56 protein-coding genes, 3 tRNA genes and 1 riboswitch (2 of these 60 cut by a window edge) are annotated in these 54400 nt (G+C 67.0%); of the genes, 26 read left to right on the top strand and 33 right to left on the bottom strand.

The window, feature by feature from the left end; genetic code table 11:
- Positions 1 to 824: the final stretch of a DNA helicase RecQ gene (gene recQ, locus CEK29_RS04870; protein ID WP_094803393.1), read on the top strand. Its footprint begins 1006 nt before the window's first position; the window shows 824 of its 1830 coding nt (coding positions 1007–1830); its start codon lies off the left edge, out of view; it ends in the stop codon at positions 822 to 824.
- A gap of 58 nt (positions 825 to 882) precedes the next feature.
- On the opposite strand, the gene ruvB is transcribed toward recQ, so the two are convergent.
- Positions 883 to 1953 (bottom strand): Holliday junction branch migration DNA helicase RuvB, encoded by a 1071-nt coding sequence (ruvB, locus tag CEK29_RS04875; protein WP_094803392.1) that lies wholly within the window; start codon positions 1951 to 1953, stop codon positions 883 to 885.
- Between the two features lie 154 nt (positions 1954 to 2107).
- On the opposite strand from ruvB, the gene CEK29_RS04880 reads away from it, so the two are divergent.
- The gene (locus tag CEK29_RS04880; protein WP_094803391.1) at positions 2108 to 3037 is read left to right on the top strand and encodes a complex I NDUFA9 subunit family protein; all 930 of its coding nucleotides are present in this window, start codon (positions 2108 to 2110) and stop codon (positions 3035 to 3037) included.
- Positions 3038 to 3189: 152 nt separating this feature from the next.
- Here the strand turns inward: CEK29_RS04880 and ruvA are convergent, their stop codons facing one another.
- From ruvA to CEK29_RS04910, 6 genes are all read right to left on the bottom strand, one after another.
- Positions 3190 to 3762: a Holliday junction branch migration protein RuvA gene (ruvA, locus tag CEK29_RS04885; RefSeq protein WP_094803390.1), complete on the bottom strand. Its 573-nt coding sequence runs from the start codon at positions 3760 to 3762 to the stop codon at positions 3190 to 3192.
- Positions 3763 to 3829: 67 nt separating this feature from the next.
- The gene (ruvC, locus tag CEK29_RS04890; RefSeq protein WP_094803389.1) at positions 3830 to 4378 is read right to left on the bottom strand and encodes a crossover junction endodeoxyribonuclease RuvC; all 549 of its coding nucleotides are present in this window, start codon (positions 4376 to 4378) and stop codon (positions 3830 to 3832) included.
- Positions 4378 to 5967: a bifunctional phosphoribosylaminoimidazolecarboxamide formyltransferase/IMP cyclohydrolase gene (gene purH / locus CEK29_RS04895; protein WP_094803388.1), complete on the bottom strand. Its 1590-nt coding sequence runs from the start codon at positions 5965 to 5967 to the stop codon at positions 4378 to 4380. The genes ruvC and purH overlap by 1 nt, the downstream gene beginning before the upstream one ends.
- 67 nt (positions 5968 to 6034) lie before the next feature.
- Positions 6035 to 6274, bottom strand: coding sequence for a helix-turn-helix domain-containing protein (locus CEK29_RS04900; protein WP_003814221.1), 240 nt, complete (start codon positions 6272 to 6274; stop codon positions 6035 to 6037).
- Between the two features lie 37 nt (positions 6275 to 6311).
- Positions 6312 to 7337 (bottom strand): tRNA dihydrouridine synthase DusB, encoded by a 1026-nt coding sequence (gene dusB, locus CEK29_RS04905; protein ID WP_170948568.1) that lies wholly within the window; start codon positions 7335 to 7337, stop codon positions 6312 to 6314.
- A gap of 118 nt (positions 7338 to 7455) precedes the next feature.
- Complete coding sequence (locus CEK29_RS04910; RefSeq protein ID WP_094803386.1) at positions 7456 to 8622, bottom strand: UbiH/UbiF/VisC/COQ6 family ubiquinone biosynthesis hydroxylase; 1167 nt, start codon at positions 8620 to 8622, stop codon at positions 7456 to 7458.
- A gap of 140 nt (positions 8623 to 8762) precedes the next feature.
- Here CEK29_RS04910 and CEK29_RS04915 point away from each other — a divergent pair, with 140 nt between their 5' ends.
- Positions 8763 to 9206, top strand: coding sequence for a TM2 domain-containing protein (locus tag CEK29_RS04915; RefSeq protein WP_094857584.1), 444 nt, complete (start codon positions 8763 to 8765; stop codon positions 9204 to 9206).
- 32 nt (positions 9207 to 9238) lie between these two features.
- Here CEK29_RS04915 and CEK29_RS04920 read toward each other — a convergent pair whose 3' ends face one another.
- Entirely contained in the window at positions 9239 to 10585 is a 1347-nt protein-coding gene (locus tag CEK29_RS04920) for an aminopeptidase P N-terminal domain-containing protein (RefSeq protein ID WP_094857481.1), read from the bottom strand.
- A 64-nt stretch (positions 10586 to 10649) separates the two neighbouring features.
- Positions 10650 to 10779: riboswitch (yybP-ykoY riboswitch) on the top strand.
- Positions 10780 to 10883: 104 nt separating this feature from the next.
- Between CEK29_RS04920 and CEK29_RS04925 the strand changes: the two genes are divergently transcribed.
- From CEK29_RS04925 to CEK29_RS04940, 4 genes are all read left to right on the top strand, one after another.
- Positions 10884 to 11894 carry a sodium:calcium antiporter gene (locus tag CEK29_RS04925; RefSeq protein ID WP_094803384.1) on the top strand — a complete coding sequence of 337 codons (1011 nt, stop codon included), beginning with the start codon at positions 10884 to 10886 and terminating at the stop codon, positions 11892 to 11894.
- Between the two features lie 553 nt (positions 11895 to 12447).
- The gene (locus CEK29_RS04930; protein ID WP_094857482.1) at positions 12448 to 12780 is read left to right on the top strand and encodes a hypothetical protein; all 333 of its coding nucleotides are present in this window, start codon (positions 12448 to 12450) and stop codon (positions 12778 to 12780) included.
- A gap of 344 nt (positions 12781 to 13124) precedes the next feature.
- Positions 13125 to 14267: a porin gene (locus tag CEK29_RS04935; protein ID WP_255176074.1), complete on the top strand. Its 1143-nt coding sequence runs from the start codon at positions 13125 to 13127 to the stop codon at positions 14265 to 14267.
- A gap of 237 nt (positions 14268 to 14504) precedes the next feature.
- Entirely contained in the window at positions 14505 to 15386 is an 882-nt protein-coding gene (locus CEK29_RS04940) for a cytochrome c oxidase assembly protein (RefSeq protein WP_094803893.1), read from the top strand.
- A 99-nt stretch (positions 15387 to 15485) separates the two neighbouring features.
- Here the strand turns inward: CEK29_RS04940 and galU are convergent, their stop codons facing one another.
- A complete protein-coding gene (gene galU / locus CEK29_RS04945) occupies positions 15486 to 16325 on the bottom strand; it encodes a UTP--glucose-1-phosphate uridylyltransferase GalU (RefSeq protein ID WP_094803382.1) in 840 nt (279 codons plus the stop codon).
- A gap of 78 nt (positions 16326 to 16403) precedes the next feature.
- Between galU and CEK29_RS04950 the strand changes: the two genes are divergently transcribed.
- On the top strand, positions 16404 to 17918 hold the full coding sequence (locus CEK29_RS04950) for a M48 family metalloprotease (protein WP_094803381.1): 1515 nt from the start codon (positions 16404 to 16406) through the stop codon (positions 17916 to 17918).
- A gap of 84 nt (positions 17919 to 18002) precedes the next feature.
- On the opposite strand, the gene CEK29_RS04955 is transcribed toward CEK29_RS04950, so the two are convergent.
- From CEK29_RS04955 to CEK29_RS04965, 3 genes are read right to left on the bottom strand one after another with little or no spacing between them, the layout of a single operon-like run.
- Entirely contained in the window at positions 18003 to 19103 is a 1101-nt protein-coding gene (locus CEK29_RS04955) for a YheT family hydrolase (protein WP_094803380.1), read from the bottom strand.
- 13 nt (positions 19104 to 19116) lie between these two features.
- Positions 19117 to 19539 (bottom strand): YybH family protein, encoded by a 423-nt coding sequence (locus tag CEK29_RS04960; protein WP_094803379.1) that lies wholly within the window; start codon positions 19537 to 19539, stop codon positions 19117 to 19119.
- A 39-nt stretch (positions 19540 to 19578) separates the two neighbouring features.
- Positions 19579 to 19791 (bottom strand): zinc-finger domain-containing protein, encoded by a 213-nt coding sequence (locus CEK29_RS04965; RefSeq protein ID WP_094803378.1) that lies wholly within the window; start codon positions 19789 to 19791, stop codon positions 19579 to 19581.
- Between the two features lie 338 nt (positions 19792 to 20129).
- Here CEK29_RS04965 and CEK29_RS04970 point away from each other — a divergent pair, with 338 nt between their 5' ends.
- The 3 genes from CEK29_RS04970 (at position 20130) to CEK29_RS04980 (ending at position 22785) form a co-directional block, all read left to right on the top strand.
- Positions 20130 to 20798, top strand: coding sequence for an AzlC family ABC transporter permease (locus CEK29_RS04970; RefSeq protein ID WP_094803891.1), 669 nt, complete (start codon positions 20130 to 20132; stop codon positions 20796 to 20798).
- 1 nt (position 20799) lies between these two features.
- Positions 20800 to 21129, top strand: coding sequence for an AzlD domain-containing protein (locus CEK29_RS04975; RefSeq protein ID WP_094803377.1), 330 nt, complete (start codon positions 20800 to 20802; stop codon positions 21127 to 21129).
- Between the two features lie 159 nt (positions 21130 to 21288).
- Positions 21289 to 22785: a DEAD/DEAH box helicase gene (locus tag CEK29_RS04980; protein WP_094803376.1), complete on the top strand. Its 1497-nt coding sequence runs from the start codon at positions 21289 to 21291 to the stop codon at positions 22783 to 22785.
- A 73-nt stretch (positions 22786 to 22858) separates the two neighbouring features.
- Here the strand turns inward: CEK29_RS04980 and CEK29_RS04985 are convergent, their stop codons facing one another.
- On the bottom strand, positions 22859 to 23251 hold the full coding sequence (locus CEK29_RS04985; protein WP_094803375.1) for a thioredoxin family protein: 393 nt from the start codon (positions 23249 to 23251) through the stop codon (positions 22859 to 22861).
- Between the two features lie 104 nt (positions 23252 to 23355).
- On the opposite strand from CEK29_RS04985, the gene CEK29_RS04990 reads away from it, so the two are divergent.
- From CEK29_RS04990 to CEK29_RS05000, 3 genes are all read left to right on the top strand, one after another.
- On the top strand, positions 23356 to 24177 hold the full coding sequence (locus CEK29_RS04990) for an EI24 domain-containing protein (protein WP_094857483.1): 822 nt from the start codon (positions 23356 to 23358) through the stop codon (positions 24175 to 24177).
- A 108-nt stretch (positions 24178 to 24285) separates the two neighbouring features.
- Positions 24286 to 25098, top strand: coding sequence for a competence/damage-inducible protein A (locus CEK29_RS04995; protein WP_094857484.1), 813 nt, complete (start codon positions 24286 to 24288; stop codon positions 25096 to 25098).
- A gap of 243 nt (positions 25099 to 25341) precedes the next feature.
- The gene (locus CEK29_RS05000; RefSeq protein WP_094803370.1) at positions 25342 to 26193 is read left to right on the top strand and encodes an IclR family transcriptional regulator; all 852 of its coding nucleotides are present in this window, start codon (positions 25342 to 25344) and stop codon (positions 26191 to 26193) included.
- A 118-nt stretch (positions 26194 to 26311) separates the two neighbouring features.
- Here CEK29_RS05000 and CEK29_RS05005 read toward each other — a convergent pair whose 3' ends face one another.
- Positions 26312 to 27289, bottom strand: coding sequence for a tripartite tricarboxylate transporter substrate binding protein BugD (locus CEK29_RS05005; RefSeq protein WP_094803368.1), 978 nt, complete (start codon positions 27287 to 27289; stop codon positions 26312 to 26314).
- A gap of 463 nt (positions 27290 to 27752) precedes the next feature.
- Here CEK29_RS05005 and phaP point away from each other — a divergent pair, with 463 nt between their 5' ends.
- The gene (gene phaP, locus CEK29_RS05010) at positions 27753 to 28331 is read left to right on the top strand and encodes a TIGR01841 family phasin (protein ID WP_094857586.1); all 579 of its coding nucleotides are present in this window, start codon (positions 27753 to 27755) and stop codon (positions 28329 to 28331) included.
- Between the two features lie 237 nt (positions 28332 to 28568).
- On the opposite strand, the gene CEK29_RS05015 is transcribed toward phaP, so the two are convergent.
- The 5 genes from CEK29_RS05015 to CEK29_RS05035 all read right to left on the bottom strand — a co-directional run bounded on the left by CEK29_RS05015 (position 28569) and on the right by CEK29_RS05035 (position 32830).
- Complete coding sequence (locus CEK29_RS05015) at positions 28569 to 29612, bottom strand: quinone-dependent dihydroorotate dehydrogenase (RefSeq protein ID WP_094857485.1); 1044 nt, start codon at positions 29610 to 29612, stop codon at positions 28569 to 28571.
- Between the two features lie 57 nt (positions 29613 to 29669).
- Entirely contained in the window at positions 29670 to 30410 is a 741-nt protein-coding gene (locus tag CEK29_RS05020; RefSeq protein ID WP_094803362.1) for an arginyltransferase, read from the bottom strand.
- Between the two features lie 152 nt (positions 30411 to 30562).
- A complete protein-coding gene (gene aat / locus CEK29_RS05025) occupies positions 30563 to 31312 on the bottom strand; it encodes a leucyl/phenylalanyl-tRNA--protein transferase (protein ID WP_094857486.1) in 750 nt (249 codons plus the stop codon).
- Between the two features lie 4 nt (positions 31313 to 31316).
- Positions 31317 to 31892, bottom strand: coding sequence for an NUDIX hydrolase (locus tag CEK29_RS05030; RefSeq protein WP_094857487.1), 576 nt, complete (start codon positions 31890 to 31892; stop codon positions 31317 to 31319).
- Entirely contained in the window at positions 31889 to 32830 is a 942-nt protein-coding gene (locus CEK29_RS05035) for a LysR family transcriptional regulator (RefSeq protein WP_176456837.1), read from the bottom strand. The genes CEK29_RS05030 and CEK29_RS05035 overlap by 4 nt, the downstream gene beginning before the upstream one ends.
- Positions 32831 to 32964: 134 nt before the next feature.
- Here CEK29_RS05035 and CEK29_RS05040 point away from each other — a divergent pair, with 134 nt between their 5' ends.
- Positions 32965 to 33375, top strand: coding sequence for a DoxX family protein (locus CEK29_RS05040; RefSeq protein ID WP_094857488.1), 411 nt, complete (start codon positions 32965 to 32967; stop codon positions 33373 to 33375).
- Positions 33376 to 33539: 164 nt separating this feature from the next.
- On the opposite strand, the gene CEK29_RS05045 is transcribed toward CEK29_RS05040, so the two are convergent.
- The 3 genes from CEK29_RS05045 to CEK29_RS05055 form a co-directional block, all read right to left on the bottom strand.
- Positions 33540 to 34133, bottom strand: a complete 594-nt coding sequence (locus CEK29_RS05045; protein WP_094803354.1) for a DUF2946 family protein — start codon at positions 34131 to 34133, stop codon at positions 33540 to 33542.
- An 86-nt stretch (positions 34134 to 34219) separates the two neighbouring features.
- Positions 34220 to 34459, bottom strand: a complete 240-nt coding sequence (locus CEK29_RS05050) for a hypothetical protein (protein ID WP_249279182.1) — start codon at positions 34457 to 34459, stop codon at positions 34220 to 34222.
- A gap of 355 nt (positions 34460 to 34814) precedes the next feature.
- A complete protein-coding gene (locus CEK29_RS05055; protein WP_094803350.1) occupies positions 34815 to 35054 on the bottom strand; it encodes a SlyX family protein in 240 nt (79 codons plus the stop codon).
- A gap of 222 nt (positions 35055 to 35276) precedes the next feature.
- On the opposite strand from CEK29_RS05055, the gene ilvA reads away from it, so the two are divergent.
- Positions 35277 to 36869 carry a threonine ammonia-lyase, biosynthetic gene (gene ilvA, locus CEK29_RS05060; RefSeq protein ID WP_094857490.1) on the top strand — a complete coding sequence of 531 codons (1593 nt, stop codon included), beginning with the start codon at positions 35277 to 35279 and terminating at the stop codon, positions 36867 to 36869.
- A 96-nt stretch (positions 36870 to 36965) separates the two neighbouring features.
- Here the strand turns inward: ilvA and CEK29_RS05065 are convergent, their stop codons facing one another.
- The 5 genes from CEK29_RS05065 to CEK29_RS05085 form a co-directional block, all read right to left on the bottom strand.
- Positions 36966 to 37346, bottom strand: coding sequence for a DCC1-like thiol-disulfide oxidoreductase family protein (locus tag CEK29_RS05065; RefSeq protein WP_094803887.1), 381 nt, complete (start codon positions 37344 to 37346; stop codon positions 36966 to 36968).
- A gap of 145 nt (positions 37347 to 37491) precedes the next feature.
- Positions 37492 to 37565 (bottom strand) — tRNA-Cys (locus CEK29_RS05070).
- A gap of 59 nt (positions 37566 to 37624) precedes the next feature.
- A tRNA-Gly gene (locus tag CEK29_RS05075) sits at positions 37625 to 37700 on the bottom strand.
- A 227-nt stretch (positions 37701 to 37927) separates the two neighbouring features.
- Positions 37928 to 38560 (bottom strand): hypothetical protein, encoded by a 633-nt coding sequence (locus CEK29_RS05080; RefSeq protein WP_094803346.1) that lies wholly within the window; start codon positions 38558 to 38560, stop codon positions 37928 to 37930.
- Between the two features lie 100 nt (positions 38561 to 38660).
- Positions 38661 to 38736, bottom strand: a tRNA-Gly gene (locus tag CEK29_RS05085).
- 331 nt (positions 38737 to 39067) lie between these two features.
- On the opposite strand from CEK29_RS05085, the gene murB reads away from it, so the two are divergent.
- Positions 39068 to 40150, top strand: coding sequence for a UDP-N-acetylmuramate dehydrogenase (gene murB, locus CEK29_RS05090; RefSeq protein ID WP_094857491.1), 1083 nt, complete (start codon positions 39068 to 39070; stop codon positions 40148 to 40150).
- A gap of 77 nt (positions 40151 to 40227) precedes the next feature.
- Here the strand turns inward: murB and dapB are convergent, their stop codons facing one another.
- On the bottom strand, positions 40228 to 41019 hold the full coding sequence (gene dapB / locus CEK29_RS05095; RefSeq protein ID WP_094799721.1) for a 4-hydroxy-tetrahydrodipicolinate reductase: 792 nt from the start codon (positions 41017 to 41019) through the stop codon (positions 40228 to 40230).
- Between the two features lie 13 nt (positions 41020 to 41032).
- Positions 41033 to 41572, bottom strand: coding sequence for an outer membrane protein assembly factor BamE (locus CEK29_RS05100; protein ID WP_094857492.1), 540 nt, complete (start codon positions 41570 to 41572; stop codon positions 41033 to 41035).
- A 161-nt stretch (positions 41573 to 41733) separates the two neighbouring features.
- Here CEK29_RS05100 and fur point away from each other — a divergent pair, with 161 nt between their 5' ends.
- Complete coding sequence (fur, locus tag CEK29_RS05105) at positions 41734 to 42153, top strand: ferric iron uptake transcriptional regulator (protein WP_094799719.1); 420 nt, start codon at positions 41734 to 41736, stop codon at positions 42151 to 42153.
- A gap of 270 nt (positions 42154 to 42423) precedes the next feature.
- On the opposite strand, the gene recN is transcribed toward fur, so the two are convergent.
- Positions 42424 to 44097, bottom strand: coding sequence for a DNA repair protein RecN (gene recN / locus CEK29_RS05110; RefSeq protein WP_094857493.1), 1674 nt, complete (start codon positions 44095 to 44097; stop codon positions 42424 to 42426).
- Positions 44098 to 44112: 15 nt separating this feature from the next.
- A complete protein-coding gene (locus CEK29_RS05115) occupies positions 44113 to 45009 on the bottom strand; it encodes an NAD kinase (protein WP_094799717.1) in 897 nt (298 codons plus the stop codon).
- A gap of 115 nt (positions 45010 to 45124) precedes the next feature.
- On the opposite strand from CEK29_RS05115, the gene hrcA reads away from it, so the two are divergent.
- The 7 genes from hrcA (at position 45125) to dnaJ (ending at position 52032) form a co-directional block, all read left to right on the top strand.
- Positions 45125 to 46129: a heat-inducible transcriptional repressor HrcA gene (hrcA, locus tag CEK29_RS05120; protein ID WP_094799716.1), complete on the top strand. Its 1005-nt coding sequence runs from the start codon at positions 45125 to 45127 to the stop codon at positions 46127 to 46129.
- Positions 46130 to 46190: 61 nt separating this feature from the next.
- The gene (gene hemH / locus CEK29_RS05125; RefSeq protein ID WP_094857494.1) at positions 46191 to 47306 is read left to right on the top strand and encodes a ferrochelatase; all 1116 of its coding nucleotides are present in this window, start codon (positions 46191 to 46193) and stop codon (positions 47304 to 47306) included.
- A 134-nt stretch (positions 47307 to 47440) separates the two neighbouring features.
- Positions 47441 to 47695 (top strand): hypothetical protein, encoded by a 255-nt coding sequence (locus tag CEK29_RS05130; protein ID WP_094799714.1) that lies wholly within the window; start codon positions 47441 to 47443, stop codon positions 47693 to 47695.
- Between the two features lie 152 nt (positions 47696 to 47847).
- The gene (gene grpE, locus CEK29_RS05135; protein WP_094799713.1) at positions 47848 to 48390 is read left to right on the top strand and encodes a nucleotide exchange factor GrpE; all 543 of its coding nucleotides are present in this window, start codon (positions 47848 to 47850) and stop codon (positions 48388 to 48390) included.
- 4 nt (positions 48391 to 48394) lie between these two features.
- Positions 48395 to 48778, top strand: coding sequence for a thioredoxin family protein (locus CEK29_RS05140; protein WP_094799712.1), 384 nt, complete (start codon positions 48395 to 48397; stop codon positions 48776 to 48778).
- Between the two features lie 80 nt (positions 48779 to 48858).
- A complete protein-coding gene (dnaK, locus tag CEK29_RS05145; protein ID WP_094799711.1) occupies positions 48859 to 50793 on the top strand; it encodes a molecular chaperone DnaK in 1935 nt (644 codons plus the stop codon).
- 111 nt (positions 50794 to 50904) lie between these two features.
- Positions 50905 to 52032: a molecular chaperone DnaJ gene (gene dnaJ / locus CEK29_RS05150; RefSeq protein WP_094799710.1), complete on the top strand. Its 1128-nt coding sequence runs from the start codon at positions 50905 to 50907 to the stop codon at positions 52030 to 52032.
- Between the two features lie 203 nt (positions 52033 to 52235).
- Here the strand turns inward: dnaJ and CEK29_RS05155 are convergent, their stop codons facing one another.
- Both CEK29_RS05155 and CEK29_RS05160 read right to left on the bottom strand, forming a co-directional pair.
- A complete protein-coding gene (locus tag CEK29_RS05155) occupies positions 52236 to 52715 on the bottom strand; it encodes a DUF4148 domain-containing protein (protein ID WP_141217907.1) in 480 nt (159 codons plus the stop codon).
- A 277-nt stretch (positions 52716 to 52992) separates the two neighbouring features.
- On the bottom strand, positions 52993 to 54400 hold the 3' portion of the coding sequence (locus tag CEK29_RS05160) for a M16 family metallopeptidase (protein ID WP_094857495.1). It continues 1349 nt past the right edge of the window; only the last 1408 of its 2757 coding nucleotides appear in the window; its start codon lies off the right edge, out of view; it ends in the stop codon at positions 52993 to 52995.

Genomic DNA, 54400 nt, shown 5'->3' on the forward strand with positions numbered 1-54400 from the left:
TGCAAGACGTCGTGCAGCAGCGGCGCATGATCGACGAGTCGCCGGGCGACGAGGTGTATCGCCGCCGCCTGGGCCAGCAGCTCGACGCCATGCTGGGGCTGTGCGAAACCGTCGAATGCCGCCGGGTGCGCCTCCTGGCTTACTTCGGGCAGACCATCACGGCCTGCGGCAATTGCGACGTCTGCCTCGATCCTCCGGAAGCCTGGGACGGCACCGTGGCCGCCCAGAAGGTGCTGTCGGCCGTGTACCGGCTGGGCCGCGAACGCGGCCAGCGCTACGGCGCGGGTCACATCATCGACATCCTGCGCGGCAAGAGCACCGACCGCACCCGTCAGAACGACCACGAATCGCTCAGCGTCTTCGGCATCGGCGCCGATCTGTCCGAGACGGCCTGGCGCGGCGTGCTGCGTCAGCTGCTCGCGCAGGGCCTGCTCACGGTCGATACCGACGGCTACGGCACGCTCGCCCTCACCGAAGAAAGCCGGGTGGTGCTCAAAGGAGAGCGCCAGCTGATGCTGCGGCGCGAGCCCGAGAAGAAGGCGCGCTCGGGTCGCGGTGGCGGCACGCGCACCAAGGCGCCGGTGATCGATCTGCCGGCCGAAGCGCTGCCCGTGTTCGAGGCGCTGCGCGCCTGGCGCGGCGAGGTCGCCAAGAGCCACGGCGTGCCCGCCTATGTCATCTTCCACGATGCCACGCTGCGCGAGATCGCGCTGGCCCAGCCGGGGTCGATCGACGAGCTCGGGCACATCAGCGGGGTCGGGGCGCGCAAGCTCGAAGCCTACGGCGAAGAGATCCTGCGCACGGTGTCCAGTCCGCGGCTGTAGGCGCGGCGAGCGGCCATGCAAAAGGGACCCCGCGGGTCCCTTTTGCATTTATCCGGCGCTACTTGAACAGCTCGCCGCTGCCGCCCTGCACGCCGCTGGGCGGCGTGAGGCCGAGGTGGCGCCAGGTGGTCTGGGTGGCCATGCGGCCGCGCGGCGTGCGCTGCAGATAGCCGTGCTGGATCAGGTAAGGCTCGATCACGTCTTCGATGGTGTCGCGCTCTTCGCCGATGGCGGCGGCCAAGCTGTCGACACCCACCGGCCCGCCGTCGAACTTGTGCACGATGGCCTCGAGCAGCTTGCGGTCCATCAGATCCAGGCCCTGCGGATCGACCTCGAGCATGGCGAGCGCCAGGCCGGCCGACTCGGCGTCGATGCGCCCGCCCGCCTTGACTTCTGCGTAGTCGCGCACCCGGCGCAACAGCCGGTTGGCGATACGCGGCGTACCGCGCGAGCGGCGCGCCACTTCGCGCGCGCCCTCGGGCGTGATCTCGGCGTTGAGCAGGCCCGCGCTGCGCGTGACGATGTGGGTCAGGTCTTCGGTGTTGTAGAACTCCAGCCGCGACACGATGCCGAAGCGATCGCGCAGCGGATTGGTCAGCATGCCGGCCCGGGTGGTCGCGCCCACCAGCGTGAACGGTTGCAGGTCGAGCTTGACGCTGCGCGCGGCGGGGCCTTCGCCGATCAGGATGTCGATCTGGAAGTCTTCGAGTGCCGGATAGAGGATTTCTTCGACCACGGGCGAGAGCCGGTGGATCTCGTCGATGAACAGCACGTCGTTCTTTTCGAGATTGGTCAGCAGCGCGGCCAGATCGCCCGGGCGCTCGAGCACCGGGCCCGAGGTCTGGCGCAGTTGCACGCCCATCTCGTGCGCGATGATGTGGGCCAGCGTGGTCTTGCCCAGGCCCGGCGGGCCGAACAGCAGCACGTGGTCGAGGGATTCGCCCCGCTTGCGCGCCGCCGCGATGAAGATCTCGAGCTGTTCGCGCGCCCGCCGCTGGCCCACGTACTCCTGGAGCGCCTTCGGGCGCAACGCGCGCTCGATCGACTCCTCGTTGGGCGACGTGGGCTGGGGCGTGACCAGACGCGGGGCGTCGGGACGGGTGGAAAGCGAATCGGACTGTATGGCCATGGCGATCAGGAAAGCGGGGCGGGCCCGAGCTGGCATCGTACACCCGGGTGGGGCGCGGGGCCGGCAAACCGCCATTTTCGCATGGGGCGCGGGTTGCGGCTCGCGCCCGGGCAGGGCAGAATCAAATCCACTCCTGACGAACGAGGGCAGCACGATGCGTATCCTTGTCATCGGCGGTACCGGTTTCATCGGCCGTCATCTGGTTGCCCGCCTGGCCGCGGCCGAGCATGCGGTGCTGGTGCCGACACGCGCGCTGGCACGCGGCCGCGATCTGCAGGTGTTGCCGTCCGTCACGCTGGTGCAGGCCGACATCCACGACGATGCCGTGCTCGACAACCTGCTGCGCCAGACCGACGTGGTGATCAATCTGGTCGGCCTTCTGCATGGCAACCGGGGCCGTCCCTATGGCTCCGACTTCGCCCGCGCGCACGTGCTGCTGCCCGAGCGCATCGCGCAGGCCTGCCGGCGCAACGGCGTGCACCGGATGCTGCATATCAGCGCGCTCGGTGCCGACCCCGCGGGCGCCAGCATGTATCTGCGCTCCAAGGGCGACGGCGAGGCCGCCATCATAGGCACCTTCGCGGATGCCCACGAAAGCGCCTGGACCATCTTCCGCCCCTCGGTCGTGTTCGGTCCCGACGACAACTTCACCAATATGTTCGCGCGGCTGGCGCGCTGGTTTCCGGTGCTGCCGATCGCGGGCACCGATGCCCGCATGCAGCCCGTGTTCGTCGGCGATGTCGCCGATGCGATGGTGGCGGCGCTCAACAACAATCACACGCGCGGCAAGGTCTACGAGCTGGGCGGCCCGCAGGAATACACGCTGGGCGAGCTCGTCCGGCTGTGTGCCCACTGGAGCGGCCATCCGAGGCCCGTCATCAGCCTGCCGATGTCGGTCGGGCGCTTGCAGGCGGGCATGCTCGGCCTGTTGCCCGGCGAGCCGCTGATGTCGGGCGATAACCTCGATTCGCTGTCGGTGCCGAGCGTGCTGAGCGGCCCGCTGGCGCCCGAACTCAAGCTGGTGCCCACCGCGCTCGATGCACTGGCGCCGTCCTATCTCGGACCCACGCCGACGCGCCGCTAACGCGCGTCGCTGACCGCGCGTCGCTAACGCGCGTCGCTGACCGCGCGTCGCTAACGCGCGTCGCTGACCGCGCGTCGCTAACGCGCGTCGCTGACCGCGCGCCACTGACCGCGCGTCGCCCGGGCAGCTCCGGGCCGCCCGGCCAAATGCGCTCAGCGCACCAGCGACTTGAGCGCCAGGCGGATGCCGTCCGACACGCTGACGCCCTCGGGCAGCGCCTTGAGCGCGGCCTGCGATTCCTTGTCGGAGTAGCCGAGCGCGAGCAGGGCATTGAGAATGTCGGCCTGGCCTTCCTGGATCGGGTGGGCGCTTGCGCCGATGTCCGCGCCCAGCTTGCCACGCATTTCGAGCAGCAGGCGCTCGGCGGTTTTCTTGCCGATGCCGGGCACGCGGATCAGGCGTCCGGCTTCCTGCAGCGTGATGGCCTGCGCCAGATCGGCCACCGACAGCCCGGACAGCACCGACAGCGCGGTGCGCGCGCCGATGCCGCTCACCTTCACGAGCTCACGGAACGCGGCGCGTTCGGCGGCGGTGGCAAAGCCATACAGCAGGTGCGCGTCTTCACGCACCACCAGATGGGTGTAGAGGGTGACGCGCGCGCCGTTTTCGGGCAGCGCGTAGAGCGTGCTCATGGGCACGTCGATGTCATAGCCCAGGCCGTTCACGTCCACGCAGACGACGGGGGGCGATTTCTCGATCAGGGTTCCGGTGATGCGTCCGATCATGGCGATGGCAGAGGGGAATAGGGCGCTTGCGCCGATGGCGCGATTCTATACGCTCGGCGGCGGCGGATCAGCCGAGCAGCCGGCCGTTGCGAATGCGCGGACGGCCGCTGGCGTTGAGCACGCCCGACAACGCGGCCACGCGGTCCTGGAGCGGTCCGACGTGGGCATGGCAGATCGCGCAGGCGAGCGCATCGGCCGAGTCGGGGGCGGGCGTGCCGTCGAGCTTGAGCAGATGCTGCACCATCATCTGCACCTGTTCCTTGGCGGCGCGGCCGGTGCCGACCACCGACTTCTTGATCTGCAGCGCCGTGTACTCGTGCACGTCGAGCGCGCTGTCGGCGAGCGCGCACAGCGCGGCGCCGCGGGCCTGGCCCAGCAGGAGCGTCGACGCCGGATTGGTATTCAGGAAGACGATTTCGAGCGCGGCCACATCGGGCCGCGTCTCGCGGGCCACCTCGCGCAGGTTGTCGAGGATGACCTTCAGCCGCTCGGGCAGCGGCAGGGCCGGCGGCACGACGATCGTGCCGCTGGCCACATACCGCAGGCGCATGCCTTCGGCATCGATCACACCGAAGCCGGTGCGGCGCAGGCCGGGATCGATGCCGAGGATACGCATCAGTGGCGGAAGTGGCGGGTGCCGGTCAGCACCATGGCGATGCCGTGTTCGTCGGCCGCCGCGATCACTTCGTCGTCACGCACGCTGCCGCCCGGCTGGATCACGCAGGTTGCGCCGGCGGCCACCACCACGTCCAGGCCGTCGCGGAACGGGAAGAACGCATCCGACGCCACGGCCGAACCGGCCAGCGTCAGGCCCGCGTTCTCGGCCTTGATCGAGGCGATGCGGGCCGAGTCGATGCGGCTCATCTGGCCCGCGCCCACGCCCAGCGTCATGCCGTTGCCGACGAACACGATGGCGTTGGACTTGACGTACTTGGCGACCTTCCAGGCGAACGCCAGGTCGTTCATTTCCTGTTCGGTCGGCTGGCGCTTGGACACCACCTTCAGCGCATCGCGCGGCACGTTGTAGGCGTCGGGGGTCTGGACGAGCCAGCCACCGCCCACGCGCTTGACGTCGAAGGCGTTCTGGCCGGTGCCGGCCGGGACTTCCAGCACGCGCACGTTTTTCTTGGCGGCCAGGATGGCCAGCGCGGCGCCGTCATAGGCGGGCGCCAGCAGCACTTCGAGGAACTGACCGCTCACGGCTTCGGCCGTCGCGGCGTCGACCGGACGGTTGAAGGCGATGATGCCGCCGAACGCCGAGGTCGGGTCGGTCTTGAAGGCCTGACGATAGGCGTTCAGCGTGCCGTCCGCCACGGCCACGCCGCAGGGGTTGGCGTGCTTGACGATCACGCAGGCGGGCGTGTCGAAGCTGCGCACGCATTCCCACGCGGCGTCGGCGTCCGCGATGTTGTTATACGAAAGTTCTTTGCCCTGCAGCTGGCGGTAGTTGCCCAGCAGGCCGGCCGAGCGCTGCGCGTCGACATAGAACGCGGCCGACTGGTGGGGGTTTTCGCCATAGCGCAGCGCCTGCTCCTGCTTGACCTGCAGGGTCAGCGTGGCGGGCCATTCGTTGCGGGCCGGCACGGCGTCCTGGGCCGGCGCGGCGTCGGCCAGGCTGGTCAGGTAGGCGGCGATCGCGCCGTCGTACGACGCGGTGTGGGCATAGACCTTGGCGGCCAGTTCCAGGCGCAGCGCATACGAGGTCGAGCCGCCCTTGTCCATTTCGCCCAGCACGCGCGAGTAGTCGACCGGGTCGATCACGACCGTGACGCCACCGGCTTCGGTGCCGTGGTTTTTCGCGGCGGCGCGCAGCATGGCCGGGCCACCGATATCGATGTTCTCGACGGCATCGGCGAAGGTGCAGTCGGGCTTGGCCACGGTTTCGCGGAACGGATACAGGTTCACGACCAGCATGTCGATGCGGTCGATGCCGTGTTCGGCGATGGTGTCCAGATGCTCGGCGCTGTCGCGGCGGGCCAGCAGGCCGCCGTGGATCTTCGGATGCAGCGTCTTGACGCGACCGTCCAGGATTTCGGGCGAACCGGTGTGAGCGGCGACCTCGGTGACGGTCAGGCCCGCTTCCGACAGCAGGCGGGCGGTGCCGCCGGTGGAGAGCAGGCGCACGCCGCGAGCGGCCAGGGCACGGGCGAATTCGACGATGCCGGTCTTGTCGGACACCGAAAGCAGGGCGGTTTCGATTTTCATAGCGGTGGGAGATGTTGCGTCCGGGTGGGGCCAGGCCCAGGCCACGGGCGGGGGATCGAGGAAATCGTCAGGGCTGGATGTTATGGGCCAGCAGCTTTTTGCGCAGGGTATTGCGGGTGATGCCCAGCATTTCGGAAGCGCGCGACTGGTTGCCGCCGGAGCGCTCCAACGCCACTTCGAGAACGGGGCGCTCGACGCAGCGCATCACCATGTCCCACATGTCGTGGGGTTCGGAGTCACCCAGATCTTCGAAATAGCGCTCCAGGCTGGCGCGCACGCATTCTTCCAGGACATCTTTCTTGCTCATCGGAGTACAGATATTTTTATGTTGGGGGTACTGGCGGTTATGCCGCCAGCAGGGGTTGCGCGTTGTCGGTGCCGGGGTGCGGGCCGTCGCGCATCATGGTGTCGAACCAGTCGGCCACCGCCTGCCACTGGCCGCGGGTGTCTTCGATCAGGTTCATGCGGGCGCAGAATGCCGGCCCGCCGGGGAGGTCTTCCAGATACCAGCCGATATGCTTGCGCGCCGAGCGTACGCCCGTGTGCTCGCCATAGAAGCGGTAGTGATCGTCGAGGTGTTCAAGCAGCAGGTTGCGCATTTCGTCCCAGGAGGGCGGGACGAGCATGGCGCCTGTGCGCAGGAAATGATCGATCTCGCGGAAGATCCAGGGCCGGCCCTGGGCGGCACGGCCTATCATCACCGCGTCGGCGCCAGTGTAATCCAGGACGGCCCGGGCCTTCTGCGGCGTCGTGATGTCGCCGTTGGCAATCAGCGGGATCCGGATCTCGTCGCGCACGGCGCGCATGGTGTCGTATTCCGCCTCGCCGGTATAGAGATCGGCGCGCGTGCGGCCGTGCAGCGTCAGCGCGGCGATACCGCTGTCTTCGGCGATACGGGCCACGCGCAGGGCGTTCTTGTGCTCGCGGTCCCAGCCGGTGCGCGTCTTGAGCGTGACCGGGATCCCGAGCGGCGCACAGGCCTCGACCACCGCATCCAGGATGCGCTTGATCAGGTCTTCGTGGCGCAACAGCGCCGAGCCCGATGCCAGGTTGCAGACCTTCTTGGCCGGGCAACCCATATTGATATCGATGATGCGGGCGCCCTTGTTCACGTTGAACACGGCGGCCTCGGCCATCATGGCCGGATCCGCGCCCGCGATCTGCACCGAAATCGGATCGATCTCGCCATCGTGATTGAGACGGCGGGAGGTCTTCACGCTGTCCCACAGGCGGGGGTTGCTGGCGGCCATTTCGGACACGGCATAACCCGCGCCCAGCTTCTTGCAAAGCTGGCGGAACGGACGATCCGTCACCCCGGCCATGGGGGCGACGAGCACGTTGTTGGGAAGGGTCCAGGGGCCGATGCGCATGGTCACATTTTAACCGCTTCGGCATGGCACCCCGTTTTCGCCTCGATGCACCGGGCAAAAACGGGCAGGCCGGCGGGCGCGCCCGCCCGGCGCGCCGCGATAAAAAAACGGGGTTGCATCAGGTGCGCAGGCCCTGCAGCAGGTGGCGCGCCAGGGGGGCGCGCACCGCCGGAACGAGGTCGAGCGTGAGCAGCGCCAGGCCGCAGGCATGCTCGACGGGCGCCAGGCCCGTCGCGAACACCCGCGGCATCAGGTCGGTCAGGCTGGCCGTGAGCAGGCGATCCGCGCCGCGGTCGCGCGCGAAGCCGGCCAGGAGCGGCGACGGATTTGGGGTGGGGTCCTGCATCCAGGCGGCGAGCGCCTGGGCCAATTGCGCGGCGTCGCGCAGACCCAGGTTGAGCCCCTGTCCAGCCACCGGGTGCAGCGTCTGGGCGGCATTGCCGATGGTGGCGGTGCGGCCCTGCGCCTGGGCCCGGCGGGCCTTGAGCTCGAGCGGGAAAACATGCCGGGGTGCCTGGCTGTGCAGGCGGCCGAGCCGGCCGCCGAACGCGGTGCTCAGGGCCTGCGAGAAGCGCTCGTCGTCGAGCTGCACCAGTTCGGCCGCGCGCTCGGGCGCACAGCACCAGACGACCGAGTAGGTGTCGGGCGTTTGCGGATGGGGCAGCATGGCCAGCGGACCTTCGCGCGTGAAGCGCTCCCAGGCCCAACCGGGCCGCGGCAGCGAGGCGCGGGCGGTGGTGAGCACGGCATGCTGGCCGTAGCTGCGATGGACGTCGGCGCCCGCGGCGCCGTCGCATTGCACCGCGACGCGCGCGGCAAGCGCCACGTCGCCCTGCAGGACCTGCACCGCATCGGTGAGTGTGTCGCCGATCCGGGCCGGCGGGCCGGGCAGCACCGTGACGCCGCTGGCGGCCACGCGCTCGGAGAGGCGCTCGTGCAGCGGTCCGTAGGCCACGACACTGCCCAGCTGAGGCACGCCGAAGTCGGCATGGTCGATCAGGGCCCGTCCCAGGCGGCCGCGCTGCGACACGTGGATATGACGGATGTCGGCGGTCCGGGTCGGCCACGCGTCGAGCGACTCGAGCAGCACGCGGCTGCCGCGGTTCAGCGCCAGCACGCGCGGGTCGGCCAGCGGCGGCAGGCCGGCCGCTCCCCCGGCGCCGGCGGGCGCGGAGAGCAGCGCGATACGCGCGGGATCGCGCGCGGTGCGCGCCAGCAGCAGGGCGAGCGCCTGGCCCACTGGCCCGGCCCCCAGGATCGCGATGTCGAACACGGACGAAGTCATTCAGGGATTTTACCCTCCGGGCCGCGAGCCTTCTCGCTCGTCATCTCCCGTAGAATCGGCAACGCCCCCTGACCCTCTCGCTCCCAGGATTCCTCGACATGACGTCTTCGTCCCGCCGCTCGACTTCGGCCGCCACGATCATGCCGGACGCTGCCGCGGGCACGTCAGCACGGCCGCGGCGCAAGGTCGTCGCCGGTCTGCTGGGATGTCTGCTGGGCTGGGCCGGCGCGCACTGGTGGTATCTCGGGCGCCGTCATGCCTGGCTCGTCACCGCCTTCTCGTTGCTGTGCCTCGCGCTCGCGACGCGCTACCCCGTCTGGTGGGACAACCCGGCGTTTTTCCTGGTGTTCATTCCGATGATCGACGGCTTCATCGAAGGCGTCGTGTTCTGTCTGATGCCCGACGAAAAATTCGACCAGCGCTACAACCCCGGCCTCGGCAGCGTCTCGCGCAGCGGCTGGCCCGAAGTGCTCACCGCGATCTTCGGCGGCCTGCTCGGGGCCATCTGCAGCATGTTCGCGATCGCGATGGTGGTGGTCTACACCTGGGTCGCGATGGGCTGGCTCGACGGCTACGTGCTGTAGCCGCCGCTTCGGCGCGGCGATGCCGCTCGCGCCTATTCGCGCATCAGCGCTTCGATCTCGCGGGCATTGACCGGCACCGCGCGCGTGATCAGCTCGCAGCCGGTGTCGGTCACGAGCGCATCGTCTTCGGTGCGGATGCCGATATCCCAGAACCGCGCCGGCACGTCGTCGGCCGCCCGCACATACAGGCCCGGCTCGATGGTGAGCATCATGCCTGCCTCCAGCGTGCGCCAGGGCCGCTCGCCCGCCGCGGCCCGCGCCGCGGGGCTGCCGCGGTAATCGCCCACGTCGTGCACATCGAGGCCCAGCCAATGCCCCGTGCGATGCATGTAGAAGCGGCTATAGGCGCTCGACTCGATCGCGCCGTCCAGCGATCCCTGCAGCAGGCCTTCGTCGATCAGGCCCTGCGTCAGTACCCGTACCGCCGCCAGATGGGCATCGTTCCAGGAGGCGCCCGGCCGCGTGGCGGCCGCCGCCGCGTCCTGGGCCGCGACGGTCAGGTCGTACAGCGCGCGTTGCGGGCCGCTGTATTTGCCGTTGACCGGAAAGGTGCGCGTGATGTCCGACGCATAGCAATCGAGTTCGCAGCCGGCATCGATGAGCACCAGGTCGCCGTCGCGCAGCACCGCATCGCCGGCGGGGTAATGCAGCACGCAGGCGTTGGCGCCGCCGGCGACGATGCTGCTGTAGGCGACGGCCTGCGCCCCCTGACGGCGGAATTCGTAGAGCAGCTCGGCTTCGAGCTCGTATTCGTGCATGCCGGGACGCACCGCGCGCATGGCGCGGGCATGGGCATGGGCCGAGATGCGGGCGGCCTGCCGCATGGTGGCGATTTCGCTCGCGTCTTTCACCAGCCGCATCTCGGCGAGCAGGCCGCTCAGGTCACGCAGCTGCTCGGGCGCGCGCGCGCCGGCGCGGGTGCGCTCGCGGGCCTGCGCCAGCCAGCCGCGCGCCTTCGGGGCGACGAGATCATCCGCCAGGCCCAGCCACAGCGTGGGCTGATCCATCAGCCAGGCGGGCAGCAGTTCGTCCAGGCTCTCCACCGAATAGGCGTCGTCCATCTGAAAATGCGTGGCCGCCGCCTGCGGGCCGAAACGTTTGCCTTCCCAGATTTCGTGTTCGGCATGACGCGCGCGGCAGAAGAGCAGGGCGCGGTCGTCGGCGCCCGCGATGAGAACCAGCCAGGCGTCGGGCTCGACGAAGCCCGTGAGGTAGTAGAAATCGCTGTCGGGCCGAAACGGATACTCGCTGTCGCGGTTGCGCGTGGGCGGTTTGCCCGCGGCCAGCACGGCCACGCCGCCCCCCTGGCCCCGCATCCAGTCCAGCACGCGGCGGCGGCGCTCGGCGAAGGGGGCGAGATCGGCAACAGGCAGGCTCATGACAGGCATCATCCGTTCGGGGGTGGCCTAGAGCTTAACGTACCGCGCCCACGCTGCTACAATCCCGCCACTGTCATTGGGGAGTAGCCATCCTTTGAGCCCCAAGGGAGTCAGCGTCAACAAGCTTGGTGGTCCTACCCCATGGCGCTGACGGCATCCGTCCATCCTGTTGCGCCTCGCGCGCCATCGGGATTCGCGACGGACCAGCCAGGCGAGACCTTTGGCCGCGATGCGTTCACCCAGCCGGGCGAGCCGCGTCGTCGCGCCATTGGTTTCCGCTCGTCCGGCTGTTGTCATCATGTTGTTGTCCATTGTTCTGTTCCTGCTGTCCGCGGCAGTGATCTACTTTGCCTGTGAGTTCTTCGTCAACGGCGTCGAATGGCTGGGCCATCATTTCAAGCTGGGCGCGACGGCCACCGGCACCGTGCTCGCGGCGTTCGGCACGGCGTTGCCCGAAAGCGCCGTCACCTTCATGGCCGTGGTGTTCGGCACCACGCCCGAGCAGAAAGACATCGGCGTGGGCGCGGCCATGGGCGGCCCGCTCGTGCTCGCCACCCTGGCCTACGCGGTGGTCGGTCTGGCCCTGCTGCGCGGCAAGTCGGCGGCTGGCACGGCCCGCCAGCGCACCGGCATCAATGCCGACCAGCGCCGTCTGGCGCGCGACCAGGCCTGGTTCATGGGCATCTTCATCTTCAAGGTCGCGCTCGGCGTGCTCGCCTTCGCCTGGAAGCCCTGGCTCGGCATTCTGTTTCTCGGGGTCTACGCGCTCTACGTGAAGCGCGAGCTCTCCCACGATGACGAGTGCATCGAAGCCGAGACGCTCGAGCCGCTGAAGCTGCGTCCGCGCGACCCGAACCCCTCGCTCTTCTGGGCCTGTACGCAGTCGGTGCTGGCGCTGGTCGTGATCGCGCTGGCATCGCATGTGTTCGTGCGGCAGATCGAGGTGCTGAGCGTGGCCATGGGGCTGTCCTCGCACGTGGCCGCCCTGCTGCTGGCACCCGTCGCCACCGAGCTGCCCGAGATCATGAATGCCCTGATCTGGGTGCGGCAGGGCAAAGAGCGCCTGGCGCTCGCCAACATCTCCGGCGCGATGATGATTCAGGCCACGATCCCGAGCGCGCTGGGGATCTTCCTGACGCCCTGGCTGCTCGACGGCCCGCTGCTGGCCGCCGGCATGCTCACCATGGTCTCGATCATGATGCTCTGGATGCGATTCCGCACCGCCACCATGACGGTGCCCGCCCTGTCGTCCGTGGCCGGGCTGTATGCGCTGTTCGCCGTCTACCTGGGCTGGCACTTCGCGGCCTGACGCCTGTGTTCGCGCCGCTCTCCCGCGTGGCGGGCGGGTGGCGCGCAACGCCTTCTCCCGATTCTTTCGAATCAGGCATTGCCACTCAGTGAAAACCCGCATAAAATGAACGGGTTATCCACAACAGGAGTTGTTCTGTGAATTCCGATTCCGGCGACAGTAGTAGTCGATCTTGTATCGACCGCACTGCCTGACGAGCGTATTTCCGCAGAATTTCTTCTGCCGCGCCTGTCAGCAGTGTTGAACAGGTTGCGGCGTTTCTCCAGCGTCACCCAGGATTCCAGGGCTTTTTACCGGCAGGTCCGCCGGTAGTCCACGAACCCTCCAGGGCGGCACACCACCCGGCATTTCGCCCGGGCTGGCACTGGAAAATCTCCCAGCTTCATACCGCCAGAACCGATATCGATGCCGGCTTGCGCCTTGCGCGCGAGCATCCGGGCACGATTCCGTACGTCTTGCACCTCGCGGTGCGTGGCCCGGGTTCGTTTGCGCCGGAAGCGGCTTCGTGTTCCTTGGTTCACCGACCAAAACCTCAAGCTGCAAGGAGGTCGTCATGCGTTTCTTCGACTTGTTTCTGCGTCGTGCCGGTGTAGACCGCGCGTCCGTCCAAGCCCAGCGTCGTGGTACGCGACTCACCGTCGTCTGCCCACGCGATGCAGTAGGCGCACTGCGCAAGCAGATCTGCCTCGACTTTTCGGCCGCCGGCCTGTCCGTCGCGCGTTTTCACGTCGACAGCGGCAGGCACAGTGACCTGGCATCCGCCTGTGTCACCGTGAATTGCCCGCCCGAGTTGCGCGCCGAACTCATGTCTCAGGCCAAGCGCCTGAGCGCGCACCCGTCCGTGCGCGATGTGCGCTTCTCCGCGCGCCAGCCGGCCAACGCCTGAGCGGCTCGCCCTCGAGCCTGAGCCGCCACACCCGCCCCCGGCGATCGTCATGATCGCCGGGGGTTTTTTTTGGCTAAAGACAAGGCGCCCTCGCGCCGACAGCGTTTTACTGCGGTACGCATGGGCCACGACGCACGCGCGTGTGGGATGATGCCGAGCCTGTTGTGGGGCCTTGCTGATTCGGTGATCGGGCTGCCCGCTGTGCCGGGCGGCTGGTGATAATGGTTCGCCGTTTTCAACCTTGCCGCGGGCAGTGCTCTGCGCCTCCGCACGCGCGCCGCGTCGCCCGGCCCGCGATGCGCAACGTCGAACACGGCTCCTCACTGACGCGCTTCGGGTGCTACATGGTCAAGCCTCTTTCTTCCTGCCACCTCGCCGCGAGCCGGCTGATGCGCGCGGTCTCGCGCGCCAGCGCCGCGCTTTGCGCCCTGCTGGCGCTGTCCGCGCACGCCGAGACCGGCGAGGGCGGCACCACGCTCACCCTCTATGGCGTCGTCGACGCGGGCATCGCTTCGACTCGGACCACCGGCTTGGGCTCGAGCACGGGCGTGCTCGGTGGTGGTCTCAGCGATAACCTCTGGGGCTTGCGCGGCAGCGAGGATCTGGGTGGTGGCGCGGCGGCCGTCTTCGGTCTGGAGAGTGGCTACGATCTGGCCACCGGGCAATCGAACGAGCCCGGCCGGCTGTTCGATTACGACGCCTGGGTCGGACTGCGGCGCGACGGCGTGGGCGAGTTGCGGCTGGGGCGCCAGCGCACCATCGCCATGAGCTACGGCAGCGCGCTCGAGGTGGCGTCATGGCGTCAGATGGGGATGGGCGCGCTGTTGCGCGCTTCCGATAATTTCCGCCGCGACAATCTCGTCAATATCACCAGCGCCGACCTCGGGGGCTGGCAGGCGGGCGTGGGCTACGCCTTCGATACGGCCGGCCCCGATGGTCCCGCCGACCGTGGCCGGGGCCATGCGCTGTCGGCCGGCGTGAAGTACGAATCCGATCCGTGGCTTGCCGTCCTGACCTGGGACCGGCTGACCCTGCCATCCGGCTCCCCGGCGCACGGCGCCACGCCCACGGCGTGGCAGGCCGGCGTGGCGCGAGACTTCGACGGACTGCGCGTGTCGCTTGCCTGGTCACGGCAGCGCGACGGGTTCACCGGCCAGAACGGCGGCGGCGTCGACGGCCTCGGCCCGCTGGCCTTCATCGACGGCGGTCGTGCCGACACCTGGCTGGTGGGCGCCGAGTATGAGCTGCGTGCGCACGACAGCGTACTGATGCAATTTTCGATGGCGCGGCCGACCTGGCATTGGGACGACGGCTCGCGCGCGGAGCGGGTGCGCCTGCTCACGCTCGGCTACCGCCATGCGCTGTCGCCGCGCACGACGCTCTACAGCTTTGTCGGCCGCCTGTGGCAGGGCACGCTCGACGAGCCGTTCGTGCAGGGGGCCGGTCACACGACCCGCTACATGGCGGGCCTGAATCACACCTTCTGAGTTCCCGGCGGGCCTGCCCCGACGCGTTGCGCGGTGCTGTCCGGGGCGCCGGCCGCGTGCTCCGCCGACCGCCCGCCTTGATCTGCCCCAAGCCCGCGCATCGCCGCAGGGCGGGGCCCCGGAAATCCTCCACTACAATCGACGCGAGGGGGCGAGCTCCCCCCACCGCCCGGATGGCGCACGAGAGGCCGTCCGCCCGTGGCCCGCGTTCCCTTCATCAGGGGACTGCTTCGTCGGATCTCACGCATGGATGTGCTTGGCTGGCTCGTTCCCTGGGAGTTTTCGCCCACGCTGGTCGCGGCGTTCGTGGTCTGCATCGCGCTGTTCGTGCGCGGGACCCGCGTGCACCATGTGACGGCGGCGCGCCAGGCCCTGTTCTGGGCGGGCGTGGTCATTCTCTATCTCTCCATGCACACCCGGCTCGACTACTACGCCGAGCGCATGTTCTTCATCCATCGCGCCCAGCATCTGGTGCTGCATCATCTCGGGCCCTTGCTCGTGATGGCTGCGTTTCCGGGATCGGTCATGCGCGCCGGTCTGCCGCTGACCTGGCGTCACCGCCTGCGCACGTGGTGCACGACCGCGCCCGGCCGGTTCACCGTGGGCCTGCTCACGCATCGCATCTTCGTGCCGGCGCTCTTCGTCGCGCTGGTCCTGATCTGGCTGATCCCGTCGGTGCAGTTCTATTCCATGCTCGACTGGCGCCTGTACCGCTTGATGAACTGGTCGGTGGTCCTCAGCGGCTTCATGTACTGGAACCTGATCCTCGACCGCCGGCCGTCCCCGCCCGCGGCGATGACGCCTGGCGGACGCGTGCTGTCGCCGGTGCTGACCATGGCGCCGCAGATGGTGGCGGGCGCCGTGATTGCGTTCACCGAGCGCGATCTCTATCCCTTGTTCGAGCTGTGCGGCCGCGCCATCGCCATGTCGGCACAGACGGACCAGACCATCGGCGGCCTCACGATGTGGATCCCGGCGGCGCTCGTGGAAGTCATCGGCCTGCTGGTCGCCCTGGGCACGCTGATGCGCCTGTCGGCGCGAGGGCGCCTGCGCCGCGTGGATCGCGAGGCGCGGGCACGCGCGCGCGTGGCCGCTCGATCGGAGCGGCCTGCGGGCTGAGTCAAATGAAAAAGCGGTTCGCGCGCTGAGCCGCGAGTGGGAGCGCTGCGCGGCCTGAGCCGCGTGTGGAGGCGGGCGCGGTGGCCGCGCCCGGCCGGGTTATTCCGGAATCAGGCCGTGGTACTTGCGGCCCAGCGCCACGGTGGCCTGGAACATGCCGGCCTTGCTGCCGCAATCGTAGCGCTGGCCTTCGTAACGGTAGGCATAGACCGCACGCTCGCGCATCAGCGAGGCGATGCCGTCGGTGAGCTGGATCTCGCCGCCCGCGCCCGCCTGGGTGGCGCGCAGGTGATCGAAGATGCGGGCTTCGAGCACGTAGCGGCCGACCACGGCCAGCGTCGAGGGCGCGTCTTCGGGCTTGGGCTTTTCGACGATATGAGACACACGCTCGGTGCGCGGCTCGACGGCGCTGGCCGCCACGATGCCGTACTTGCCGGTGTCGGCGCGCGGCACTTCCTGCACACCCAGCACGCTCGCGTCATGCTTGATGGCGCAGTCGATCAACTGACCCAGCACCGGCCGATCAGCATCGATCAGATCGTCGGCCAGCAGCACGGCAAAAGGTTCGTCGCCGACGGCGGGCGCGGCGGTCAGCACGGCATGACCGAGACCCAGCGGAGCCGACTGACGGATATAGATGCAGTTCACATGCGCGGGCAGGATGTCGCGCACGAGCTCAAGCAGGTCGTTCTTGCTCTTCTTTTCGAGCTCGGCCTCGAGCTCGGGGGCGGCATCGAAGTGGTCTTCGATGGCGCGCTTGTTGCGGCCGGTGACGAAGATGAGATCGGTGACCCCGGCGGCCACGGCTTCTTCGACGGCATACTGAATCAGCGGTTTGTCGACGACCGGCAGCATTTCCTTGGGCATGGCCTTGGTGGCCGGCAGAAACCGCGTTCCCATGCCTGCGACGGGAAAAACGGCCTTGCGTACTGCGATCATGTGAAGTTCCCCAAAAAAAAACTGTTCCAGCGTAGACGGGCGGCGCAAACTTTTTGCCCATCTGGCTATCATAGAGCAATGAACCGCTTCAACACGACACCGACGTGCAAGTGGGCCCGCCAGGCGCTGGCGGCGGCCTTGAGCCTCACCCTGCTGTTGCCGGCGCTGCCCTCGCGCGCGCAGCCGGTCGGCCTGCCTTCGATGGGCGCGGCCTCCGCGTCCGATCTTTCTCCCATGCTTGAGCGCGAGCTCGGCGCGGCCATTATGGCGCAGGGTCGGCGCGACCCGACTTACGTCAACGATCCCGAACTGCGTCAGTACCTCACCACGATGGCACGCAAGCTGGCGGCGTTCGCGCCCGGCGGCGTGCCCGATGTCGAGGTGTTCGGCGTGCGGGATCCCGAGATCAACGCGTTCGCCATGCCCGGCGGCTATATCGGCGTGAACACCGGCCTCATCGTTTCGTCGGCGAGCGAGTCGGAGCTGGCCTCGGTGCTGGCGCACGAAATCGGACACGTGTCGCAACGCCACATCGCGCGCGGCATGACGCAGCAGAGCCAGAGCGGCATGATGATGATGGCCACGCTGGCCGGCGCCTTGCTCGCCGCGCTGGCGGGCGGCGGCGGCGATCTCGCCATGGGCGTGGCCGCCTTCGGGCAGGCCGCCGCGATCAATCGCCAGCTGGGTTTCTCGCGCGATGCCGAACGCGAGGCCGACCGCACCGGCCTGCAGATGCTGTCCCGTGCCGGCTATGACCCGGATGGCATGGCCAAGATGTTCGGCCGCCTGATGAATGCATCGCGCCTGAACGAAGGCATGGGCGGCGGCGCGTGGGCCAGCACCCACCCGCTGTCGATCGAGCGGATGTCGGATGTGCAGAACCGCATCCGCGACCTCAAAACCTCGCGCTACGTCGACAGCGACGATTTCTGGTTCATCCGCGCCAAGATGCGCGTGGTGCAGGGCCGGGACGCGGTCAGCCTGCGTACGGCGCAGCAGCAGTTGCAGGACGAATCGCGCGCCCTGACCGGGATTCGCCAATCGGCCGCCTTCTATGGTCTCTCGCTCTACGCGCTGCAGCGCGGCGACCTGGCGGCGGCCGAGAGCGCGCATGCGCAGGCCACGACCGGCGGTCTCAACACGCCCGAGCTGGCCAAGCTGGGCATCGACATCGCGATGGCGCGCAAAGACACGGCGCGGGCGCTCGAGCTGTCGCAGGCGGCCATCAAGCGCTGGCCCGATCGGCGCGCCCTCGGCATGGCCTATGCGCAGGCGCTGCAGGGCGCCGGCCGCAACGCCGATGCGCAGGCCTATCTGCGTGAGCGCATCCGCGAATGGGGCGATGACGAGCCGACCTTCTATCAGCTGCTGGCGCAGAGCGAAGAGCGCACCGGCAACGCGGTGGCGGCGCGACGCGGCATGGCGCGCTTCTATGTGGCCACCGGTGCCTACGCAGCCGCCGAGTCGCAGTTGCAGCAGGCTCGCGGTCTGTCGCGCGACTTCTACGAGCAGTCGCAGATCGATGTGCAGATCAAAGAGGTGCAGCAGAAGCTGGCCGACGAGCGCTCGCTGTTGCAGCGCTTCAAGGGCTGAGCCGACGCCTCATCCGGCGTCAAACACGAAGGGCCGCGGATCGCGGCCCTTCGTGCGTCTGCGATAGGGTCGCGCCGGCCGGGCTTACTTGCCCGTTTCGAAGAAGCGGCCCAGTCGTTGCGGCAGCCAATACAGGTGGCCGGGGAACGGCCCGGTCGGGAAGCCCGCATGACCGCCTTCGGCCGGCTGGTGCAGCAACACGGTCGGCGAGCATTCGGCCGGCGTGGGCAGGGCGTCTTCGGGCAGGAATGGGTCGTTGCGCGCGTTGAGTACCAGCGTGGGCACCTGGATCTTGGGCAGCCACGGCTTGCTCGAGGCGCGCGTCCAGTAGTCGAGCGCGTTGCGATACCCGTGCATGGGCGCGGTGTAGGCATCGTCGAAGTCGCGCAGGTCGCGCGCGTGGGCGATGCGCATCACGTCGATGGCGCCGGGGAAGCGCTTGGCCTTTTCGAGCACCTTGCGCTTCATGGTGCGCAGGAAGTAGGGCGTGTAGATGCGCCGGGCGATGAGGCCCGAGCACAGCGCCTTGCCGCCGGCGACCAGATCGAGCGGCACCGACACGCCGGCGCAGCCCGCGAGCCAGTTGGTTTCTTCGGCGTGCTCGCCCAGATACTTGAGCAGGGCATTGCCGCCCAGCGACACGCCCACGGCGTGCCAGCGGGCATGGGGAATACGCGCGCGCGCCGTGGCCAGCATGAAGCCGACCTCTGCGGAGTCGCCGGAGTAATAGGCGCGGGCCAGGCGGTTGGGCGTGCCGGAGCAGCCGCGGAAGTGCGCGACCGCCACGATCCAGCCGCGCGCACGGAAGTAATGCGCGATCGATTGGGCGTAGCGGCTGGTGCTGCCGCCTTCGAGCCCGTGAAACAGCAGCAGGGCGGGCGTGTCGGCCGTGCGGGGCAGCGAGCCCCAGTCGGCCGTCGTCATCCAGCGCGCGGCGGCCGTCTTGATGTTCGAGAGCGGGGTAATGGCATCGATCGGGCTGCCGTCGGCCACCTTGTGCGGGGACAGGCCGGGGCCGGTCCAGTCGATGTCGACGAAGTCGGTGTCGGGCGTATCGACCCGCTCGCGCACGAACGCGATGCGGTGATATTGCGCGAACGTCGAGGCATAGACCGTCTGGCTATGCCGGTCGGGCAGCCAGGGCGGTACCGGGCAGGGCGTCAGATCGATGCGGGAAGCGGCCAACGGGGTCTACGCCTCAATGCAATCGGTCGGGAACGTCGTGCAGATCGAGCACGCCGGCTTCCGCCGGTGCCGGCGAGGCGTGGTGCATCACCATGCGCCAGCCCGTGGGTCCCTTGTGATAGACGTTGGTGGCGTAGCAGTTCACGAACTGCGTGCCCTCGCGCGTGCTCGCGCTGACCTGTTCGACCAGCACGTGCACGGCGCACATCATGCTCTGCACCACGACCGGCCGCAGCGGCCGGATGTGGAGCGGACCATTGGCAAGGACCTGTTGCCAGGACTCGTGCACCGCGGTGTGACCCACGATGCGCAGACCGCCAGGATGAATGCAGACGATTTCTTCGTCGTCGGCCCATATCTGCATCAGCCGATCGGTATCGGCCTGCTCCAGGGCTTCGTAGAAGGCGTGTTCCGCTTCATCGGGAGTGGCGAACATGGCGGCTGCGTAACCTCGTGTTGGATGCGAAATCGTAAATCAATGACCGTGCACGACCGTGCCGGGCTTGAGCTTGTACTCGGCGCCACAGTAGGGGCAGCGTGCCGAACCGGTATGCGTGACGTCGAGGAAGACGCGCGGGTGCATGCTCCAGAGCGGAGCCTTGGGGCCCGGACAGTGGACGGGCAGGTCTTCCGCGCCGAGTTCGATGACTTCTTGATGAGGGGCGCCGGCCGGAGCAGCAGCAGTCATGGCAATTCCTGGGGTGATACGGGTTGGACGGCGAAGAGGGCGGTCGGGCGCGATTTGCCGTCGTCCTGGTGTCCCCCTCTCCAGAGGCCGGTATTGTATCAAGGGCGGGGTTACAATGACCGCCTCCCGCGCCATGTGGCCGGGACGGTGTCATGAGGGCGCGGGGCGCCTTCCGTCCGCGCTCCGGACACACCGGCACGCCTGTCGCTTCCCACTGGATTCCATGTCGTTCCGTCCGCATCGCCAGGGGCCCGTCCGTGGCCGCTGAACCCGAGTCAACACTCCTCGACGACGCGCGCGCCATCCGCGCCGAGCGCATCGAAGCATTCAAAAGCGGCGTGCACGCGATCGTGCCCGCCCTCATCGCCACGGGGACGTGGGGCATGGTCACCGGCGTGGCCATGGTCAAATCCGGCCTGACGGAGTCGATGGCGCTGGCCATGACGCTGCTGCTCTACGCCGGCTCCGCCCAGCTCACCTCCCTGCCGCTGATCGCCTCGGGCGCACCGCTCTGGCTGATTTTCGCGGCCGGCTTCGTGGTGAACCTGCGCTTCGTGATTTTCGGCGCGGCGCTGCAACCGTATTTTCGCCATCTGCCCTGGCCCAAGCGCCTGGGCCTGGGCTATTTCACGACCGACATGGGCTTCGTGCTGTTCATGCCCCGCTACGGCGACGCGGCCCAGCGCGGCACGCGCGAGCAGCTGTGGTTTTTCGTCGGCACGATCGCGCCGAGCTGGTTCGTCTGGCAGTCGTCGTCGATCATCGGCATCTTCCTGGGCTCGATGGTGCCCGCCACCTGGTCGCTCGACTTCGCGGCGGTCCTGGCGCTGCTGGCGATCACGATTCCGCTGGCCAACTCCAAGCCCATGCTGGTGTCGATGCTCGCCGCCGGCGTGACCGCCTGGGTCGGTCAGACCCTGCCGTTGCGCCTGGGCCTCGCCGTGGCCGTGGTGGCCGGCATCGTGGCCGGCATGTGGGCCGAGCGCTACTTCAAGGGAAAAGCCTGACATGTGGCCTTCGGAGCTCTATGTATACAGCGCCATCCTGCTGCTCACGCTCTGCAGCGTGCTGACGCGGGCCGGCTTTATGTTGTTTGGCGACTACATTCCGTTGCCCGACGGCGTGCGGCGCGCGCTGCGTTACGCCCCCGCCGCGGCGCTCACGGCGATCGTCGTGCCCGACATGCTGCCCTGGAAGGCGGGCCTCGGGCCGGTGTTCGACTACAAGCTGGTGGCAGGCATCATCGGGGTGATCGTGTTCCTGCGCACCCGCAGCGCGGTGGCCGTGATCGTCTCCGGCATGCTGGTCCTGTGGGGCCTGCGCTGGGCGGCGGGGTAGGCCCGGGCGGCACCGCCGCGGCGGCGTCGCCGCCGATATCCGGCCCCCGATCGGGCAGAACGGCCCGGCTGCGCTAAAATAAAAGTTATCCACAGCAATCCGGGCACGACCGCATGCCGTTTTGTTCTTTTTTCGTGGCCCCGGAATCTGCCCAACCTGATGACTGACTCTATCTCTTCCGCAGCGCCTGCCGCTGAAACGCCTACGCGCACCTTCGATGAATTCGGCCTGCATCCGCTTCTGCTGAAGTCCATCGCCGAGACTGGTTATACGACACCCACGCCGATCCAGGCGCAGTCGATCCCGGTCGTGGTCGAGGGCCGCGACGTCATGGGCGCCGCCCAGACCGGCACCGGCAAGACCGCCGCGTTCACGCTGCCCATCCTGCATCGCCTGATGCCGCTGGCCAACAGCAGCGCGTCGCCCGCACGCCATCCGGTGCGCGCACTGATTCTCACGCCGACCCGCGAACTCGCGGACCAGGTGTTCGAGAACGTCAAGCGCTACAGCAAGCAGACGCCGCTGCGCAGCGCGGTGGTGTTCGGCGGGGTGGATATCGGTCCGCAAAAAGAAGCACTGCGTCAGGGCTGCGAGGTGCTGGTCGCCACGCCGGGCCGCCTGCTCGATCACGTCGAACAGAAAAACGTGAACCTGAGCCAGGTCGGCATCCTGGTGCTGGACGAAGCCGACCGCATGCTCGACATGGGCTTTTTGCCCGACCTCGAACGCATCATCCGTCTGCTGCCGGCACAGCGCCAGGGCCTGCTGTTCTCGGCCACCTTCAGCAACGAAATCCGCAAGCTCGGTCGCTCGTATCTCAACCACCCGGTCGAGATCGAAGTGGCGGGCCGCAACGCCACGGCCGACACCGTGACGCAGATCGCCTATCAGATGACCGGCGAGGCCAAGCGCGCCGCCGTGGTGCATCTGGTGAAGTCGCGCGGCCTGAATCAGGTCATCGTGTTCTCGAACACCAAGATCGGCACGGCGCGCCTGGCGCGCCAGCTCGAGCGCGACGGCGTCAAGGCCGAATCGATCCACGGCGACAAGACCCAGGCCGACCGCATGAAGGCCCTCGAGGCGTTCAAGGCGGGCGAACTCGAAGTGCTGGTCGCCACCGACGTGGCCGCGCGCGGCCTGGACGTGGCCGGCGTGCCGTGCGTCATCAATTATGACCTGCCCTACAACGCCGAAGACTACGTCCACCGTATCGGCCGCACGGGTCGCGCGGGCGCGAGCGGCGAGGCCATCGCCCTGTTCACGCCCGACGAAGAGCGCTATCTGCTCGACATCGAAAAGCTCATCAAGCGCAAGGTGCCGCGTGGTTCGCTCGAGATTCCGGGCGAGTTGCTGGCGCACAGCCATGGCCGCGGCGGTGAGCGCACCGAACGCGGCGATCGCGCGGAGCGCGGTGACCGCGGCGATCGAGGCGATCGTGGCGAGCGTGGCCGTGAGCGCTCGGCAGGCCGGGGCGACCGTCCCGAGCGCGAGCGCCGTTCGAGCGCGCCGCGCCAGCATGTCGACGAATTTTTCCTCAAGCCCTACGAGCCCTCGTCGTCGGCCCCGCCGACGGCGCCCGCCGAAGACAGCCCGCGCAACGGCGTCGCGCCCAAGCGTCAGCTGGCGGTCCTGCTGGGTGGCAGCCGCAAGCCCTGATCCGGGCCTCGGCGCAAAAAATCACGCCCCCACGGCAGCGATGCCTGGGGGCGTTGTCATTGGGGCGGGGGTGTCAGGCGGTGGCCGTGCCGCCGAGCAGGGCCTCGACGTCGGGCAGGCCGGTGCTCTGGCCGGGCGCATGGGTGTCGAGGCTGGACAGCAGGCGCTCGAGATGGCCGATGTGCGGCAGCATGGTGCCGTAGAAGAGCGTGCGGCCGTCCTCGCGCACGAGCAGCGTGGGGAAGTTTTCCACGTCTTCGTCGCCGAGAAGATCGGGGTGATCTTCGATGTCCACCCACACGAAGGTATGGCCCGGAAACTGCGCCGCGAGCGCGTCGAGCTTGGGCCGGTATTGGGTGCAGGTGTCGCACCATGCCGCGCAGAAGCACGCGACCAGCCGGCTGTCGGGCCGGGCGAGGGCGGCGCGCAGCGCCTGCGTATCGGTGCCGGGTTCGTAGAGGGGCATATCGGGGTTCCGCTGTGTTTGACTATGATACCCGGCGCGTCTATCTTGCGTCTTGCCACCCGCGCCGCAGGCCGGGCGACACACGTTTCGACTCTGGATGCTCCATGCCGTTTTCTTCATCCGCTCCCGCGCAGCGCTCGCCCGTCACCGAAGGCGCGCGCATCGCGCAGGCCTTCAAGTGCGCGCTGGTCTCGCAGTGCCATCCGAACATGCTGTTCGCGGTGCTGCTGCCGTTCCTCATCGCACTCGTCGGCGCCAACCTGCTGCTGTGGCTGTTCTGGTCGCCCCTGACCGACTGGCTGCGCCTGGAGGCCGGGCAGTGGGAGACCGTCAACGATGTCGACGCCTGGCTCGTGAGCGTGGGGCTGTTCTCGCTCAAGATCTGGCTGGTGCCGGTTATCGCCGCGGCCATTCTGCTGCCGGTCTCCGGCATCCTCGGTCTGGTGATCGCGGCCATTTTCGTGATGCCGCTGGTGCTGCGCCATGTGGACAAGCGCGAGTACACCGGACTCGCGCGGTTGGGCACGAACGCCACGGCGGTCAGCGTCTGGAATGCCATCTGGGTCGGCGTGGTGTTCGCGATCGGCTGGCTGTTCACCCTGCCGTTCTGGCTGATTCCGCCCATGGCGCTGATCCTGTCGGTGTTCTGGTGGGCGTTCGCGTTCTCGCGCATGCTGCGCGTCGACGCCCTCGTGGAACACGCCACGCCCACCGAGCGGCGGCTGCTGATCAAGCAGCGTAACGGCGGCTTCTGGATCATCGGTTTCATTCTGGCGCTGATCAACCTGATTCCGCCGGCCTGGATCATCCTGCCGGTGTATTCGGCGCTGGTCTACGCGCACTACGGGCTGCAGGCGCTGAAAGAACTGCGCGCCGCCGAGCCTGCGGTGGCCGCCGCCGACGATCTGACGCGCCTGCCGCCCTGATCGGGGCGGACGGCCGGTCCCTGCCAGGCCGGCCTCCGCTCACGCACGATCATCGCCGCGCGACACCGCCCCTCCGATTCCGCTTTTCGTTCTTCAGGACCTTGCGCCATGACCGCAGCCGTAACCCCGCGCCGTATCGGCCTCATCATCGTCGGTGACGAAATCCTGTCCGGCCGTCGTCAGGACAAGCATTTCGGCAAAATCGTCGAAATGCTGGCCACGCGCGGCATGCAACTTTCGTGGGCCGAGTTTCACTCCGACGATCGCGCCGCATTGACGGCGGCGTACCGGCGCAGCTTCGCGACCGGCGACGTGGTGTTTTCGTGTGGCGGCATCGGCGGGACGCCCGACGACCATACCCGGCAGGCCGTGGCCGCGGCGCTGGGCGTCGAGATGGCCCTGCATCCCGAGGCCGAAGAGGCGATCGCGCTGCGCACGGCCGAAATGGCCGCCAAGGGGCAGGGCACCGCCGACATGAGCACCCCCGAAAACCAGCAGCGGTTGCAGATGGGCGTGTTTCCGGTCGGGTGCGAGGTCGTGCCCAATCCGTATAACCGGATTCCGGGCTTTTTCATCCAGGATCACACATTCGTGCCGGGCTTCCCGGTCATGGCGTGGCCCATGCTCGAATGGACCCTGGACACGCGCTATCGCGATCTGCAGCACATCACCCGCCATGCCGAGCACTCGTTCCTGGTGTTCAGCATGCCCGAGTCCCGCATCACGCCCACCATGGTCGAGATCGAGCGGCGCTGGCCCGGCGTGCGTGCCTTCAGCCTGCCCAGCGTGGGCGAGAGCGGCGCGGCTCCGCACATCGAACTGGGTGTGAAGGGCGATCCCGAGGCCTGCGCCGAGGCGCTCGCTTTCCTGCGGGCCGACGTGCTGCGCCTGGGCGGGCAGCTGGCGCCGCCGGCGCGCTGATCGGTATCGGCCGGGTCGATCACGAGCGTTTTTGGCGGCACGGCGTTCAGGCGGTATTCAGCCTGGCGGCGTGCTCTGCCGCTTTGCGCCGCCGCGCACAAAAAGCGGTTGCCAAATCCCTGTCAGAATTTCACAATACGATAAGCCTGCCTTGTTGCGCTGCGACAAGGCCGAGCCAGCCAGCGCCATGAGGGCGCTCGCCGGCGGGTTCCGCCGCCATCCTTTTCGCTCTTACGTCCGCCTATGTCACGCCTGCCCAGAGTCGCCGCGTCCCTGCCGGGCTCCGACCAGGAGTCCGCCGCTCATGCGCCCATCGCCATCCAGGTGATCGAGCGCGCCATGAGCCTGCTCGATGCCCTGGCCGCGCAGCCCGAGCCGGTCACGCTCAAGCAGCTGTCGGCCACCACGGGGCTGCATGCCTCCACCGCGCATCGCATCCTCAACGACCTGGTCGTGGGGCGTTACGTCGAGCGCGTGGACAACGGCGTGTATCAGCTGGGCATGCGCCTGCTGGAGCTCGGTTCGCTGGTGAAGGGACGGCTCAACGTGCGCGAGGCCGCCATCGGGGCGATGCGCAATCTGCACCGCCAGACGGGGCAGACGATCAATCTGTCGGTGCAGCAGGGCGACGAGATCGTGTATATCGATCGGGCCTGGAGCGAGCGCTCCGGCATGCAGGTGGTGCGTGCCATCGGCGGCCGGGCGCCCCTGCATCTCACCTCCACCGGCAAGCTGTTTCTCTCGACCTGTGACGGCCGCCAGGTGCGGGCCTACGCGACCCGTACGGGGCTGGCCGGACACACCCGCAACAGCTTGACCGAGCTCGAACGCCTCGAACGCGAGCTCGCGCTGGTGCGACGCCATGGCTACGCCCGCGACAACGAAGAGCTCGAGCTGGGCGTGCGGTGCATCGCCGCGGGCATCCACGACGATACCGGCAAGCTGGTCGCGGGCCTGTCCATCTCCGCGCCTGCCGAACGCCTGCAGGACGAATGGATCCGGCTGCTGGTCGATACCGCCGCCCAGATTTCCGAGGCGCTGGGCCATGAGCCGCTCGCACCGGGCGGCCACGAGCCGCTCGCCGAGGCGCGCTGAGGCGCTGAGGCGCCGCGGCGGGGATCCGATCCCGTCGGGCCGCACCGATCTCGTCCCGGCTGCACAAAACGCAGGCAAAAAAAAACTGGTCCGAGGACCAGTTTTTTTCATTGCGGGTTTACTGCTTTTCGACGCCGGCCTTCTTGAACAGGCCTTCCCACTGGGGCACCTGTTGCTTGACCTTGGCGGTCAGGCCTTCGGGATTGGCTTCGGCGGTGAGCACGGTGGCGCCCAGCTGCTTCATGCGCTCCTGGAACTTCGGATCGGCCAGGCCGGCCTGCAGGCTCTTGACGAGCTTGTCGACCACGGGCTTGGGCGTGCCCTTCGGAACCCACATGCCGTGCCAGATACCGACTTCGAAGCCCTTGTAGCCGGACTCGTCCATCGTGGGCAGGTTCGGCAGCGTCGGCACGCGCTTCAGGCTGGTGACGGCGTAGGCCTTCACGGCGCCGGCGCTGATCTGCTGCGTGGTGTTGGTGGTCTGGTCGCACAGCAGGTCGACCTGCTTGCCCAGCAGATCGTTCATGGCCGGGGCGGTGCCCTTGTACGGGATCGTGAGCAGGTTCACGCCCAGCGCTTCGATCAGCATGGTGCCGCACAGATGGCTGGCGGCGCCGATGCCGGCGTTGGCCAGCGAGATTTTGTCGCTGTTCTTTTTGACGTAGTCGGCCAACTCCTTGATGTTGTTGGGCGGCAGGTCGCTGCGCGCGACGATGGTCATGGGCACGTCCACGACCAGGCCGATGGGCTCGAAGCTGGTGTAGGGATCGTAGCCGGGGTTTTTGTAGAGCGACGGGGCCGTGGAGAAGCCCGCGTGCATCAGCAGGATCTGGTAGCCGTCGGGCTGGGCGCGCGCCACTTGCGTGGTGCCGATGGTGCCGCCGGCACCGCCCTTGTTTTCGACCACGACGGTCTGACCCAGCGTGCCGCGCATGGCTTCCGCGAGCGAACGGGCGACGTTGTCCGTCGGGCCGCCGGCGGCGAAGGGCACAACCATGTTGACGGGACGCTCAGGGTACTCGGCGACCGCGGAAGCGGCCGCGGTGAGCGCGCCGGCCGCGAACAGGGCCGACAGCAAGCGTGAAGGACGGATCATGAAGTCTCCAATGCAGGGGGGATTTTGGCTGCGAGGGTTTATATAGTTATGGCCGGCCTGTGATGGTTTTTATTGGCGGCTCGACGTGGGCCAAGTGTAAGGAACTCACCCTGTTCCGTCACCTCGGGGAATTCCCGAGCAAGTCGGGGACGGTTCCCCCGGTGGTCTTTTGGCCCGCGCGTGGGGCGCGCCGGGGAGGCGTGCGGGCTGTGCCGGGAATGTGTCCGAGACGTGCAGGCGCGCGTGCCCGAGGGCGCCAGTTGACCGTTTTGTGTCACTTGTTGCGGCGCACAAACTTTTACTTGACACGAAAAATCAAGTGTCTAGAATATCGATTGTGCAATGCAGCAAACGCGCCTGCGGTGGCAGTACTTCCCGGACGCGCACGATGAACCGAAGTTCTTTCGGTCTTAGATCATCCTTATTCGCCGGTCCAAACCGGCACCCGTGAAGGAGAGACATGATGAGCGCCATTCCCCAACAAGTGCTGGCCCGCCAGCAAGCCACCCTGCAATCCCTGGTCGCCGCCCAATCGGCGATGTTCAGCGGCTTCGAAAAGCTGGTCGACCTGAACCTGAAGGTCGTTCGCGCCACTCTGGACGAAGCCGCCCAGAAGTCGCAACAGGCCGTCGAGCTGAAGGATCCGCAGGACGCCACCGCGTTTGCCAGCACCCTGGTTCAGCCGGGCGCCGAAAAGGCCCTGGCCTACGGCAAGCACGTGTATGACATCGTGGCCGGCGTGCAAGCCGACCTGACCAAGCTCGCCGAGGCGCACATCGCCGAAGGGCAGCAGCAACTGACCGAAGCCGTCGAGCAATTCTCCAAGAATGCGCCCACCGGCTCCGAGAGCGCCGTTGCCCTGATGAAGTCGTCGCTGGCCACCGCCAATAGCGCCTACGACTCGCTGAGCAAGGCCGCCAAGCAAGCCGCCGAAGTGGCCGAGTCGAACCTGAACGCCGCCGCCAACGCGACGTTCAAGGCCGCGACCGACGCCGCCGACGCCGCCACCAAGGTGGCCGGCCGCAGCCGCCGCGCCGCCTAAGGCAGCCTGGCAGCCGGTCCGACCGGCCTTCGCCCTGGGGTCTCCCGGGCGTGCGAAGGCCCGGTCCCCGGGGAGGTTGCGACCGACCCGGAGTCTGTAGTACCGTTGAGTGACAGAGCAGAGCTGGAATTAGGGCCACCTTCGGGTGGCCTTTTTTTATGCTTCGTCTGAACGAAACGGCACAATGAAAAACAGCACCCCAGGGGTGCTGTTCGTTTGGCGGCACGGCGTCGGGGCTCAGCGCCTGGCCAGCGCGCCGACACACTCGCCGACGAGGGCCGGACCCCGATAGATCAGGCCGGTGTAGAGCTGCACCGCGTCGGCGCCCGCCGCGAGTTTTTCGCGGGCCTGCTCGCCCGACAGGATGCCGCCCACGCCGATGATGGACATCGCCGTGCCGATCCGCTCGCGCAGGCGCGCGATCACGGCCAGCGACAGCTCGTGCACCGGGGCGCCCGACAGGCCGCCCGCTTCGTCGGCATGCGGCTGACCGGCGACCTTGTCGCGGGCTAGCGTGGTGTTGGTGGCGATCACGCCGTCCACGCCGTGCGCCAGCAGGGCGTCGGCAATCACGTCGATCTGCTCCTGGGTCAGGTCGGGGGCGATCTTGACGGCCAGGGGCACCTGCCGCTGGTGCTGCTGGGCGAGTTCGGCGCGCTTGTCGCGCAACAGCGCCAGCAGTTGCGACAGCTCGTCGCCGCCCTGCAACGCCCGCAGATTCTTGGTGTTCGGCGACGAAATGTTGACCGTGATGTAGTCGGCGTGCGGATACACGCCCGCGAGCCCGATCAGGTAGTCGTCGGCGGCGCGCTCGATCGGCGTGTCGGCGTTCTTGCCGATGTTCAGGCCCAGGATGCCGCCGTGCTGGCGGAAGCTGCTCTTCTGCACGTTGGCCAGGAAGGCGTCGAGCCCCTGGTTGTTGAAGCCCAGGCGGTTGATCAGCGCATTGGCGCGCGGCAGACGGAACATGCGCGGCTTCGGGTTGCCCGGCTGGGCCCGCGGCGTGACCGTGCCCACCTCGACGAAGCCGAACCCCAGATTGCCCAGCGCATCGATATAGGCGCCGTTTTTGTCGAGACCGGCGGCCAGGCCCACGGGATTGCGCAGCCGCAGTCCCATCAGCGTGGTGGGCGATTCGGGCCGCGCGTGCAGCAGCTTGCGCGTGGCGCCGCAATCGTAGGCGCGCTGCAGGCCGGCAAGGGTGACCTCGTGGGCGGTTTCCGCATCCATGGCGAACAACGCCGTGCGGGCCAGGGGGTAGGCGTGAAAGAGGATAGACATGAGGCGCAATTGTAGTGTGTCGGCGCCACGGCGGCGCACCTCCGGCAGCGCCGGGGATCAGGCGCCCGCGATTTCGGCGATGTCGTCCTGCCAGACGCCATCGACCAGCATCTGCAGCGGCCGGAATCCCGCCTTATAGGCCATTTTCTGGCTCGCGCCGATCCAGTAGCCGAGATAGAGCCAGGGCAGCTCGAGCGTGCGGCATTGTTCGATCTGCCACATGACGCTGTAGGTGCCCAGGCTGCCGCGCAGGGCCGGATCATAGAAGGTGTAGACCGACGACAGGCCGTCGTCGAGGACATCGATGATGGACACCATGGCCAGGTGCCCCGATGGCGTGCGGAACTCGACCAGACGCGTGTTGACACGTGTGGTGAGCAGGAACTGCGCGTACTGCGTGCGGCTGTCTTCGTCCATGCCGCCGCCGGGGTGGCGGCCCTGCTGATAACGGGTGTAGAGCTCGTAGTGTTCGGGCGACCACGCCAGCTCGGCCACCAGCGGGCGCAGCGTATCGTGCGCACGCCAGGCGCGCCGCTGGCTGCGGCTGGGCATGAAGCGCGCGGCATCCACGCGCACCGGGATACAGGCGCGGCAGCTGTCGCAATGGGGCCGATAGGTGAAGAGGCCGCTGCGGCGAAAGCCCTGTTCGACCAGATGCGAGTACGTGCCGGCGTTGATCAGGTGGCCGGGGGCGGCGACCTGCGAGCGCGCCTGGCGGCCGGGCAGATAGCTGCACGGATAGGGCGCCGTGGCGTAGAACTGCAGCGTGGAGAAGGGTAGTTCTTTGAGCTGGCTCATCGGGACTGCCGAAAAGGTCCGAATTTGCCGGGACCGGTTCGGAACATATTAACGCCGATCCGGGGGCGCTGACATCGTTCGCCGGACGGGCGACACACACCGCAGGGGGCAGCGCCGCCGTGCCGTCGCGGGCGCGTGAGAGCGGCGCCGACTCAGGCGGGCGGTGGCAGCGGGTGGAGGCGGCCGGCGGCGTCGAGCCAGCCGGGATGCCAGTCGGGCGCCGCTTCGCGCACCACGGTGCGCACATGGCGCAGAAACGCGGCCCGGGGAATCGGCGCGGCGCCCAGGCTGCCCAGGTGCGAGGTCTGCTGCTGGCAATCGATCCAGGCCACGCCCTGCGCGCGCAGAAAGCCCACCAGGTAGGCCAGCGCGATCTTCGAGGCGTCGGTGACGCGGGCGAACATCGATTCGCCGAAAAACATCTTGCCCAGGCTCACGCCGTACAGGCCGCCGGCCAGCCTGCCATCGATCCAGGTCTCGATACTGTGGGCCTGGCCCGCGGCGTGCCAGGCGATGTAGGCATTGCGCACTTCCTGGGTGATCCAGGTGCCGTGCTGGGTCTTGCGCGCCTGCGAGCAGGCCAGGATCACGTCGGCGAATGCGGTGTCGACGCGCACCTGCACACTGGCATGCGGGTGCTCGTCGCGCGCGAGCTTGCGCAGAAGTTTGCGCAGGCTGTGCGAGGGCGCGAAGTCGGTGCAGGGCAGCACCATGCGCGGATCCGGGCTCCACCAGAGCACGGGCTCACCCTCGGCATACCAGGGAAAAATGCCGTTGGAATACGCCTGGCGCAGCCGCGTGACGGTGAGTTCGCCGCCCGCCGCCAGCAAGCCGTCGGGTTCGCTGAGCGCCGTCTCGGGCGGCGGGAAGGGCGTGTCGGCGGCGAGCCAGGGCAGCTTCAAGGTATCAGCGATGCGATTCGAGGGTGTAGTGGTGCGTGCGCAGCGTGCCGGCCCGGCGGTCGGCCAGGAAGCGTTCGAGCGTGGTGGCCACGGTGCGGAACGACAGCTCGTCCCAGGGGATCTCGGCCTCGCTGAAAAAGCGCGCCTCCAGGCTTTCGGGGCCCGGATCGAGCTCATCGCTCAGGCACTCCGCCAGGTAGAACAGATGCACCTGTTCGACCTGCGGCACATCGATGATGGTGTAGAGCTCGCCCAGCTTGATCTTGGCGCCAGACTCCTCGAGCGTTTCGCGCGCGGCGCCCTGCGCCGTGCTTTCGCCGAGTTCCATGAAACCCGCCGGCAGCGTCCAGGTGTCGTAGCGCGGCTCGATGGCGCGACGGCACAGGAGGATACGGTCCTGCCACACCGGCACGGTCCCCACGACCATGCGCGGGTTCTGATAGTGGATGGCGCCGCAGTGATCGCAGACGTCGCGTTCCCGATTGTCGTCTTCCGGCACGCGGTGGTTGACGGTCGAACCGCACTGGCTGCAGAAGCGCGCGCGGCGCGGGGCGGGGAAGTAGCGAATGGGCGAAGTCATGAATCTGATTCTACCGGTTGCACGCCGGCGCGGGAGGGCCTGACGCCGGGCTGCGCGCCACCGAAGCGCCGCTCCAGATGTTCGACGAAGGACCGCACCTTGGGCGAGAGCAGGCGGCGATGCGGATACACCGCCACCATCGTCAGCGGGGTGTGCCGATACTCGGTGAGCAGCGGCACGAGCCGGCCCGTGCGCACGTCGTCGCCCACCAGAAAATCGGGCTGCAGGATGATGCCGTGCCCGGCCAGCGCCGCGGTGCGCAGGACATCGCCATTATTGGCGCGGAAGGCGGGCGCGATGCGGATCACATGCGTGTGACCGTCGCGTTCAAAATGCCAGTCGTTGCCGGTGCTGGCGTAGCTGTAGTGCAGGCAGCGATGCTGGCGCAGGGCCTCGGGCTCGCGCGGCGTGCCGTGCCGCTCAAGATAGGCGGGCGCAGCGCACACCACGAGTTGCTGGGGGGCCAGCGGGCGCGCCACGAGCGAGGAGTCCTGCTGCGGCCCGATCCGCACCGCCACGTCGAAGCCGTCTTCGACCAGATCCACCACGCGGTCGTTCAGGTCGAGATCGATCACGACCTGCGGATACGCCGCCAGATACTCGGCGATGGCCGGCCCGAGGTTGAGCACCCCGAATGACACGGGCGCGCTCACGCGCAGGCGTCCGGTGGGCTGACGGCCCTGAACCTGCAGGGCCAGATCGAGCTCTGCGAGGTCTCCCAGGATCGGGCGGATGCGCTCGAGAAAGGCCCGGCCGGCGTCGGTCAGGCTGAGTTTGCGCGTCGTGCGATTGAGCAGGCGCACGCCGTACTTCTGCTCCAGGTAAGCGATCTGCCGGGTCACCACCGACCGGGCAAGTCCGGCTTTTTCGGCGGCGGCGGCGAACGACCCCAGTTCGATGACCTTGGCGAAGGTCTGCATGGCGGTGACCGTATCCATGAGCGCTCCAGCTTTGTTTCAATTCGGGGAATAATTATTTGCAATTCTGCATGTTTATCTTGATTTTAGGAACCGACAGAATGCCGCCATCGCGTATCCGCGATGTTTTTCGGTTCCGAATTGGAGATAACAAAATGATCGATACCCGCACCGCCCCGTACGCCGCCTTGCTGCTGCGTCTCGCCCTGGGCGTGATGTACCTGGCGCACGGCCTGACCAAGCTGATGGTGTTCACGCTACCGGGCACCGCCAAGTTTTTCGCCAGCGTGGGCTTCCCGGGGTGGCTCGCCTACCCGGTCACCGCCTTCGAGATCGTGGGCGGTCTGTTTCTCATCATCGGCGTGCTGCCGCGCTGGGTCGCGGCGTTCGCGGCGGTGCAACTGCTGGCCGCGGCCAGCGTGCACTTCGGCAATGGCTGGGGCTTTGCCTCGACGGGCGGCGGTTGGGAATATCCGGTGTTCCTGGCCGTGGCGGCGGCTGCGCTTGCCCTGCTGGGCGACGGCAAGTTCGTGCTGCTTGGCAGCCAGCGCCGCGCGACGCGCTGACGCTTCTACCGCAGCGCGCGTCGCGCCGACGCGTTGTCCCGCAGCCCGCGTCGTGACGACGCGTTCTCCCGCAGCACGCGTCGAGCCGACGCGTTGTCCGGCGGGCCGGCCGGGCCCTGTCGCACAGGGCGACGGCGAGATGCGGCGCCGGTGAGGTAAGGGCGCTAGACCGTGGGCTGTGCCACGAAGCCCAGCCTTGCCGGCAAGGCTGAGCGTGCCACCGTCAAGAGCGGCGCAGGCTCGGCGAAGGCGGGGTGGCGCAGATGCAGCGCCTCGTCGTCGGGGGCGGACGACTCCAGGTGGTCCCACAGTGGGGTGCCGTCCGCCAGCGTCAGCACGTCGATCACCCCGGCCAGATCGCGATCCTCGATCACGCCCGGTCCGGCGTCGGTGCTGGCGTAGAGCAGACCGGTTTCGTCCAGCCACCACGCCTGGATCGACTGGATCTCACGCCGCGTGTGCGTATGCAGCCCTGCGCCGCGCTCGGCGCCGCGCAGGATGTAGGGCGCCGCGTCGATGCGCACGTACACGCGCTGCGGGCCGTTCTGGAAGAACCAGCGGCCTTGCTCGTCGTGTTCGTAGTTGCGTTCGATGAAGGCGAGGATCTGGGTATTCGTGATGGACTCGCCCGGACCGCCTTCGGCCGCATCGCCTTGCGGATGCAGGTGCCAGCGGCCGCGACCATCGAGCGAAAGCCAGCCCGCGACGGCGGGCACGTTGGGCCAGCGGACCAGCGCGGCTTTCACATCATCATCCATGGGGCAGCACTCGTAGGGTTGCGCATCGAACCGGCTCACGCCGGCGGCGGGTTGAGAGGGCGCTGCGCGCGGACGCGCGGCGATGTTCAGGGGCGAATGACGATGGAGGGCGAGATGATGATGGCGGGCTCGCCCGGCGCCACGTAGTGCGGCTGCGGATAGGCCGCCTGCGGGTAGGCATACGACGGGCGACACTTGCGCTTCTCTTCGTAGCGCCCGTTCTTCTTCCATTTGCGCTCGACCTTGCACTGTCCATCCCAGTACTTGTCCTTGTACTCGCCATGATGATGGTGGCGGTGACGATGACGGTCGTCATGGTCGGCCATGGCAGCCAGCGGGACACAGGTTAGGGTGAGGGTGGCAAGGGCTCGGCCCAGATGGGTTCGCAAAGGCGTCGCGTTCGGCATGGAGGCTAAGGCGCCCGACAGGCACGCAGAGTTGTCAACGGTTCGTAAGGTAGCAACCCGGTCCGAGGCCATGGGTACGCAAGCGTGCGCAAGGGTAACGATATGCAGAGAATGCCGCGACTGCCACCGGGGAGGCGCGTGGTGCGTGCAACATCTTTCGCCGCGGCTCGCCGCTCACGACTTGCCATTCGCCGCACGCTGCGCGCCATGCTCGCCAGCACAGGCCGGCGTGTTGGAGCGGCACGCGCCGCGCGCCGCTCGCCGCGCCGCCTTTTCAATAGTGCGGCGGCACTTCGTCGAGCAGGCTGCGCGGTGCCGACGGGGCATTGCGGCCCTGCTCGCGCAGGTCGTGCACTTCGCGCGCCAGCGCTTCGATCTGCTGCTGTTGGCGCGCGATGATCGTGTTCAGACTGTCGAGCAAGTCTTCGGCAAAGCTGAACTTGATCTCGAGTTCCGTCAGGCGCTCCTGCGTCTGCTGCAGCGCGTCGGGGGAAGAGGTATCGGTGGATGTCATGGTGATGGGCAGGCGAGCGGATTTGACGGGAGGGGGCGAAAGACGCTACTGTCTGAACCCATGGACGCACGCCTGACCTTTCTCGCTTCGAGCATTATTACCGCCATTATCCACATGGCGGGTCAGGCCACGAAATAGTCCAGCAAATTTCAAAGAACCCGCCTACGAGGCGGGTTCTTTTTTTTCTGTCTCGTGGGCGCTGTCGAATCACCGGAGCCCCACTTGTACGAGACCCTAGCCGCGCCCGCCGCGCCTCATACCGCCGCCACCGCCCCGCTCGCCACCGATCCCGGACAGGACCTGGCCGCGTACTACGCCCGCAAGACCCTCAACGCGCCCGTCTACGAGGTTGCCGTGCAGACGCCGCTGCAACCGGCCGCACGCCTGTCGCGTCAGCTGGGCTGCGAGGTGTTGCTCAAGCGCGAAGACCTGCAGCCGGTGTATTCCTTCAAGGTGCGCGGCGCCTACAACCGCGTGGCCAGTCTGAGTGCGCAGGAACGGGAGCGTGGCGTGATCGCCGCGTCGGCGGGCAACCATGCCCAGGGGCTGGCGCTGGCGGCCCGGCGGCTGGGCATTCCGGCCACGATCGTGATGCCGCGCACCGCGCCCGAGCTCAAGGTGCAGGGTGTGCTGTCGCATGGCGCGCAGGCCGTGCTGCACGGCGATGCCTTTCCTGAAGCCCTGGCGCACGCGCAGGCGCTGGCCCAGGCGCAAGGCCTCGTGTTCATTCCGCCTTACGACGATCCCGATGTGATCGCGGGGCAGGGCACGGTGGCCATGGAGATTCTGCGTCAGCATCCCGGCCGCATCGACGCCATCTTCGTGCCCGTGGGCGGCGGCGGGCTGATCGCGGGCGTGGCGGCCTACGTGAAGCACGTGCGGCCCGACGTCAGAGTGATCGGCGTGGAGCCCGCGGATTCCAACTGCCTGCAGGCGGCGCTCGCCGCCGGTGAGCGCGTGGTGCTCGATCGCGTCGGCGCCTTCGCCGATGGTGTCGCCGTGGCGCAGATCGGCGCGCATCCGTTCGAGGTGTGCCGGCGCTACGTGGACGAGGTGATCCTCGTGAGCGCCGACGAGATCTGCGCGGCCATCAAGGACATCTACGACGACACGCGCTCCATCACCGAGCCCGCCGGCGCACTGGCGGTGGCGGGGCTGCGCAAGTATGCGCAAGCGGGTGGCGCCCGGGGCGAGGTGCTGGTCGCCATCGACTCCGGCGCCAACATCAACTTCGACCGGCTGCGGCATGTGACCGAGCGGGCCACGCTGGGCGAGCAGCGCGAAGCCTTGATCGCCGTGACGATACCGGAGCGGCCGGGCAGCTTTCGGGCCTTTTGCGCGGCGCTCGGCGCGAGGCAGGTCACCGAGTTCAACTACCGCTATCACGCGGGCGCCGACGCGCAGATATTCGTGGGCGTGCAAACCCATCCCGAGCGTGATCCGCGCGAGTCGCTGCTTGCCAGCCTGCGCGATCAGGGCTTTTCGGTTCTGGATCTGACGGACAACGAATTCGCCAAGCTGCACGTACGGCACATGGTGGGCGGCCGGGCCGACAACATCGAGGACGAGCGCGTGCTTCGCTTCGAGTTTCCCGAGCGGCCGGGCGCGCTGTTCGATTTCTTGAGCAAGCTGGGCGGGCGCTGGAACATCACGATGTTCCATTACCGCAATCACGGCGCGGCCGAGGGTAGGGCGGTGGCGGGCCTGCAAGTGCCCGCAGAAGAACGCGACCGCTTGCCGGAGGTGCTCGACGCGATGGGCTACCCGTATTGGGACGAGACCGGCAATCCGGCCTATCGGATGTTCGTGCGCTGACGCGCGGCCGGCATGCGTGGCCTGGCCGCCATCGGTCTATCGCGCGTCCGCCCGTGCCTTAAGTGGCGGGGGTCCGCGCGATAGCGGACCGTCGGGTCAGGCCGTGAAGCGGCTGCGGCCCAGCACCCGCAGGGCCAGGTGGCGACCCGCGCTCATGAAGGGATAGAGCGCGCGCGACAGGCACGCGTTGCTGAACACCATGGCATTGAACTGATTGAAGAGATCATTGCCGGTGGACAGCAGCGCCAGCCGATTGATGCAGTCGGCGCCGAAGTAATCCTGGCCGTCCAGATGCAGCAGCATGCCCTTGTCGAGGTCGTAGCCTTGCTCGGCGTAGGTGCGCGCGAGCTCGGGATGTTCGCGCACATTGAGCAGATCGACCTGCCCGACCGCCTGGCGCAGACGCAGGAGTTTGACGTAGTTGGTGCAGAACGGGCAGTCACCGTCGTACAGCACGAAGTTGCGGGATTGAGGCATCACGAACACCGGTGGATCAGGGCATTCCAGCATACCGCGCATCGGGAGCCGGTGAGCGCAAACGCCTGGCGCAGAAATGACAAAGGCCCGCATCGAGCGGGCCTGGGTCATTACTGGGTCACTGCCGGGTCACAGCCTGTTCAGCTGGAGGCGCAAGCCGGAATCGAACCGACGTACACGGATTTGCAATCCGCTGCATAACCACTCTGCCATTGCGCCGGCAGATCACAAGAAAAAAGGAAGCGAGGCGAGAGCCAGGTGCATCCCTTTTAGATGTCTGGAGCGGGAGACGAGTCTCGAACTCGCGACCTCAACCTTGGCAAGGTTGCGCTCTACCAACTGAGCTACTCCCGCAGATTTACTGCGCTCTTCACTTTAGAAACCCGGCGACTCTTGCGAATCAGGCGTCAGGGCGGTTGGTAAACACTGAAAAAGTGTTCATGCCCTGCTGGGTTTCGGATCGCGAGCGCTTTGTTTTCACAAGGGCTGCGTGATCAGCGAAGAAAAGAATTATACATGGTTTTTTGGTTCGTGTTCAAGTTGCCGACATGACAACGCAAAAAAACGAACGTGCTCGCGACTTACTCGTCGTCCGCGCGCGGTGCGCGGCCCTGGAGCCACTCAAGATAAGGGCGGCGCGTCACTTCGGACACGGACTCCAGCACCTTGCGATGATTGACCTGATGGCGCAGCAGCAGACGTGCATCGGCGACCGCGCGCGATTTGCAGAACCAGTGGCAGCTGTGCTGCAGCAGGTAGAGCTCGGCGGACAGATGAAACGCACGGGCCTTGGGATCGAGGCCCTCGGCATTGTCCACGACATGACGCAGGCCGTTCGCGTGAATCGCGATCAACACACGGAAGTCGCGCAGCATGCCGTTCGGCAGAAAGCGCTCGGCATACGGCACGCAGAACGACAGGGCGGTCATGCGCGTGGCCTGCGGGTTTTCGTCGCGCAGGCTATTGGCCAGCGCGCGAGCCTGCGATGCCAGCGAGCGTTCGGACGGCGCGAAGGTCTCCAGGATCTGAAGCTGGCGCGGTTCGCTTTCTTCGCGGATGGCGCGCGCGTATCCCTGGGTCAGAGTCTCCATGTGCTTTTCGAGCTGGAGGTTGGCCAGGTGGCGCCCGAGCAGGGCGATGTGCGATCGCTGATATTGCACGCGCAAGAACTGCCACGCGGCAAACACCAACAACAACGTCAATGCAAAATCCATGACTCGTGTTCCGTCAAAAGCACACCTTACCGCGCGCGACCCGCAAAGGCGCGCGGCAAAAACAAAAGGCCCAAACCGAAGTTTGGGCCTTTTGAGAATTTGGAGCGGGAGACGAGTCTCGAACTCGCGACCTCAACCTTGGCAAGGTTGCGCTCTACCAACTGAGCTACTCCCGCATGGGTACTGCAAACTGCTGTCTTGCTTGTTTTCGCTGCATTTGTGTTTCAGCGAAAGACGCGCATTATACATGTTTTTTTAAATCTGCAAACTGGGCTGAAAAATTCTTTGGTTCGAACCTTTCTGCTTGGCATCCTGGCGTGGCTTGCACCGTGTCGGGATGGTTTGCATCAAACATGTGTTTTCGAGCGCGCTGCTCTCAAACGTCTTCGCCTGGTTGGCACTTCTTGGTTGGCAATCTTGGTTTCGCAACCTTGGCCAACCGAGCCGCGCTACTTGAATCAAGTAAACTGAGCGAAGACAGAAACTATAGCACAACTCGTAGCATCAATGTCAACAACCCCCGCGTCTGATTCTTCGCAACCTCCCGTCGCGCTGCCGGTTCTGCCGCAGTCGCTGACCGCGCGCAATACGCTAGGCCTCGTTTGCGATGCGCGAGCGTGCTTCACGCTGGACGACCCTGCCCAGCTGCCCGCGCTCACGGTGCTGGCACGGCAATTCGCCTCGGTGCTGGTGCTGGGCGGGGGCAGCAATATGGTGCTGCCCCGTCATGTCGACGGGCTGGTCGTGCGCGTCGCGCTGCGCGGCTTGCGTCTGTTGCAGGCGCGCCCGGATGCGTGGATCGTCGAGGCGGCCGCGGGCGAAATCTGGCACGAGGTCGTGGCGCAAACCCTGGCCAGTGGCTGGGATGGGCTCGAGAATCTGGCGTTGATCCCCGGTACGGTCGGCGCCAGTCCGGTACAGAACATCGGCGCGTATGGCGTCGAGCTGGCCGATCGCTTCGACAGCCTGACGGCCTGGGATCTGCATGAGGGCCGGATGGTCGAGATGGACGCCGCGCAATGTCGCTACGCCTATCGCGATAGCGTCTTCAAGCACGAACCCGCGGGCCGCTGGATCATCGTGTCGGTGCGATTCCGTTTGCCGCGGCCGTGGCGCCCGGTGCTGGGCTATCCCGATCTGCAGCGCCATCCGCAACTCGCGGCGGCCAGCGCCAACGGCGCGGGTCCGCGTGCGCAGGACATCTTCAATGCGGTGTGCGAGATCCGCCGCGCCAAGCTGCCGGATCCCGCCCTCATCGGCAACGCCGGCAGTTTCTTCAAGAATCCGCTGGTGTCCGCCGAGCAGCGCGAGGCCTTGCTGGCGCGCTTTCCCGACCTGGTGTCGTATGCGCAGCCCGATGGCCGCTACAAGCTCGCCGCGGGCTGGTTGATCGACCAGTGCGGCTGGAAGGGCCGCGATCTGGGCGCGGCCGGCGTGCACGAACGCCAGGCGCTGGTGCTCGTGAATCGGGGCGGCGCGCAGGCCGCCGACATCCTGGCACTCGCCCGCCGGATCCAGGACGATGTGCGGTCGCGCTACGGCGTCACGCTCGAGCCCGAGCCGGTGGTGGTGCAGGGCGCCTCGGCCTGAGCGACGACAGAGCAGACAACAAAAAAGCGGCCGGGGCCGCTTTTTTATCGCGCCGCACAGCGCGCGGTCGTCGAGGCTTACTGGCCCAGCACGGCCTGCATGTCGTACAGGCCGTTGTGCTTGCCGTCGAGGAAGCGCGCCGCACGCACGGCGCCTTGCGCGTAAGTGACGCGGCTGCTGGAGCGATGCGTGATTTCGATGCGCTCGCCCGGGCCGCAGAAATACACGGTGTGATCGCCCACGATATCGCCGCCGCGGACCACCGAGAAGCCGATCGTGCCGGGCTTGCGCACGCCGGTGTCGCCATGACGCGTCCAGGTGGCGACGTCGGGCAGCGCGACATCCCATGCCGAGGCCACGACCTCGCCCATCTTGAGCGCGGTGCCCGAGGGCGCATCGACCTTGTTGCGGTGATGCGCTTCGAAGACTTCGACGTCGTAGCCGCTGTTGAGCAGGCGCGCGGCCATGTCGAGCAGCTTGAGCGTGGCGTTGACGCCGACGCTCATGTTGGGCGCGAAGACCACGGCGATCTTCTGGGCGGCGACGTCGATCGCGGCGCGACCGTGTTCGTCGAAACCCGTGGTGCCGATCACGATGTTGGTGCCGTGCTTGACGCACGCCTCGAGGTGCACGAGCGTGCCTTCGGGGCGGGTGAAGTCGATCAGGCAGTCGGCCTGCGCCAGCGCGGCGAGATCGTCGGTGATCTTCACGCCGGTGTCGCGGCCCAGGAAGGCGCCCGCGTCCTGGCCGAGGCTGGCGGATCCGGCGCGGTCGAGCGCGACGGTCAGTTGCAGGCCGTCGGTGGAGAGCACGGATTCGACCAGCATCTGGCCCATCCGGCCGCTGGCGCCGGCGATTGCGATACGCATGGTGTTCCTTGGCTTACTTGATCGGTTCGGGCGTCGAACCCGGCTGGCCGGGGTATTCGGTTACGGACGGCGTGGGCGAATTGATGACCGGGCCGCGGCGGGTCTTGTCGGCCTCTTCCTCGCGCTTGGCGTCGCGCGCGTCGTCCTTGTCATCCTTCTTGATGGTGGCGGCGTCGGGCGTGTTGATCTGGAAGGGCTGCAGCGCGGGCTGCTCGTCGCCGCTCCATTTCACCAGGCGGTCGTTTTCGAACCAGACCGTGAACTGACGCTCTTCGGGCTTGCCGTAGCCGGGCTTGAAGTAGTAGGGGTAGTCCCAGCGATCGCCGTGCAGGACGCTGGTCAGGGTGGGGCTGCCGAGCGCGAATCGCACTTGCTCACGCGTCATGCCATTCTGCAGCAGGGCCACCTGCTCGCTGGTAATCCAGTTGCCCTGCTGGATGTCGGCCCGGTACGGGAAACCCCATTTGCCGGTCGAGCAGGCACTGAGAACAGCCGCCAGGGCCACGGTCACCAGCACCGTCTTGACGGGCCGGAAGGGATTACGTGCAATCATGGACACTACGCGCCCCTATTATTGGAAACGAACAAAACCGTTATCATAAAGGTTTAATAACGAGTTCCGCAGGGCAGTGGGCATCTCGAAGCACTGGGCTTGCGGCCGATGCCGGGTATCCTACCCAACCCATGCCACCGCGGACGGAGAGCGATTACACCATGAGCGACCAAAGCGAACTGAAAAACATGGGTTTGAAGGCGACGTTTCCGCGCCTGAAGATTCTGGACATCTTCCGCAAGTCCGAGCACCGTCACCTGAGCGCCGAAGACGTCTACCGGGCCCTGATCGGCGAAAGCGTCGAGATCGGCCTTGCCACCGTCTACCGCGTCCTGACCCAGTTCGAGCAGGCCGGCATCCTGGCGCGCAGCCAGTTCGATACGGGCAAGGCCGTGTTCGAGCTCAACGACGGCGATCACCACGATCACCTGATCTGCACCAACTGCGGCACGGTCGTCGAATTCTCGGATCCCGACATCGAGAAGCGCCAGCACAAGATCGCCAAGGACAACGGCTTCCTGCTTGAAAGCCACGCCATGGTGCTCTACGGCATCTGCGCCACCTGCCAGAAGTCGCGCTGATCGGCCGCGGCGGCCAGGCTCGCCGTTGCCGCGCCCCTCTGCCGTCCGGGCCGCGACAGGCCGGACCGCGACAGGCCGGGCCACGACAGGCCGGGCCACGACATGCCGGGCCGGCTAGCTGAGCACAACAGCCCCCCAAGAAAAAACCGCCTTGCAGCGATGCAGGCGGTTTTTTTTCGGACCGGGTGCGGGGATGGCAGCCCCGGCATGGCCGCCGGGGGGCCCGGATCGCCCGCGCTGGCCGGTGGCGGCGCGCGGGCCGGCCGCGTCTCAGCCGGCGTGCGCGGCCAGCGGGCGGGTCATGGCGTCGAGCATTTCGCGGGCATGATCGCGGGTCGTGGCGGTGATCTGGATGCCGCCCAGCATGCGCGCCACCTCTTCGACGCGCTCGTCGGCGGAAAGCTCGGCGATGCGCGAACGCGTTGTGCCGCCGGATTCGCTCTTGCTCACGCGGAACTGCGTGTTGCCGCAAGCCGCCACCTGCGGCAGGTGCGTGACGCACAGGACCTGATGGCGTGCGCCGAGTTCGCGCAGCAGCTTGCCCACCACCTCGGCCACGGCACCGCCCACGCCGCTATCGACTTCGTCGAAGATCAGTGTGGGCACGCGCGCGGCGCGGCTGGCGATGACCGACAGCGCCAGCGAAATGCGGGAGAGCTCGCCCCCGGAGGCGACCTTGGCCAGCGGGCGCGGCGTGGTGCCGGCATGACCGGCCACCAGAAATTCGACCTGTTCGTTGCCCTGGGCGCTGGGCGGGGCATCCGTGAGCGCGGCCTCGAAGCGGCCACCGGCCATCGACAGCGTCTGCATGGCCTGGCTGACCAGCTTGCCGAGCTCCTTGGCGATCTTGCGCCGCGCCGTGCTCAAGCGGCCGGCGGCGGCGTCGTAGCGCTCCTGGGCCGCGCGGGTCTGGGCCTGCAGCGCCTGCACGTCGCCGGCGGCCTGCAGCTCGGCCAGGCGGGCCGACAGCTCGGCCTCGACGACGGGCAGGGCTTCGGGCTCGCACTTGAACTTGCGCGCGGTCTCGAACACGGCGGACAGGCGCGCCTCGACATCGGCGAGGCGTTGCGGATCGAGCTCCACGCGGCTCACGTAGTTGTTGAGGTCGGAGACGGCCTCGTCCATCGCGATGCGGGCGGAATCCAGGGCTTCGGCGATGCCGGCAAGCCCGGGGTCGTGGCGCTGCATCTGGGCCAGACGTTGGCTCGCGCCGTTGAGCCGGTGCAGCGCGGAATCGTCTTCGCCATCGAGCGCCTCGACGATGAGGCTGGCGCCGTCGAGCAGACTTTGCGCATGGGCCAGGCGGGTGTGCTCCACCTGCAGGGCTTCCCATTCGCCTTCGCGCAGGCCGAGCTTGGCGAGCTCGTCGGCTTCCCATTGGAGGCGCTCGCGCTCCGCCTCGAGCGCCGCCGCGTCTTTCGTGGCGGTTTCGAGTTGGCGCGACAAGGCGCGCCATTGCTTGAAGGTGTGCGCGGTGTCCTGGCGCAGCTCGGCATGACCGCCGTGCGCGTCCAGCAGATCGCGCTGTGCGTCGGGCCGCATCAGGCTCTGGTGCGCGTGCTGTCCGTGAATGTCGACGAGGTTTTCGCCGAGTTCGCGCAATTGCGTGAGCGTGGCCGGCACGCCGTTGACGTAGGCACGGCTGCGCCCCTGGGCATCGATCACGCGGCGCAGGGTGAGCTCTTCGGCGGCTTCGAGTTCGCGCTCTTCGAGCCAGGGCCGCAGGGTGGCCGGGGTGTCGAAGATGGCGGTGATATCGGCGCGTGCCGCGCCCTCGCGCAGCACCGAGGCGTCGCCGCGCTCGCCGAGGGCCAGCGCCAGCGCATCGATCAGGATGGACTTGCCCGCACCGGTCTCGCCGGAGAAAACGGTGAAGCCGGCGCCGAAATGGATTTCGGTCTGCTCGACGATGACGAAGTCACGGATATGCAGGGTTCGCAGCATGACGAGCGCGGAGGGTTATTCGTTGTCGGTGGCCTGCGGCATCTGATTCCAGTGCAGTTTGCGGCGCAGGGTTGAGAGGAAACTGTAGCCCTGCGGGTGCACGAAACGCACGGTATGCGGGGCGCGCTGCACGGTGATGCGGTCGCCGGGCTGCAGGTCGGACCAGGTCTGCATGTCGAAATGCACGCTGGCGCCGACTTCCACGCGGCCCATGGCGGTGAGGGTCATGCTGAGCACGCCGCTGCCCGGAATCACGATGGGACGGTTCGACAGGCTCTGCGGCGCGACGGGCACCAGCACCATGGCGTCGAGGCCGGGGTGCAGGATGGGGCCGTTGGCCGACAGCGCGTACGCCGTCGATCCCGTGGGCGTGGCGATGATGAGGCCGTCGGCACGCTGGGTGTACATGTAAGCGTCGTCGAGCTCGACGCGCATCTCGATCATGCCGCCGCGGCCGGCGCGGTTGAGCACGACGTCGTTGAGGGCCGAGGCGGAGAACATCTCCTGCTCACCGCGCCAGACGCTGCCTTGCAGCAGCGTGCGGTCTTCGATCTGGTAGTCGCCATCGAGGACACGCGCGAGCGCGCTCTGAGAATCGTGCAGCGCGATGTCGGTGATGAAGCCGAGCCGGCCGTGGTTGATGCCGACCAGCGGCACCCCATAGCGCGCCAGATAGCGCGCCGCGCCCAGCACCGTGCCGTCGCCGCCCATCACCACGGCGAGCGAGGCGCCTTCGCCGATCTGCTGCAGCGTGGCTTCGGGGTATTCGTGCACGCCGGTGTTGCGCGCCGTATCGGCTTCGATCAACACGGCGCGGCCGGCTTGCGTCAGCATGTGCGCCAGCGCGCGCAGCGGCGCATCCAGGCCCGTGTCCTGGTAGCGGCCGATCAAGGCGACGGTGGGGAAGTGCATAGGGGCGCCGTAGGGTAGAGGATCTGGTGTAGCTTATCAGGGCATTATATGGGGCCGCATATTGTGTTGGCGGACAAAAATCGCCTACGGCACAACTTTTCCCTAAAATACGCTTATGGATGACCGCGCACGTGCACTGCTCAAAGCGTTGATCGAACGCTACATCGCCGACGGGCAACCGGTCGGCTCGCGCACGCTTTCCAAAGTGTTCGACCTGTCGCCGGCCACGATACGCAACGTGATGGCCGACCTCGAAGAGCTCGGCCTGATCCACAGTCCGCACACCTCCGCCGGCCGGATTCCCACGCCGCGCGGCTATCGCATGTTCGTCGATTCGCTGCTGGCCGTGCGGCCGTACCAGTTCGAGCCGGCCAATATCAGCGAGATGCTGCCCGTGGCCGAGCCGAGCCGGGCGGTCAACGCGGCGGCGGCGCTGCTGTCCAATCTCACCCAGTTCGCCGGCGTGGTGCTCACGCCCAAGCGGGCGCAGGTGTTCCGCCAGATCGAATTCATCCGCCTGTCCGACAAGCGCGTGCTGCTCATCATCGTCACGCCCGATGGCGATGTGCAGAATCGCATCATGTCGGTGCAGCGCGATTACGCCGATACCGAGCTGATCGAGGCCGGCAATTTCTTCAACGTGCATTTTTCGGGCAAGTCGTTCGATGCGGTGCGCCGCACGCTGTCGACCGAGCTGGCCCAGCTCCGCGAAGACATCTCGCGGCTGATGCAGGCCGCGGTCGAGGCCTCGGCCGAAGCGGCCGAAGATGGCGACGCGGTGGTGATCTCGGGCGAGCGCAAGCTGCTCGACGTCTCGGATATCGCATCCGACATGGACCGGCTGCGCAAGATGTTCTCGCTGTTCGAGAAAAAAACCGACCTGCTGCAATTGCTCGACGTGTCGAGCCGTGCGCAGGGGGTTCAGATCTACATCGGCGGCGATTCGCAGCTGGTGCCGATGGAAGAAGTGTCCGTCATCACGGCGCCTTATGGCGTCGATGGCAAGGTCGTGGGCACGCTGGGCGTGATCGGCCCGACCCGGATGGCCTACGAGCGCGTGATTCCCATCGTGGACATCACAGCCCGTCTGCTCTCCAATGCCTTGAGCCACAATCAATAACCATAACCGGGTCCGCCATCCGCCTGCGCGGGAGGATGTGCGGCCTGCAGAGAGGTGTTTTGTGTTTCTGCGCCTGTTCAAGTATCTCTGGCCCGAGCGCTTCCTGCCCGAGCCCGCTCAGGATGATCCGTTCAACGAAGACCCGCCGCCCAGCGGTCCGGGCCGCGTCGGCGTGCTGCTGGTCAATCTGGGTACGCCCGACACGCCGGAGCCGCGTGCGATCCGCAAGTATCTGGGCGAGTTTCTGGCCGATCCGCGCGTCATCGAGATCCCGCGCTACCTGTGGCTGCCCATTCTGCACTGCATGGTGCTGACGGCGCGGCCCAAGAAGCTCGCGCCGCGCTACCGCGGCATCTGGCTCGAGGATGGCTCGCCGCTGCTGGTCTACAGCCAGCGGCAGACCGAGGGTGTGAAGCAGAATCAGGCCGCGCGCGGCTACGACGTCGAGGTCGAGCTGGCGATGCGTTATGGCAATCCCTCGATTCCCGATGCGATCGCGCGTCTGCGTGCGCGGGGTGTCGACCACATCCTCACGGTGCCGCTGTATCCGCAATACGCCGCATCGACCTCCGCCACGGTCGTCGACGCGGTGACCCGCCACGTGGGGCGCCTGCGCGACCAGCCGGCGCTGCGCTTCGTCAAGCGCTTCCACACCGAACCCGCGTGGCTCGATGCCCAGGCCGCCAGGATCCAGGATTTCTGGCAGGCGAATGGCCGGCCGGCCAAGCTGGTGATGAGCTTTCACGGTCTGCCGCGCTATTCGATCGAGCTCGGCGATCCCTACTACCGCGATTGCCTCGAGAGTGCCCGTCTGCTGCGCGAGCGACTCGACTTTCCGGCGGAGGACATCGAGGTCACGTTCCAGAGCCGCTTCGGTTCGGCGCGCTGGCTCGAGCCTTACACCGAACCCACCCTGAAAGAGCTGGCACGCCGCGGCGTGACCGAGGTCGACGTGGTGTGCCCCGGTTTCGTGGCCGACTGCCTCGAAACACTCGAAGAAATCAGCCAGGAATGCCGCGACGCGTTCCTCGAGGCAGGGGGCAAGCAGTTCCGGTATATCCCGGCGCTCAACGACGACGGCCGCTGGATCGACGGACTGACCGAGCTGGTCGAGCGGCAACTGCAGGGCTGGCCCGTTCGGCCGCAGGGCGAGACCGCCCGGATCGGACCGGCCTGACCGCGACCGGGTGAGGAGGGGGACGCTGAGCGCGGCGCCCGCCCCGCCGCCGCGCCGGTGATTCCGCTCGCCCCCGGCCTCGGGAACGATGCTTGCTCATAGGCAAGGCGTTGATTTCTCAAGGAGAAGGCAGGATGAATGCTTCCACTCGCCCCGGCGTCGGTACCTCCGGCGCCCCCGGTCACGACAAGCTGCAGGAAGACGGCGCCCAGCGCGACCTCGACGAAGCGCTCGAGGACACCTTCCCGGCCAGCGACCCGATTGCCATCACCCCCGAAGACGACGAGTCTCAGCCCCGCCCGGGCAAGGACACGGTCGACGAGGCCCTCGAAGACACGTTCCCGGCCAGCGATCCGCCGGCACCGACCCAGCCGCGCAAGCAGCGCTGACTCCCGGCACAGCGGGCCCGCCTCAGGCGGGCCCGTTTTTTTATGCGAAGACTCAATTTTTTTATTCGGACGGTATAGACCCACCTTGAAACGTGGGTATTGGCCCCCATTGAGAGGTCTTGAGTCGAATCACCTTTGTCGGAGGACCTCCCATGACGGCACCCCAAGAGCCGCTCGATCCCGTGCCCACGCCCGAATCGGGTGAGGCTGTCAGCGCCGCCCAGGACGAGCTGGCCGCACTGCGCGCTGAACTCGAAGCAGCCCAGGCCACCATCCAGGCCCAGCAAGACCAGATTCTGCGTACCGCAGCCGAAGCCGAGAACGTGCGTCGCCGTTCCCAGGAAGATGTGACCAAGGCCCGCAAGTTCGGCATCGAATCGTTCGCCGAAAGCCTCGTGCCGGTCAAGGACAGCCTGGAAGCCGCGCTGGCACAGCCGGAGCAAACCGTGGAAACGCTGCGCGAAGGCGTCGAAATGACCCTCAAGCAGTTGGCCGCCGCGTTCGAACGCAACCAGCTCGCGGACATCGATCCGGCGCAGGGCGACAAGTTCGATCCGCACCAGCACCAGGCGATTTCGTCGGTGCCGGCCCCCCAGCCCGCCAATACGGTGGTGCAGGTTCTGCAGAAGGGCTACGCCATCGCCGACCGCACGCTGCGTCCGGCGCTGGTGATCGTGTCCGCGGGCCAGGGCTGATCGCATGAGTTCCGGCCCCAATTTTGACCCGACCGCGGTGTTCGAGGTGTTCTCGATGCGCCCGGTCGACAGTGCCAGCTTCGACGCCGAGGTCGTGAATGCCTCCGGCGACGATCTGCGCTGCGTTTTCCTTTGGGGCCAGGACTGCTACAACTGCAACATCTTCAAGCAGACCGCGCTCTTGCACAAAGACGCGCTGCTGGGCCTGGGACTGAGCTGGTTCCAGGCCGACGTGTACGCGGACGAGGCGCTCGGGCGCCGGTTTTCGCTGCACGGCGTGCCGACTTTCATGATGTTTCGCGGCGGAAAGCGGCTCGGACGCATTACCGGCTGGCCCGGATTGCCGCAGTTTTCGGCTGCGATACACCGTCTGCAGACGGGCTCTTGAAAAACCCTGAGCCCGACCCCAGTTAGGCTGGGACCGAGTTTTTTGAACCCAAATCACTGTTTTCACTAGGTATTCCTACCATGAGCAAAATCATCGGCATTGACCTGGGCACGACCAATAGCTGCGTGGCAGTCATGGATGGCGGCCAGGTAAAGATCATCGAAAACGCCGAAGGCGCCCGCACGACCCCGTCGATCGTCGCCTACATGGACGACGGCGAGACGCTGGTCGGCGCGCCGGCCAAGCGCCAGGCTGTCACCAATCCCAAGAACACCCTGTACGCCGTCAAGCGTCTGATCGGCCGCAAGTTCGACGAGAAGGCGGTCCAGAAGGACATCCACCTGATGCCCTATGGCATCGTCAAGGCCGACAACGGCGACGCGTGGGTCGAAGTGCGTGGCAAGAAGCTCGCGCCTCCTCAAGTGTCGGCCGAAGTGCTGCGCAAGATGAAGAAGACCGCCGAAGACTACCTCGGCGAAGAAGTCACCGAAGCCGTGATCACGGTGCCGGCCTACTTCAACGACAGCCAGCGCCAGGCCACCAAGGACGCCGGCCGCATCGCCGGTCTGGAAGTCAAGCGCATCATCAACGAGCCGACCGCGGCCGCGCTGGCTTTCGGCCTCGACAAGACCGAAAAGGGCGATCGCAAGATTGCCGTGTATGACCTGGGTGGCGGCACGTTCGACGTGTCCATCATCGAAATCGCCGACGTCGATGGCGAGAAGCAGTTCGAAGTGCTGTCGACCAACGGCGACACGTTCCTGGGCGGCGAAGACTTCGACCAGCGCATCATCGATTACATCATCGGCGAGTTCAAGAAAGAGCAGGGCGTCGACCTCTCGAAGGACGTGCTGGCGCTGCAGCGCCTGAAGGAAGCCGCCGAAAAGGCGAAGATCGAGCTGTCTTCGAGCCAGCAGACCGAAATCAATCTGCCGTACATCACGGCCGATGCGTCGGGTCCGAAGCACTTGAACCTGAAGATCACGCGCGCCAAGCTGGAAGCGCTGGTCGAAGAGCTGATCGAGCGCACCATCGAGCCCTGCCGCGTCGCCATCAAGGACGCCGGCGTCAAGGTCTCGGACATCGACGACGTGATCCTGGTCGGCGGCATGACCCGCATGCCCAAGGTCCAGGAAAAGGTGAAGGAATTCTTCGGCCGCGATCCGCGCAAGGACGTTAACCCCGACGAGGCCGTGGCCGCTGGTGCCGCGATCCAGGGTTCGGTGCTGTCCGGTGAACGCAAGGACGTGCTGCTGCTCGACGTGAGCCCGCTGTCCCTGGGTATCGAAACCCTCGGCGGCGTCATGACCAAGATGATCCCGAAGAACACCACGATCCCGACGCGCTTCTCGCAGACGTTCTCGACGGCTGACGACAACCAGCCCGCCGTGACCATCAAGGTGTTCCAGGGCGAGCGCGAAATCGCCGCCGGCAACAAGGGCCTGGGCGAGTTCAACCTCGAGGGGATCCCGCCGGCGCCGCGCGGCATGCCGCAGATCGAGGTCACGTTCGACATCGACGCCAACGGCATCCTGCACGTGTCCGCCAAGGACAAGGGCACCGGCAAGGAAAACAAGATCACCATCAAGGCGAACTCGGGTCTGTCCGAAAGCGAGATCGAACGCATGGTGAAGGACGCCGAGGCCAACGCCGAGGAAGATCACCGCATGGCCGAGCTGGCGCAGACGCGCAACCAGGCCGATGCGCTGGTGCACGCCACGCGCAAGTCGCTGACCGAATACGGCGACAAGCTCGAGGCCTCGGAGAAGGAAGCCATCGAAGCGGCGATCAAGGACGTCGAGTCCAGCCTGCAATCGACGGACAAGGCCGAGATCGATGCCAAGGTCGAAGCACTGACCACCGCGTCGCAAAAGCTGGGCGAAAAGATGTATGCCGACATGCAGGCGCAGCAGGCTGCCCAGCAGTCGCAGCACCAGCAAGCGGCCGACAACGCCAAGCCGGTGGACGACAACGTGGTCGACGCCGACTTCAAGGAAGTCAAGCGGGACCAGTAAAGTCCGGTCTATGATGTCCGATTCCCGCCCGGTGGCCGGTTTTTCCGGTTCCCGGGCGGAGTCGTTACAAGTTCCCCGAATTTCGGCTCTTTCCGGAGCCCTCTAATCATCATGGCAAAACGCGATTACTACGAAGTTCTCGGCGTGGCAAAAAACGCCACGGACGACGAGCTCAAGAAGGCCTACCGGAAGCTGGCCATGAAATACCATCCGGACCGCAATCCGGATAGCAAGGACGCCGAGGACAAATTCAAGGAGGCCAAAGAGGCCTACGAAGTCCTGGGCGACGAACAGAAGCGGGCGGCGTACGATCGCTACGGTCACGCGGGCGTCGATCCCAACGCGGCCGGCATGGGTGGCGCGGGCATGGGCGGCGGCTTTGCCGATGCCTTCGGCGACATCTTCGGCGAGATCTTCGGTGCCGGCCGTCGCGGTGGCGGCGGGGGCCCGCAGGTCTATCGCGGCGCCGATCTCAAATACGCACTGGAAATCACGCTCGAGCAGGCGTCGGCCGGCTTCGACACCGAGATCCGCGTGCCCAGCTGGGAAAACTGCGATGTGTGCCATGGGTCGGGCGCCAAGCCCGGCACCACGCCCAAGACCTGCCGCACCTGCGGTGGCTCGGGCGCCGTGCGCATGCAGCAGGGTTTCTTCAGCGTGCAGCAAACCTGCCCGACCTGCCATGGCAACGGCAAGGAGATCACCGATCCCTGCACGGCGTGCGATGGCGTGGGTCGCACCCGCCGCAACAAGACGCTGCAGGTCAAGATTCCGGCCGGGATCGACGACGGCATGCGCATCCGTTCGAGCGGCAACGGCGAGCCGGGCGTCAATGGTGGCCCCCCGGGCGATCTGTACGTCGAGATCCACATCAAGCAGCACCGGATCTTCCAGCGCGATGGCGACGATCTGCACTGCGAGCTCACCATTCCGTTCACCACCGCGGCGTTGGGCGGTGATCTGCAGGTGCCCACGCTCGGCGGCAAAGCGGAGATCGCGATCCCCGAGGGCACGCAGTCCGGCAAGACTTTCCGTCTGCGCGGCAAGGGCATCAAGGGGGTGCGGGCCAGCTACCCCGGCGATCTGTACTGCCACGTCGTGGTCGAGACGCCGGTGCGCCTGAGCGACGAGCAGAAGAGCATCCTGCGTCAGTTCGAGGCTTCGCTCAACGACGGTGGCGACCGCCACTCGCCGCAGAGCAAGTCCTGGACGGATCGCGTCAAAGAGTTCTTCAGCTGATCCCGATGGCATCACCGCGTGGCGTGGCCGCGCGGCGATGAACGAAACCCCGGTCTGCGTTCTCACGCGACCGGGTTTTTTTTTTGTTTGCACGGGTCCGGCGCTGTGGACGTAAAAAAAGCCCGGAACGCCATGAACGCGTTCCGGGCCGGGTGCCGGGAGTGGGGCGGGGGGCGGTCACTGCACCGGCACCCACCTACCCCTTACATCGGGGTACGCTCGGGCGGGTAGTCAAGATTGCCCCGTGACACCAGCCCCGCGTTGCGGGCATCCTGCAGTTCGGCCTGGACATGCTCACGCGATTCGCCGCTGGGCATGCGATCCGAGGTCAGCACGGGGTAGTCGAGCTGATCCGTGGGGATCATGCCGGCCGTGCGGGCCTGGTCCAGTTCCTCGCGCACCTCTGCGCGGGTCAAGGGCGGCTCGGTCTGGACCATGGGGGGCGGGTAGTCCAGGTTGCCGTGCGTCACGCGACCTTGGTCGCGTGCCTGATCCAACTGCGCGCGCACTTCAGCGCGGGTCGGCTCTCCCTGTGAGGTCATCGCGGTTTCCGCAGCTGCGGCACCGGCGAAGGTGAACGTGGCGATGAGCGTTGCGGCCAGCGTCTTGTTCTTGAGCTTCATGATGATGTCCTCCGATTGAGTCAGGCAAGGAATGACCTTGCACGATTTCAGTATGGACACGTCTTTCTTCGGTGAAAACCCCGGAATGTGAGCCGATCTTTCGAGATTTCGGGGCTTCCCTGGGGCGGGTCTTGCCAAGCCTTGCCTCGCGTAGCGTTTGTTCACGGGTATGCAAGCGCATCCGACAAACCCCTTTCGCGATGTGCAATGGCGCACCCTTTTGGCAGCCCCTTGGGCGAAAAAAACCCGCCGGTCAGGGCGGGTCGGGGGGGGCGGCAGGTGGACTGTCAGCGCATGTGCCGACGAGGCGTGGCGTGCGCCACGCCTAGGGCGGGCATCATTGGGCCGGCTTGTCTTTCTTGAAGTCGCCCGCCACCGCGGTGCTGAATGCCTCGGGCTTGAGGTATTTGCGCAGCGCGGCGTTGACCGTGGCCGGCGTGAGCGCGGCGATCTTCTTGTCCATCTCGGCCGACCAGGCGAACGTGCGATCGGTACGCAGGTAGTTGAGCCAGGTGTTGGCCACCACGTCGTCCTGGGCACGGGCGAGGTTGCGGTAGTTGAGCAGCGCAACGATGCCGTCCTTGACCTCGGCCTGCGTGAAGCCGTCTTTCAGGGCGCGAGCGAGCTCTTCCTTGATGGCGGATTCGAGCCTGGCGCGATTCTGCGGGGCGTAGATGGCGTAGACCGTCCAGCTCGCGGTGGGCTCGAACGACGAGACCGACAGCGTGCTGCGCACGTTGTACGACAGCCCGTCGGTTTCGCGCACCCGATGCCACAGGCGCGAGGTTTCGGAGGTGCCGAGCAGGAAGTTCGCCAGATAGAGCGCGGCGTAATCCGGATCGGTGTCGCGCAGCTGCAGCGGCATGCGCGAGATGAAGAACGCGTTGGCCTTGTCGGGCGTGGGGATGTCGAACTGCTTGGCGGGCACCTTGCGGAACGGGTCCGGGATGCGGGTGAAGGCAGGTGCCTTCTGCCATCCCTGCAGGCCGTTCTTCAGCGCGGTCTCGACGCCGGCGGGATCGAAATCACCGACGGCGCTCAGCTTGATGGCCCCCGCGCCATAGAACTGCTTGTGGGTCTTGACCAGACTGTCGCGGTCGATGGCCTGCACGTTGGCCAGCGCCTCTTCGAACGTGGGCACGTAGCGCACATCGTCGGCCGGCCACGGATTGTCGTTGCGGGCCAGGGCGCGCGAGGCCAGCGCGGTGGGCTCGGTCATGGCGCCCTGGATCGAGGTGGTGGCCTGGCGCTTGTACTCGTCGATCTGCTCCTGCGGGAAGCTGGCGTTGCGCACCACGTCGAGCACGAGCTCGATCAAGGCTGGCAGGTTGGCGCCAGTGGTGGACATCGACACGCTCAGGTCGGTGCCGCTGCCGTTGAAGGACACATCGGCCTGGAGCTGGTCGATACGATCCTGGATCTGCTGGCGCGTGAGCTTGTCGGTGCCGCGCGTGAGCAGGTCGGCCACCGCGCCGATCGCGGTGCGCTGGCCCTTGAGCGACTCGGCATCGCCGAACTGAATCAGCAGGTCGGCCTGCACGCGGTCACCGCGGGTGGCCTTGGGCAGCAGCGCCACCTCGACCTTGCCATTGGGCAGGTCGAGCACGCGGCGTTGCGTGAGCTTGTCGATATTGGCGGGGGTGGGATCGAAGGCCTCGACGGCCTTGAAGTCGGGATCGCCCTTGTAGTCCTTGAAGACCGAAGTCAGGTCGATGCGTTGCTGTTGGGGCGCGCGCACCGGCTTT

The sequence above is a fragment of the Bordetella genomosp. 5 genome (assembly GCF_002261475.1).
Taxonomy (GTDB): domain Bacteria; phylum Pseudomonadota; class Gammaproteobacteria; order Burkholderiales; family Burkholderiaceae_B; genus Bordetella.

What these genes read in the sequence shown, in the direction of transcription:
- ruvB (WP_094803392.1), bottom strand. Translation starts at nt 1,953, where the DNA reads ATGGCCATACAGTCCGATTCGCTTTCCACCCGTCCCGACGCCCCGCGT.
- CEK29_RS04880 (WP_094803391.1), top strand. Translation starts at nt 2,108, where the DNA reads ATGCGTATCCTTGTCATCGGCGGTACCGGTTTCATCGGCCGTCATCTG.
- ruvA (WP_094803390.1), bottom strand. Translation starts at nt 3,762, where the DNA reads ATGATCGGACGCATCACCGGAACCCTGATCGAGAAATCGCCCCCCGTC.
- ruvC (WP_094803389.1), bottom strand. Translation starts at nt 4,378, where the DNA reads ATGCGTATCCTCGGCATCGATCCCGGCCTGCGCCGCACCGGCTTCGGT.
- purH (WP_094803388.1), bottom strand. Translation starts at nt 5,967, where the DNA reads ATGAAAATCGAAACCGCCCTGCTTTCGGTGTCCGACAAGACCGGCATC.
- CEK29_RS04900 (WP_003814221.1), bottom strand. Translation starts at nt 6,274, where the DNA reads ATGAGCAAGAAAGATGTCCTGGAAGAATGCGTGCGCGCCAGCCTGGAG.
- dusB (WP_170948568.1), bottom strand. Translation starts at nt 7,337, where the DNA reads ATGCGCATCGGCCCCTGGACCCTTCCCAACAACGTGCTCGTCGCCCCC.
- CEK29_RS04910 (WP_094803386.1), bottom strand. Translation starts at nt 8,622, where the DNA reads ATGACTTCGTCCGTGTTCGACATCGCGATCCTGGGGGCCGGGCCAGTG.
- CEK29_RS04915 (WP_094857584.1), top strand. Translation starts at nt 8,763, where the DNA reads ATGCCGGACGCTGCCGCGGGCACGTCAGCACGGCCGCGGCGCAAGGTC.
- CEK29_RS04920 (WP_094857481.1), bottom strand. Translation starts at nt 10,585, where the DNA reads ATGAGCCTGCCTGTTGCCGATCTCGCCCCCTTCGCCGAGCGCCGCCGC.
- CEK29_RS04925 (WP_094803384.1), top strand. Translation starts at nt 10,884, where the DNA reads ATGTTGTTGTCCATTGTTCTGTTCCTGCTGTCCGCGGCAGTGATCTAC.
- CEK29_RS04930 (WP_094857482.1), top strand. Translation starts at nt 12,448, where the DNA reads ATGCGTTTCTTCGACTTGTTTCTGCGTCGTGCCGGTGTAGACCGCGCG.
- CEK29_RS04935 (WP_255176074.1), top strand. Translation starts at nt 13,125, where the DNA reads ATGGTCAAGCCTCTTTCTTCCTGCCACCTCGCCGCGAGCCGGCTGATG.
- galU (WP_094803382.1), bottom strand. Translation starts at nt 16,325, where the DNA reads ATGATCGCAGTACGCAAGGCCGTTTTTCCCGTCGCAGGCATGGGAACG.
- CEK29_RS04950 (WP_094803381.1), top strand. Translation starts at nt 16,404, where the DNA reads ATGAACCGCTTCAACACGACACCGACGTGCAAGTGGGCCCGCCAGGCG.
- CEK29_RS04960 (WP_094803379.1), bottom strand. Translation starts at nt 19,539, where the DNA reads ATGTTCGCCACTCCCGATGAAGCGGAACACGCCTTCTACGAAGCCCTG.
- CEK29_RS04965 (WP_094803378.1), bottom strand. Translation starts at nt 19,791, where the DNA reads ATGACTGCTGCTGCTCCGGCCGGCGCCCCTCATCAAGAAGTCATCGAA.
- CEK29_RS04975 (WP_094803377.1), top strand. Translation starts at nt 20,800, where the DNA reads ATGTGGCCTTCGGAGCTCTATGTATACAGCGCCATCCTGCTGCTCACG.
- CEK29_RS04980 (WP_094803376.1), top strand. Translation starts at nt 21,289, where the DNA reads ATGACTGACTCTATCTCTTCCGCAGCGCCTGCCGCTGAAACGCCTACG.
- CEK29_RS04985 (WP_094803375.1), bottom strand. Translation starts at nt 23,251, where the DNA reads ATGCCCCTCTACGAACCCGGCACCGATACGCAGGCGCTGCGCGCCGCC.
- CEK29_RS04990 (WP_094857483.1), top strand. Translation starts at nt 23,356, where the DNA reads ATGCCGTTTTCTTCATCCGCTCCCGCGCAGCGCTCGCCCGTCACCGAA.
- CEK29_RS04995 (WP_094857484.1), top strand. Translation starts at nt 24,286, where the DNA reads ATGACCGCAGCCGTAACCCCGCGCCGTATCGGCCTCATCATCGTCGGT.
- CEK29_RS05000 (WP_094803370.1), top strand. Translation starts at nt 25,342, where the DNA reads ATGTCACGCCTGCCCAGAGTCGCCGCGTCCCTGCCGGGCTCCGACCAG.
- CEK29_RS05005 (WP_094803368.1), bottom strand. Translation starts at nt 27,289, where the DNA reads ATGATCCGTCCTTCACGCTTGCTGTCGGCCCTGTTCGCGGCCGGCGCG.
- phaP (WP_094857586.1), top strand. Translation starts at nt 27,753, where the DNA reads ATGAGCGCCATTCCCCAACAAGTGCTGGCCCGCCAGCAAGCCACCCTG.
- CEK29_RS05015 (WP_094857485.1), bottom strand. Translation starts at nt 29,612, where the DNA reads ATGTCTATCCTCTTTCACGCCTACCCCCTGGCCCGCACGGCGTTGTTC.
- CEK29_RS05020 (WP_094803362.1), bottom strand. Translation starts at nt 30,410, where the DNA reads ATGAGCCAGCTCAAAGAACTACCCTTCTCCACGCTGCAGTTCTACGCC.
- CEK29_RS05030 (WP_094857487.1), bottom strand. Translation starts at nt 31,892, where the DNA reads ATGACTTCGCCCATTCGCTACTTCCCCGCCCCGCGCCGCGCGCGCTTC.
- CEK29_RS05035 (WP_176456837.1), bottom strand. Translation starts at nt 32,830, where the DNA reads ATGGATACGGTCACCGCCATGCAGACCTTCGCCAAGGTCATCGAACTG.
- CEK29_RS05040 (WP_094857488.1), top strand. Translation starts at nt 32,965, where the DNA reads ATGATCGATACCCGCACCGCCCCGTACGCCGCCTTGCTGCTGCGTCTC.
- CEK29_RS05045 (WP_094803354.1), bottom strand. Translation starts at nt 34,133, where the DNA reads ATGGATGATGATGTGAAAGCCGCGCTGGTCCGCTGGCCCAACGTGCCC.
- CEK29_RS05050 (WP_249279182.1), bottom strand. Translation starts at nt 34,459, where the DNA reads ATGGCCGACCATGACGACCGTCATCGTCACCGCCACCATCATCATGGC.
- CEK29_RS05055 (WP_094803350.1), bottom strand. Translation starts at nt 35,054, where the DNA reads ATGACATCCACCGATACCTCTTCCCCCGACGCGCTGCAGCAGACGCAG.
- CEK29_RS05065 (WP_094803887.1), bottom strand. Translation starts at nt 37,346, where the DNA reads ATGCCTCAATCCCGCAACTTCGTGCTGTACGACGGTGACTGCCCGTTC.
- CEK29_RS05080 (WP_094803346.1), bottom strand. Translation starts at nt 38,560, where the DNA reads ATGGATTTTGCATTGACGTTGTTGTTGGTGTTTGCCGCGTGGCAGTTC.
- murB (WP_094857491.1), top strand. Translation starts at nt 39,068, where the DNA reads ATGTCAACAACCCCCGCGTCTGATTCTTCGCAACCTCCCGTCGCGCTG.
- dapB (WP_094799721.1), bottom strand. Translation starts at nt 41,019, where the DNA reads ATGCGTATCGCAATCGCCGGCGCCAGCGGCCGGATGGGCCAGATGCTG.
- CEK29_RS05100 (WP_094857492.1), bottom strand. Translation starts at nt 41,572, where the DNA reads ATGATTGCACGTAATCCCTTCCGGCCCGTCAAGACGGTGCTGGTGACC.
- fur (WP_094799719.1), top strand. Translation starts at nt 41,734, where the DNA reads ATGAGCGACCAAAGCGAACTGAAAAACATGGGTTTGAAGGCGACGTTT.
- recN (WP_094857493.1), bottom strand. Translation starts at nt 44,097, where the DNA reads ATGCTGCGAACCCTGCATATCCGTGACTTCGTCATCGTCGAGCAGACC.
- CEK29_RS05115 (WP_094799717.1), bottom strand. Translation starts at nt 45,009, where the DNA reads ATGCACTTCCCCACCGTCGCCTTGATCGGCCGCTACCAGGACACGGGC.
- hrcA (WP_094799716.1), top strand. Translation starts at nt 45,125, where the DNA reads ATGGATGACCGCGCACGTGCACTGCTCAAAGCGTTGATCGAACGCTAC.
- CEK29_RS05130 (WP_094799714.1), top strand. Translation starts at nt 47,441, where the DNA reads ATGAATGCTTCCACTCGCCCCGGCGTCGGTACCTCCGGCGCCCCCGGT.
- grpE (WP_094799713.1), top strand. Translation starts at nt 47,848, where the DNA reads ATGACGGCACCCCAAGAGCCGCTCGATCCCGTGCCCACGCCCGAATCG.
- CEK29_RS05140 (WP_094799712.1), top strand. Translation starts at nt 48,395, where the DNA reads ATGAGTTCCGGCCCCAATTTTGACCCGACCGCGGTGTTCGAGGTGTTC.
- dnaK (WP_094799711.1), top strand. Translation starts at nt 48,859, where the DNA reads ATGAGCAAAATCATCGGCATTGACCTGGGCACGACCAATAGCTGCGTG.
- dnaJ (WP_094799710.1), top strand. Translation starts at nt 50,905, where the DNA reads ATGGCAAAACGCGATTACTACGAAGTTCTCGGCGTGGCAAAAAACGCC.